This is a genomic window from Pseudoclavibacter sp. RFBA6 (assembly GCF_002931575.1).
Taxonomy (GTDB): Bacteria; Actinomycetota; Actinomycetes; order Actinomycetales; family Microbacteriaceae; genus Pseudoclavibacter; species Pseudoclavibacter terrae.
Map to the genome: position 1 here is coordinate 223631 of NZ_PSUA01000010.1, position 55507 is coordinate 279137.

Genomic DNA, 55507 nt, shown 5'->3' on the forward strand with positions numbered 1-55507 from the left:
GGGCCGAACGGGCGGCCTCGAGCCTCCGCCAGATGATCGTCGCGGGCGAGATCGCTCCCGGCCAGCGCCTCTCGGAGAGCGCGATGACGGAGCGGCTCGAGGTCTCGCGCAACACCCTCCGCGAGGCGTTCCGCATGCTCACGGCGGAGCGACTGCTCACCCGCCGCCCCAATGCCGGCGTCTTCGTCGCGATTCCCTCGCTCGCCTCCATCCTCGACATCTACCGGGTGCGACGCATGATCGAGGTGCAGGCCCTGCGCGCGGCCCCCGGCCGGCACCCGGCCGGCGCGCGGATGCGCGAGGCCGTCGAACGCGCGCTCGTGGGGCGCGAGGCCGGTGACTGGGCCGCCGTCGGCACCGCCAACATGGAGTTCCACACGGCGATCGTCGGGCTTGCGGACAGCGAGCGGCTCGACCGCGTCTACGCGAACGTCTCCGCCGAGCTGCGCCTCGCGTTCGGGTTCCTCGAGGACCTCGAGTACCTGCACGCCCCGTACATCGAGCTCAATCAGCGGGTGCTCGAGCTGCACACCGCCGCAGATTCAGAAGGCGCTGCGCAGGCACTCGACGAGTACCTCGTGCGGTCGGAGCGCACCGTGCTCGCGGCCTACGCGCGCATCGCGCCTGAGCCGACGATCTGATCCGAAGATCGCGTCCGACGCTCTGGCGCGCCGAGCGAATCGGTGCATCCGACGTTCCACCCCGAACCGCCCTTGAAGGAGCCCGCCGTGTCGCCCACCGCCCTCGTCGTCCGCCACGTGGTCTTCGAAGACCTCGGCCTGCTCCGTGAGGTGCTCACCGAGCGCGGGTACGGCATCCGCTACCTGGAAGCCGGGCAGGACGAGATCACGGCGGGGGAGCTGCTCGCGGCCGACCTCGTCGTGGTGCTCGGCGGGCCGATCGGGGTGGGGGATGCGGATCGCTACCCGTTCCTCGCGCCGGAGATCGCGGCGGTCAGAGCGCGAATCGAGGCCAACCGCCCGACGCTCGGCGTGTGCCTGGGAGCCCAGCTCATGGCGGCGGCCATGGGCGCCGACGTTGCGCCGACGGGCAGGGTCGAGATCGGCTTCTCGCCGCTGACACTCACGGCAGTGGGAGCAGGATCGGTGCTCGGAGGGCTGCGCGACGTGCCGGTGCTGCACTGGCACGGCGACCAGTTCGAGATCCCCGCCGGCGCCGACCGGCTGGCGGAGACCCCTGGCTTCCCGAACCAGGCCTTCGCCGCTGGCCCGAACCTGCTTGGTCTCCAGTTCCACCTCGAGGTTGACCCGCACATGGTCGAGACGTGGCTCATCGCGAACGCCTACGAGCTGGCGGTGCACGACCTCGACCCGCGGGCGATCAGGGCGGATGCGCTCGAGCTCGCGCCTCGCCTCACGGACGCCGCGCGCGGAGTCGTCGGGGCCTGGCTCGACGGCCTCGCGCGCTCCTAGGCCGGTACGCCGGTCGCGTCGGCGCCGCGCACTTCCCGGGAGAACGGCACCCCGCGCGGCACGACGAGTGGGCCACCCGTGACGGGGTCTTCGATGACGACGTTCGGCAGGCCGTAGATCTCCTCGACCCGCGAGCTCGTCACCACCTCGCTCGGCGTTCCCGACGCGAGGATGCGGCCGTCGCGCATCGCGATGATGTGGTCGGCGTAGCGCGCCGCGTGGTTGAGGTCGTGGAGCACGGCCACGATGGTGCGGCCGCTGCGGTTGAGGTGCGCGAAGAGCTCCATGAGCTCCACTTGGTGGGCGATGTCGAGGAATGTCGTCGGCTCGTCGAGGAGGAGGAGGTCGGTCTGCTGCGCGAGGACCATGGCAACCCAGACGCGCTGGCGCTGGCCGCCGGAGAGCTCGTCGACGCGTCGCGCGGCGAGTGGCAGGGTGCCTGTCGCGTCGAGCGCGTCACGGACGGCGCGCTCGTCGGCTGAGGACCACTGGCGGAGGAAGCGTTGGTGCGCGTACCGGCCGCGTCCCACGAGGTCGGCGACGGTGATGCCGTCCGGGGCGAGCGCCGACTGCGGCAGGAGGCCGAGGCGTCGCGCGACGTCCTTCGCCGGCATGCTCGTGATCGCCTTGCCGTCGAGCACGACCCGGCCGGCTTCGGGGGCGAGGAGCCGCGAGAGGCCACGCAGCAGGGTCGACTTGCCGCACGCGTTCGGGCCGATGATGACGGTGAAGGATCCGTCGGGAATCTCGGCGCTGAGCCCGTTGATGATGGGCGAGCGGTCGTAGCCGAGGGTGATGTCCACGGCTTCGAGACGTGGCGCGCCCCGGGCCGGCGTGGCGTCATCGGTCGGTGTGCGCTCTTCTCGGCTGCCGGGAGCTGGGGTCTGGTGGCTAGGCACGACGGCGGATCTCCTGAACGATGGTGACGATGAGGTAGAGGCCTCCGACGGACACGGTGACGACGCCCACGGGCAGCGTGACGGGAAGCACGTGCTGTGCGATCAGGTCGGAGCCGAGCAGCAGCAGGGCTCCGACGAGCGCTGAGAGTGGAAGGGAGAGGTACGGCGTCCGCGCGATCCTGCGGGCGATCTGCGGGGCGGCGAGGGCGACGAAGGCGACCGGGCCGATGACGGCGGTGGAGATCGACACGAGGCCGACCGCCGCGAGCAGGACGACGGCGCGCACGAGCTGCGGCCGAGCTCCCGTCGCGGCCGCCACGTCGTCGCCGAGATCGAGCTGGCGCAGCTGGGGAGCCATCAGCAGGAGAAGTGCGAGGAGCGGGATGCCGCAGACGATCGCACCGGCGAGGGGTGGACCCGTCACGCCGTTGAGAGTGCCGGCTCCCCATGCGGAGGCGAACATGGCGGTCTCGAGTTCGACTTCGAGCAGCATCCACGTGTTCACGGACGCGAGCATGGCCGAGATTCCGATGCCGATGACGATGAGGCGGAAGCCCTGCGCGCCGCCCCCGTGCGCGAGCCCCCAGATGAGGAGGGCCGTGACGAGTCCGCCGAGCATGGCGCCCGCGGTCATGAGCGGCCACGAGGCTGAGAAGGCGACGACGCTCACGAGCATCCCGGTGAAGGCGCCGTTGGACAGGCCGAGGATGTCGGGGCTCGCGAGGGGGTTCCTGGTGACCGTCTGGAAGAGGGCTCCGGCGATCGCGAGGAATCCGCCGAGCACGATGGCCGCCACCACCCTGGCCAGGCGCCATTCGTAGACGACCGTGCGGTCGAGCGCATCACCGCCACCGAGCAGGGCGCGCACGACGGCGTCCGGGGTCAACGGGTAGGCGCCGAGGCCGAGGGCGAGGATGCCGAGCACGAGAAGAACGGCGGCAGTGAGTGCGCCGACGACGAGGGTCCGCAGGCGGAGGGGCACCGCGAGGGGACCGGCCGTGAGGAGCAGCTGCCGGTAGCCGACGTCGACGCGGTCCGGGATGCGGGTGGTGCTCATGAGAGGGTGCTCGCCTTCCGCTGTCGTGCGAGGGCGATGAGCAGGGGTGCGCCCACGAACGCGGTGACGATGCCGACGGGGATCTCGGCTGGCGCGATGAGGACTCGACCGAGCACATCCGACAGGAGCACGATGACCGGGGCGAGCACGACGGAGATCGTGAGGATCACGCGCTGGTCGACGCCGAACACCCACCTCGCGACGTGCGGCACCATGAGGCCGACGAAGGCGATCGGCCCGGCCAGCGCCGTCGCGGCCCCAGCGAGCACCGTGACGGCGATGATCACGCCCACGCGGATGGCTGCGACGTTCGCTCCTTGAGCGCGAGCGACGTCCTCGCCGAGCGCAAGCGAGTTGAGCCCGGGGGCGAGCAGCAGCGCGCCGATGAGCGCGAGGACGATGAAGGGGAGGACCGGCAGGAGCACGTCGAATCCCCTGCCGAGGAGCGAGCCAGCGTTCCACGAGCGCATCCGGTCGAACGCATCGGGGTTGCTCAGGGTCATTCCCGTTGTCATGCCGGAGAAGACGGCGCCGATGGCGACGCCGGCCAGGGTGAGGCGGATGGGGTCGGCGGGTCCGCGTCCGGCGGAGCCGATGAGGGAGACGGCGAGGGTCACGGCGAGCGCGCCCAGGAAGCCGAGCCACACGAACGAGGAGATGTCGCGGAGACCGAAGAAGGCGACGCCGATGGCGATGGCGAACGCGGCTCCGGCGTTGACGCCGAGGATGCCGGGGTCGGCGAGCGGGTTGCGGGTGAACGCCTGGATCAGCGCGCCGGCGACGCCGAGGGCGACGCCTACGATGATCCCCGTCGCCGTGCGGGGCACACGCAGCTCGCCGACGACGTAGCGGGCCTCGGAGGAGCCACCGCCCCGCAGCACGTCGAGGACGGCGTGCGGCGGGAGCGAGTTCGAGCCGATCATGAGGGAGAGCACGACCGAGATCACGAGCAGCACCAGCAGGGCTGCGAGGCCAAGGGATGCTCGGCTTCGCCTGTTCAGGCCGAGCGGCCTCGGCGTGTGGTCGGCGTGGGCGAGCGTCACTGCTGCGCTGCGAGGAAGCGCTCGATGTCGTCGAGCACCAGGGCGCCGCCCTTGGGTCCGACGCCGGAGACCCAGTAGCTCGTGTCGACGAGGGTGACGGAGGGGAACTCGGCGGCGTTCTGGGTGATCGCTGTCGGCACGGTCGACGCGTCCTCGACGTCTGCCGTCGTCACGAAGACGTAGTCGGCCTTGGCCTCGAGGATGTTCTCCGGCGAGATGTCGGCCTGCAGTCCGTCCTCCCACTGCTGCTCGGGAATGGTGAGTCCGGCGCATTCGAGCGCCCCGCCAGCGAACGAGGTGGGCCCGTAGAGGCTGAGCGTCGTCTCGTCGCGCGGCCGGATGAGGTTGGCGGTCTTCCCCGCCGATCCCGTCTGGCTCTTGATCTCCTCGCAGCGGTCGTTGAAGCCGGTGAGGAGTTCCTGGGCCTGGTCCTGCTGTCCCAGCGCCTCGCCGATGAGGAGCACGTTCTCCTGCCACGGATCGGCCTGCGTGGCCATGAACACGGTCGGCGCGATGGCTCCGAGCTGGTCGTAGAGCTTCGAGTGGCGGGATTCGGTGCCAAGGATGAGGTCGGGCTTGAGAGCGGCGATGGCCTCGAGGTCGGGCTCCGGTACCGTTCCGACGGGTTCGACGCCGTCGACGCCGAGGTATTCGGGGATGCCCGCGACGTTGCTGGCGACGGCCGCACCGACCGGGGTCACGCCGAGCGCGACGGCCGTGTCGAGCTCGACGGGCTCGAGGACCACGACGCGCTGCGGGTCGGCGGGGACCTCGGCCGTGCCTCTGGCGTGCTCGACGGAGCGGGTCGCGGATGCTCCGCCCTCGTTGTCCCCTGATGCGGGGGTCTCCGCGGCGCCGGTCGCGCATCCGGCGAGGAGCAGGCCGGTGAGGGCGGCGGAGGCGATGAGGGCCGATGCCCTCCGTGTCGGGGATGAGTGCATGGGAGTCGACTTCCGTGGAGGTGGATGGGGTGGATCGCTGCGTGTCGAGTGCGGCTTGGGTGGGCGGCGGCTCAGCGGTAGTAGACGGCGAGCGGGTAGTCGCCGTCGTGGCGCACCTCGATGGGGGTGCCGAAGACGTGCTCGAGGGTCTCGGTCGTCATGAGGTCCTTCGGGCTGCCGGAGTGCGCGAGCTGCCCGTCGGTGAGGGCGATGATGTTGTCGGCGTAGGCGGCGGCGAAGTTGATGTCGTGGATGACGATCACGAACGTCTTGCCGAGCTCATCCGCGGCCCGACGAAGCTGGCCCATCATGGCGACGGCGTGCTTCATGTCGAGGTTGTTGAGCGGCTCGTCGAGGAGGATGTAGTCGGTGTCCTGTGCAAGCACCATGGCGACGTAGGCACGCTGCCGTTGCCCGCCGGAGAGCTGGTCGAGGTAGCGGTTCTCGAGTGCCGTGAGGTCGAGGAACTCGATGGCCCGGTCGATGTGCTGCTTGTCGTCTGGTGTGAGCCGCCCCTGCGAGTGGGGGAAGCGGCCGAAGCCGACGAGCTCGCGCACCGTGAGGCGGGTGACGAAGTGGTTCTCCTGGCGGAGGATCGAGACGACCTTCGCGAGGTCGCGGCTCTTCGCCTTCGTCACGTCGTGGCCGCCGACCGTGACCATGCCGGTGCTCGCATCCGTCAGCCTGCCGACGATCGTGAGCAGCGTCGACTTGCCGGCGCCGTTCGGGCCGACGAGGGCGGTGATGCCGCCGGCGGGGATGTCGAGCGTGACGGGCCCGAGCACGGTCGCCTTGCCGTAGGTCTTGGTGACGTTCGAGAGGGAGATCACAGGGCGCCCTTCCTGAGTAGGTACACGATGAAGAACAGGCCGCCGACGAACTCGATGATGATCGAGAGGGTGCCGGCCGCGTAGAACACGTGGCGCAGCACGAAGTACCCGCCGAGCAGGGTGAGCATGCCGAGGAGCATCGCGAACGGGATGACGTGCTTGTGCTGCGACGACCCGGTCAGCTGGTAGGCGAGGGTCGCGACGATGAAGCCGAAGAACGTCATGGGGCCGACGAGGGTCGTCGAGATGGAGATGAGCACGGCCGTCAGGATGAGCAGCACCGTGACCTTGCGCTTGTAGGCGACGCCGAGGTTGACGGCGGTGTCGCGGCCGAGGGCGAGCACGTCGAGGGTGTTCCTGGTGCGCCAAATGAAGGCGAGCACGACCGCGATGATGAGCGCCGCCCACGGCAGGTACTCGGGGTTCGAGTTGCTGAGGTTGCCGAAGAGCTTCGCTGAGAGCACGTCGAACTCGCTCGGCGTGAGGAGGCGCTGCATGAACGTCGAGAGCGAGCCGAAGCCCACGCCGAAGACGACGCCGATGAGCAGCATGATGTGCAGGTTGCCGCGCTTGCCGGAGAAGAGCCACGTGTAGAGCACGGTTGCGAAGCCGACCATGAGGAAGCTCTGCAGGAACACCTTGGGGAGGCCGTCGGTCGAGGCGAGTGCGGCGCCGCCGAGGAAGAACACGAGGGCGGTCTGGAAGACGACGTAGATCGCGTCGAACCCCATGATCGAGGGGGTCAGGATGCGGTTGCCGGTCGCGGTGTGGAAGAGGACCGTGGCGACGGCCTGGCAGGCGGCGACGATGATGACGGTCGCGACCGTGACGACACGCAGGTTCACGGCGAGCCAGAAGCCGCGGCTGCCCGGCTCCATGGCGATGTCGTAGGTGAGTACGCCGACGGCCGAGAGGACGACGAGGGCGCCGAGGATGCTGAAGCGCAGCCAGAGGCGGGGCGGCTTGGCGGGCTTGGACGCGTCGCTGACCTTGTCGCCGACGCGGCGGGCCGTGGATCTCGGGAGGCGGGGCACGGTGTCAGCCATCGCGCCGCATCCGGAGCAGGAGGGTGATGAAGACGGCGGCGCCGACCATGCCGAGGATCATCGAGACGGGCAGCTCGAAGGGCATGCGGATGACGCGGCCGATGATGTCGCAGACGATGATGATGCCGACGCCGAGGACGCACACCCATGGCAGGTTCGACCTGAGGTTGTCGCCGCGGGCCATGGAGACGAGGTTCGGCACGATGAGCCCGAGGAACGGAAGGAAGCCGACGACGACGGTCGTGACGCCGGTCGCGATGGCGACGAGCGCGGTGCCGATGAACATGACGAGGTTGTAGTTGACGCCGAAGTTCGTGGCGATGTCCTTGCCGAGGCCGGCGACGGTGAAGCGGTCGGCGACGAAGTAGGCGATGACGACGATGATGGCGACGATCCAGAGCACCTCGTAGCGGCCGCGCACGACGCTCGTGAAGCTGCCCATGAACCAGGTGCCGAGCATCTGCAGGTAGTTCGTCTCGATGGCGAGCCAGGTGGTGAAGGCGGAGACGACGGCGCCGAGCATGATGCCGATGAGGGGCACGATGAGGGCCGAGCGCAGGGCGACTCGGCGCAGCACGGCGAGGAACACCATGGTGCCGATGAAGGCGGAAGCGCTCGCCATGACCATGCGCGTCGTGAGACCGGCCGTGGGGACGAGGATGTAGCTCACGAGCAGGCCGAGCGCCGACCACTCGGTGGTGCCCGTCGTGGTCGGCTCGACGAAGCGGTTCTGGGTGAGGAGCTGCAGGATGAGCCCGGAGACGCTCATGGCGCATCCGGCCAGCACGAGGGAGACGGTGCGGGGGACGCGGGAGATCCAGATCATCTCGCCGCCGAACTCGTTGCCCGCGATGTCGTAGGCGCCCACGAAGAGGGAGAGCACGGCGAGGCCGAGGACCACCGCGATGCCCACGGGAAGGGCGCCCCTGCGGTTGAGGAGCGGCACGCGTGGTGCGGGGGTGACCCGCGGCGCCGATGCGGCCGGGGGTGGGGCTGTTGCTGTCATTCGCTCGCTGTCATGGGCTGGCGGGCTGGGTGCTGTGCTGCGTCTGCTTCGCTGTGCCCCGCCGCCCGGACGACGTGGGGGCGCCTTCCGAGCGGCGGGGCACAGGGCGGGTGCGCTGCCTAGCTGTTGGCGCCGGCGAACGCCGCGGCGACGTCGGCGTAGAGGCCGGTGTAGGCCTGAATGCCCTCGTCGAGGTAGAACGTCGGGTCGAGGTAGACGATCTGGTTCTTCTGCACGGCTGGCACGTTCTGGAGTGCCTCGGCGCCCGCGATGAGGTCGGCAGCTGCGGTTGCGCCCTCTTCGCCGGTGCCGGCGTCGCGGTCGAGCACGATCATCCACTCGGGGTTGGCCTGCGCGATGGCCTCGACGCTGATGTCGTCGCCGTGGGAGGCGTCTTCAGCGGCCTGGTCGATGGCCGGGGTGAGGCCGATCGTGGGGAAGAGCTGGCCGACGCCGCGGCCCTCACCCGGTGCCGCGTAGGCGATCTCATCGCCAGAGGTGATGAGGCCCACGACCGTGTCGGTGCCGTTGTAGGCGCTCTTGGCGTCTGCGATGGCGGTGTCGAACGCGGCGATCGTCTCGGCGGCCTCTTCTTCCTTGTCGAAGATCTGGCCGAGGATCTCGACCTGGCGCTTCAGCTCACTCGTCGCCTCTTCGCCGTCGCGGGCGTTGATCTCGATGGTGGTCGGCTGGATCGCCTTGAGGTCCTCGTAGTAGTCCTGGAAGCGGTAGCCGCCGATGATGAGGTCGGGGTCTGCCTCGATGACGGCCTCAAGGTCGGGCTCGCGGTGCAGGCCGACGTCGAGCACCTCGTCGCCACCGGCGAGGTCCGGCCAGACGCTCTCCATGAGCGGCTTGGGGGCTGCGACGACGTCGATGCCCCAGTCGCTGAGGGTCTGGAACGTGGTGTTGTCGAGGGCGACGACGCGCTCCGGGTTCACGGGCACTTCGATCTCACCGTGGTTGTCGGTGATCGTGACGGTTCCGGATGCTGCTGCCGCCGCGTCTGCGTCGGCGGCCGGGGCGGAGTCGGCCGGGGCGCATCCGGCGAGCAGGAGCGCCGTGATGGCGAGGAGGCCGGCTCCCTGGATGCGTGCGGCGGTGCGCCGGGTTGGAGCGGTGAGCGTTTTGGGCATGGCGGATCCTCGGTTCGGGGATGGGCTGTGCTTCGCGCACAGGTGGTGTTTCGGGCATGGATGTGAAGCCGCTGCAGGGGCCGCACGGGCGCTTCGGGGCGGACGGGCCAAGCCTGCGAACCGTGCTGATCATCCAGCGCGACTCGGCTTCGAGTAAGGCGAGCCTATCTTAAGTTTCGGGGCGGCATCGGGTGAGGTTGAGCCGAGTTCGGGGAGAAGTGCCCGGCGCGAGACAGGCGCGAGACAATGGGGTAATGCCCTCTCCTCGTCCTTCGATGATCCCCGGTTGGCGTGACCTCACGACGATGGGCCCCTACCGCCGCGATCACTGGGTGGCGCTGCGAGTCGCCTTGGCGATCGGGGTGCCCCTCGTGCTGCTGTGGGCGACCGGGTCGATGCCGCTCGCGATCTTCGCCGTCTTCGGGGCGTTCACGAGCGTCTACGGCCGTGGGCTCAGCGTGCTCGGACGGTTCCGGATGCAGTCGATCGCGGCGGGTTCGCTCCTCGCGTCGGTCGGGGTGGGCGCCGTCATCGCGTTGTCGCCCGAGCGGGCTCTGCTCGTTCTGCCCGCTGCGACGGTCTGGGCGTTCCTCATGTCGCTCCTCGGCGACCGGGTGCGGTGGGCTCCACCAGGGCCGATGTTCCAGATCTTCGCGCTGGCCGCCATCGCGGCGCTCGCGGTGGGTGGCGAGGTGCTGCTGGTCGGTATCGGTGTCGCGGTTGCGACGGCGGCATGGTCGCTGCTGCTCGGGCTCGCGTTCGGCGCGGTCGGTGTCGTCGTGGATCGGGCGCGTGCGCGCACCGGGGCAGCCGCGACGTCGCAGCCGTCGAGTGCCGCTGCCGCTGGGACCGCCGCCGCTGCCGCTGGGGCCGATCCGGCACGCGCTGGGGCCGCGGGTTCTGGTGCCGACGCGGCGCGTTCGGGTCTGGCGCCGGTGACGGGGTCGATCCGGTCGGTCCGCCCGGCGCGTTCGTCGACGATCGGTCGGGCGACGATGTTCGCGGTCGGCACGCTCATCGCCGGTGCCATCCCGCTGCTGATCGGCATCGGGCATCCGTACTGGGCGATGGTGTCTGCGATCGCGGGTCTGTCGGCGGCGACGGGGTTCCATCGGGTGCTGCGGGCGACGCATCGACTTGTGGGCACGGTGCTGGGTCTTGGCGTGGCAGCGGTGCTGTTGGCGTTCGCGCCGAGCGGCTTGGTCGTGGTGCTGCTGGTGATCGCGCTGCAGGGTGGGGTGGAGCTGTTCATTGTGCGTAACTACACGATCGGGTTGCTGTTCCTGACGCCGCTGGTGCTGGTCATGGGTCGGCTCGCGGGTGACGTCTCTGCGGGCCAGCTGCTGCTGGAGCGCGGCGTCGAGACGGCCATCGGCGTGGCGGTCGCGATCGGCATCGCGGTGCTGCTCGAGTGGAGGCCCAGATGGCAGTCGCCTGCCTCTTCCAAGGTATAGATCACCAGGGGGCTTGCCGCAAGACCCCGTCGAGGCACCAGAATGAGCGATCGTGACATCTCCTGCTGAAGTCTTTGCCCTGCCGCCGCACTTGTCGTTCAAGTCGGACCCCGAACTCGTCGGCGAGGATGCTAGCCAGTTCGCGGCGATTGCCGGGGCGCTGTCGCGCCAGAAGCGTGAGCTGGCGTCGCGGCTGGACGAGCTGCGGCTCACCGATGGAGGGGCGGGGCAGCAGGCGCTCGATCGCGATACGGAGATCCACCGCCTGTCGCGGCAGCTTCGCGGGCTCGAGCGGTTCGGGGTGGACGCGTGCCTGGGGCGTATGACGCCGGCGGACGGGTCTCCGGATGTCTACGTGGGGCGCTTCGGACTCGCGGATGCGGACGGGCGGCGCCTGCTCATCGACTGGCGGGTGCCGGCGGCTGAGCCGTTCTTCGCCGCGACGCACGCGAATCCGCTTGGCCTGGCGAGTCGGCGGCGGTACCGGTGGAACGTGGAGCGGGTCGTCGACTACTGGGACGAGGTCTTCGTGCCCGAAGAGATGGCGGGCCGGGTGGCGCTCGACGACCAGTCGTCGTTCATCGCGAGCCTCGGCTCTGCGCGGTCTGGGGAGATGCGGGATGTGCTCGGCACGATCCAGGCCGACCAGGATGCGATCATCCGGGCGGGTTCGCGCGGCGCCCTGGTCGTGGATGGCGGGCCGGGAACCGGCAAGACGGTGGTCGCCCTGCACCGCACGGCGTTCCTGCTCCACTCCGACCCGCGCTTCAAGCAGGGCCGCGGCGGGGTGCTCTTCGTGGGGCCGAGCCGCCCCTACCTGAACTACGTGGCGAACGTGCTGCCGAGCCTGGGGGAGGACAGCGTGCAGCTGTGCACGCTGCGTGACCTGCTGCCCGAGGGGGCGGATGCGCGTGACGAGGCCGACGCATCCGTCGCCCGCCTGAAGTCGTCGCTCGATCTGGTGCGCGCCGTGGGCAAGGCGGTGCGCTACCACCAGCGTCCGCCCCGTGCGCCGTTCACGGTGACGACGAGCGACTCGCAGGAGCTGACGCTCGAGGCGGCCGACTGGGCGGAGGCGTTCGTGGCCTATGAGCCTGGGCTCACCCACAACGAGGCTCGAGAGCAGGTGTGGGAGGAGGTGCTGCGACTGCTCGTCGACAAGCGCTCGCCGAGCGCGTCGGAGCACTCGGTGCGGGCGACGCTCCTGCGCGACGAGCGGCTGCGGGTTGCGTTCGCGAAGGCCTGGCCGCTGCTCGACCCGGCCTCGGTGATCGCCGACCTGTGGTCGGTGCCGGCCTACCTGCAGTGGTGCGCTCCCGAGCTGAGCGCCGATGAGGTGCGCAGGCTGCAGCGCCCGGATGCTCGTGCCTGGACTGTCTCGGACCTCCCACTCATCGACGCGGCGAGGCGCCTCACGGGCGACCCGAACGAGTTCCGGCAGCGGGCGCGACGGGCTGAGGCGCTGGCGTCGCAGCAGGAGAACATGTCGCACGTTGTCGACAACCTCATCGAGGGCGATGACGACGGGGAGGGGCTGGTCACGATGCTGCGGGTCGAGGATGCGCAGCAGTCGCTCATCGACGAGGATTCCCTGCCGCCCGTCGACTTCGACGAGCTCGCTGGGCCGTTCGCGCACGTGGTGATCGACGAGGCGCAGGAGCTGACGGATGCGGAGTGGGCGATGCTGCTGGCGAGGTGCCCGTCGAGGAGCTTCACGATCGTCGGCGACCGAGCGCAGGCGCGTCACGGGTTCCGCGAGACCTGGGAGGAGCGGCTGGCGCGCATCGGTCTGCCGAAGGTCGAGGTCGCCCAGCTCACGATCAACTACCGCACGCCGGAGGAGGTCATGCTCGAGGCCGCACCCGTCATCCTCGAGGCCCTTCCCGACGCAAACGTGCCGATCTCGGTGCGCAACAGCGGCCTCCAGGTCATGTACGGCGGTGTGGCTGAGCTGCAGGGCGTGCTGGACGCGTGGCTCGACGAGCACTTCGACGGGATCGCGTGCGTCATCACCGCGGTGGGCAGCGACCGGTCCCTCGGCTACGACAACCGCGGACGGGTGCGCTCGCTCACTCCGGAGACGGCGAAGGGCCTCGAGTTCGATCTCGTGGTGCTCATCGACCCTGACCGCTTCGGAACAGGCATCGAGGGTGCCGTCGACCGCTACGTCGCGATGACGAGGGCGACGCAGCAGCTGGTGGTGCTGACCACGGAATGACGGTGCCGCGACGGGTCCTGCTTGCCGGGCGGAGCTCACGCGGCGACGGCGAAGTACTCGGCCTTCTCGAACAGGCGCACGCCCTCCCTGGACGCGAGGAGCTGCGCCCGCACGGACAGTTCCCTCACCTCGCAGACGATGCCGAGCGCGGCAGCCCAGAGACGCTCATCTGAAGTCGAGTCGCCGGGCCCAGGTCTCTCCCACGTGAGCATGACGCTCGCGGCCTGCAGCTCGTCGATCATGCGGGAGATGACGTTGGCGATCCGCTCGAGCTGCGGGTGGGTCGGGCGTTGCGGGTAGGCCTCGATCGGCATGAGCACGGGGAGCGCATGATCGTCGGCGTCGAGGAACATGAGCCAGAGCTGGCGCCGGTAGGCCTGTCCGACAAGAGCGGTCACATGACGCAGGACGTCCTCGTCGGTGGTGATGGGGTCGGTCATCGGGGCTGGGATCGCTGTCATGGCACGAGTCTGCGCTCGGCGACTCGGGACGCGGCCGCCTTTCTCGCCCGCTGTGCACGGGCCCGCATCCACAGCCCACGTGCCTGCGAAGTGGAGCGGAGCGCCTGCAGCACGAGCTCGGGCGAAGGCAGGTGGAAGCGGGTTCGAGGCGGTGGACGGGCGCTCGAGGTCTGTGACGCCCATCACTCGCGGGCCTTGGCAGGGTGGCCGCGCCGTGTGAAGCTGGCTGGGTGACGACTTCCCCCGCCGGCAAGCAGGTCTCGCGGCGCCTGCACGGCCCTCGCGATCCGGGTGACGCGTGGGTGTACTCCGAGACCGGCCAGCGGTACTGGGGCAGGTTCGGCGCGGCGGGTCTTGTTGCGGTGGACCCGCATCGCGGGATCCTCCTGCAGCACCGCGCCGAGTGGAGCCACCACGGTGGCACCTGGGGCATCCCCGGTGGTGCCCTCCACGAAGGTGAGCTGCCAGCCGTCGGCGCACTGCGCGAGGCCGCCGAGGAGGCCGGAGTTCCCGCGGGCGCCGTGGCTCCGCTCCTCATGAGCGTGCTCGAGCTCGGTTTCTGGCGCTACACGACGCTCGTCGCCCGCGTCGTCCACCCCTTCGAGCCCGTGATCGCCGACGCGGAAAGCCTCGAGCTGCGGTGGGTCCCCATCGACGAGGTCGACGACCTGCCCCTCCATCACGGGTTCGCTGCCGCCTGGCCCGAGCTTCGGTCCGCGCTCGCGGTGCGGCCGGTGGTCATCGTCGACGCGGCGAATGTCGTCGGCTCGGTGCCGGATGGCTGGTGGCGGGACCGCGCCGGCGCTGCCGAGCGTCTGCTCGCGAAGGTGCACGCTTTCGCGCTCGCCGGAGCGCGAGCCGCAGTATCCAGCGTCCCGACCGCGGCCTCCGGGTCGACCTGGGGCGTTCCCTCGCACGCCTCCCGAAGTGCCACCAGCGCGGGCGTCCCCGCGGCAGACCTCGGACTGACCGGGGATCGGTGGTTCCCGGAGTTCGCTGTCGTTGTCGAAGGTGCCGCGCGGGATGCCCGCTGCCCGGGAGCGAGTGCATCGGCGACGAACGTGGGGGTCAGCGTTGTTCGCGCTGAGGGTTCCGGGGATGACGCGATCGTTGATGAGGCTCGTCGTCGCCTGGCGATGGGGGAGTCCGTGACGGTCGCGACGAGCGACCGGGAGCTGAGCGAACGTGCGGTGGCGGTCGGTGCCAGCGTGCGCGGCGTGGGGTGGCTGCGGGATCTGGTCGGCTACGGGGCCCGGCGCTCCCTCGAGCCGTAGCAGTCAGCCTGCGCGGTCCTCCCAGGTGGCACGCCGGGAGTGCACGGCGGGCGTTCGGGCGACACGAGGGGACTTCGGATGCCGCGTGCGTACGTTCGCGGAGTCCCGGCAACGGGAGCGCCCCGAGCGGGCGTCTCAGCGTGCAGGATCCGACCCCGAGGAGCAGTACATGACTGACCACACCACGCACGACGGCCACGGCACGCATTCGAACGCGTCGCATTCCGACGAGGTCGCGAAGATCGCGAAGCTCGTGAAGGACTTCCGCTTCGCCATGCTCACGACGATCGAGGGCTCGGGTTCGCTGGTCGCGCATCCGCTCACGATCCAGGAGGCGGAGTTCGACGGCGACCTGTGGTTCCTGATCCAGAAGGATTCGACCACGGTGCGCAACCTGGGCGCGGACTCGCGTGCCGGGGTGTCGCTGAGCTCGAACGACTCGTGGGTGTCGCTGTCGGGCACTGCCGGTCTCGTGGATGCGCCGGAGAAGCTGCGCGAGCTGTGGAACCCTGCGGCGGAGGCGTGGTTCCCGAACGGACCAGAGGACCCGAACGTGGGCGTGCTGAAGTTCTCGGCGAGCGGTGCCGAGTACTGGGACAGCCCGGGCGGCCGCATCGCGACTGCCTTCAGCTTCATCAAGTCGAAGGTGTCGGGCGAGCCGCTCGAGGGTGACAACGCCAAGGTCGAGCTGTAGGTCGAACTCGGTCAGGCTTCGGTGGCCCGGTCCCGCGCTCCGCGGGGCCGGGCCACTCGTCTCGGCGGGCACGGGCTCGTCAACACCCACGGCCCATTCAGTTAGATCGTTTAGCTTCTTTGCATGTCCTCCGATCTGCTTCGTCGTCTGTTCGTGACCATCTCTGGAATCCTCTGCGTCGTCGGGACCCTCTTCGGGGTGGGCCTGTTCGGCGGCACCGAGGTCAATCAGTCGTCGAGCGGCAACCTCTCCGCCGACGCGACCCTCATCGCTCCCGCCGGTACCGCGTTCTCGATCTGGTCGGTCATCTACCTGGGCCTGTTCGCGTACGTCGTCTGGCAGTGGCTGCCGAAGCAGGCGCACTCCGCCAAGGCGCGGGCCACCGGCTGGTGGGCCGCCCTCTCCATGCTCCTGAACGCGGGGTGGCTGCTGGTGACGCAGTTCGGCCTCATCTGGGTGAGCGTCGGCGTCATCGTCGCGCTGCTCGCCGTCTGCATCGTGCTCGTGAGCCGTATCGCCGCGCATCCCGCCGAGAACTGGGGTGAGCGCCTCGCCGTCGACACCACGTTCGGCCTCTACCTGGGCTGGGTGTCGGTCGCCACGCTCGCGAACCTTGGCGCCGCGATCGTCTCGACGGGAGTGGAAGCCGAGAGCACGCTCGGCGAGATCTCCACGACGGCTGCACTGGTCGCCGTCCTCGGTCTCGCGACGTTCTACATCTGGCGTTGGAAGAACCTCGCCGTCTCTGCCGCCATCATCTGGGGTGTCGCCTGGGTCGGCTTCGGGCGGCTCTCGGATGCGCCCGAGTCGACGCTGGTCGGCGTCGTCGCGCTTGCGGTTGCGATTCTCATCGCGGTGACCGGCGTGCTCGCGAAGTCGATCGACTGGCGCAGCGCCAAGTCGTCGTCGCCGGCCCTGACCTGAGCCGCACCCGTGTCGTCCGTTCTCTCGCGCCATCGCCGCCACCGAGAGAGCGGACGACACGGGAATCGGGGATCGAATCCTTGACGTTCCGCTGAAGCGACGCATACACTCGGAACCCTTGGGGGATGCGTTCTTGAGACGCCTTGTCTGGTGCGATTCCAGTGTCCTCCACCAGTTCTTTTTCGGTGCTTTTTCTTCGGACGAGTTCTAAGCTCTGGCCATGAGCACCGTGTGCTGTTTCCCCCTTCCGCGGTTGTCGATTCGATGACAGCCGCAGGCTCCGCAGAACCCGCCGCTTCCGCAACTGCAGACGGCACCGGCGGAAGCGTCTCCCCGCCAGCGACGGGGCTGGAGCGCGGCCTCAGCAACCGGCACATCCAGCTGATCGCTATCGGCGGTGCGATCGGCACCGGGCTGTTCTTGGGGTCCGGCATCGGCATCCACAAGGCGGGCCCGTCGATCCTGCTCGTGTACGTCGTGGTCGGCGCGATGCTGTTCGTGATGATGCGAGCGATGGGGGAGCTGCTGCTCTCCAATCTCGGCTATCGCACGTTCCAGGATTTCGCGGCCGACTATCTCGGCGAATGGGCGCGGTTCTTCATCGGCTGGACGTATTGGCTCTGCCTCATTTCGATCGCGACCGCGGATATGGTCGGTGTGCAGACGTATGCGAGGTTCTGGTGGCCAGACCTTCCCGGTTGGGTGCCGATGGTCGTCGCGGTCGCGTTTGTGCTCGCCTTGAATCTGATCGCGGTGCAGGCCTTCGGCGAGGCCGAGTTCTGGTTTGCACTCATCAAGGTCGTGACGATTCTCGGGCTCATCGTGGTCGGCTTCTTCCTCATCGTCACGTCGTTCACGGCTCCCAACGGTGACGCCGCGAGCGTCGCGCACCTCTGGGACGACGGCGGCTTCTTCCCCAATGGCTTCGTCGGGTTCCTTGGCGGCTTCCAGATCGCGATCTTCGCGTTCGCCGGCATCGAGCTCGTCGGCACGACCGCGGCTGAGGCGAAGGACCCTGAGAAGAACCTGCCGAGGGCCATCAACCAGGTGCCGCTGCGCATCCTGTTCTTCTACGTGCTCGCGCTTGGCGTCATCATGTGCGTCACGCCGTGGAGTGAGATCGACCCGAGCGAGAGTCCGTTCGTTGCGCTCTTCCTGCTCATCGGCTTTGGCGGCGCGGCGGCGCTCATCAACGCCGTGGTCATGACCTCGGCGGTTTCAGCTGCGAACAGCGGCTTCTTTTCGTCGAGCCGCATGGCGTATGGCCTCGCGACGACGAGGCAGGCGCCATCCGTCTTCGGGAAGCTCACGCGCACCGCGGTCCCGGGCAACGCCCTGCTGCTGTCGTGCGGGGTCGTGCTGCTGGGTGGCTCACTCGGCTTGATCTTCGACGACGCCTTCCAGCTGGTGACGGCCGTGTCGTCGATCCTGTTCATCTTCGTGTGGTCGATGATCCTCGCGTCGTACCTCGTGTACCGGCGCCGGCGGCCCGAGCTGCACGCCGCATCCGCCTACCGGTTACGCTTCGGCGTTCCCCTGACGTGGGCGGTGCTGGGGTTCTTCGCGTTCATGCTCGTGGTGCTCGGCCTCTTCGAGGACACGCGCGGCCCGCTGCTCCTGACCCCGCTGTGGTTCGTGATCCTCGGCGTCGCGTGGATGCTCGTGCGACGTCCCGCGGGTCAGGTCGCGGCGTCCAGTGCGCACGCGACTGCGCCCCGCACGTAGAAAACGGTGACGGTTTGCGGATGCTCGCTCAGCTTCCGGTCGAGAGTCCGAGCACCGGGTAGAGCACGTTGAAGCCTTCGGTGAGGCCGCCGCTGACGGCGTCGCCGCCGTGGTCCGCGCCTTGCACGATGAAGAGGGTGGTGTTGATGCCGAGCGCTTGCGTGGCGTTGGAGACGGTGGTGGCCATGGACACGAAGTCGGGGTCTTCGCTGCCGGCCGTGAAGATCGCGGTCATGCCCGCGTAGGTGCCTGCTGGGGCGGCCTGGAAGATGTTGATGGGCTTCGACGCTTCGAAGGCTGCAGCGTCGCCGCCGTAGATGTCGGCTTGGACGGCGTCGGGCGTTTCGGAGCCCGGGTACTGCTCGCCGGAGACGCTGATGATGTTCTTGAACGTGCCCGGGTCCTTCGCGCCGTACTTGGCCGCGCATCCGCCGCCGTTCGAGTAGCCGGCGACGGTCCAGTACTTGGGGTCCTGGATGACGTTGAGGTTCGCGTTGACCCAGTTGACGACGTCGGTGGTGACGTAGGTTTCGGCGTTGCCGTACTTGGCGGAGTCGGCGCAGGCAGGGTCGACGTCGCCTTGGCCGCCGAGCTGGTCGGCGACGACGACGATGGGTGCGAGGCCGTTGTGGTCGGCGGCGAACTGGTCGAGGACGTCGCTGATGATCGTGGGGTCAGGGTTACCGACGTAGCCCATCATCATGATGACGACGGGGAGAGCTGGCGCGTTCTCGACGAGGGCCGCCGGTGGCAGGTAGATGCCCGCGTCCCGGGCGACGAAGCCCGACGTTGTGCCGGGGATGGGGATAGAGCCGCGTTCACCGACCGACGGCATGTCTGCGGGTGACTGCCAGGTCGAGGCGAGGGGTTGTGTCGGGACGGCTCGGTTGTCGGCGTTGAAGTCGGGCAGGGTGATCTGGTCTTCTTCGACGATGCCGAACACTGAGCCCAGGGTGGGGTTGAGGCCGTACAGCGCGTTGATGCCGGTTGCGCCGGCGACCAGGTAGGCGAGGATCGAGACGCTCGCGACGATCTTGCGCCAGGGCTTCGAGTGGCGGAAGGACGCGATGGCGAGGCCGATACCGGCGAAGGTGGCGGCGGCCCAGGTGCCGACGGGGCCTGGCAGGTCGACGCCGAACAGGTCGAGGGCGTTGCCGCCGAGGTAGATGAGGAACCCGACGATGGCGCCCGCGGCGATGCCGCTGAGTGCGCGCGGCGGCCACCTCTTGGTTTTGCCGTGCTTGCTCTTGCTGTCCTTGCGGATGAGCAGCGTGACCGTGAAGGCGATGGCGACGGCGTAGATGATCCACATGGCCGGCGAGTTGATGATCGGCAGCTCGAGGATGGCGCTCATGCGCGTCCGGGGAACGACATCGGGTGCTCCTTCAGGCGAAGCGTGACGGGGGATTCCGGCGAAGCTGCGGCGCTGGTCGACTCAACTTCTCACACGGGGTGAGAGAAAGCTACACGCGGTTGCGGGGCGTTTGTCTGCTGCCACTGCTCCCGAAGCTGTGGTGATCGCCGTGGACCCGAACTCCGACAAGCACGGGCTCGCCCTGAGGGCGGGGCCGACGCGGTCACCACCCCGGAGGGCGCGGCCGCGCTTGTTGCGGAGCTGGTGCCAGCCGGCGTTGACCTCGCGATCGAGGCGGTCGGGAACGCCAATGTGATGAGCGCCTGCCTCGAGATGCTCGTTCGTGGCGGAGCAGTGGTCTCGGTCGGTCTTCCGCACCCTCTGCAGCAACTTATTGTGCCGGCCCTGCAGCTCGCGGGTTCCGGTAAACGGCTGCTCGACTCCTACGTGGGCTCCACGGCCGCCTTCGAGGACATCAACGACGTCCTCGACGCCCTTGCCGAAGGGCGGGTCGTTCGTCGACTCTTCGCACCGAACCGAGGCACGGGCATGTACTGTGCGCGGGTGGATGCTCACGACGCGAGCGTGCGGACCCGCAGGCTCAGCATCATGAGCACGCAAGCGAGTAGCCCGGCCCACGCCGGCCAGAATCCGAAGACAAGCAGCGTGACGACGCCCGCGATGCCGAGCCAAACCGCGGCCGGTGCGCTCGGGCGTCCTCCTCGGATGCGACGGGCGGCGACCCCCACGAGGCGCTCGGTCGGCGCTTCCAACCGCGCGGCGATGGGCATGAGCAATGCGGTTGCGGCGAGGACGGTGGCGATCAGGAGCGGTCGTGTCACGAACCACTCCAGGCTGAGGGGTTCTGGCCACCACGCCCCGGCGGTGAGGAGCCCGGCCGTGACAACGACGAGTACCGGCATGTGCCAAAGGTAGAGGCGCATCGAGTGGGTGTTGACGAAGCGCGAGAACGCGGAGCCGCGTGTACCGGAAGCGACGCGCGTGAGAGAGGGGTGGGCGAGCATGAGTACGCCGAGTTGCGTTGCTCCGAGCGCAATGAGGGCGATGCTGGCCGGGTTGTTGTTGTCGAGGAGCAACTCGGGGGAGTAGCCGGCGACGTTCACGAGCGCCACGATGGCCAGGGCGCCTCCGACAATGAGGGCAATCGGCAGTCGACGGCGTCGCGCTCTCGCGACGGCGTCCCCGCTTGCCGATTCGGTCGCCGATCCGGTTCGCCACTCGGAGAAGAAAAACCCGAGCTGCTGGATTGCGAGCCAAACGAATGCGTAGTTGATGACGCCGACCGCATCCACGCCGCTGAACTTGCGGAGGGCGTCGACGAGCACGGCGCCTGAGACGAGCGCGATGAGCGTGGCGTTGGGCGCGGTCTCGTGGGCCCGCAGCATGAGCGGTACGAGCGCGGTCACGCCGAGGTAGACGGCGAGGAACCACAGCGGCTGCGTCATGCGGAAGGACGCCTCGGCGAGCAGCGCCGTGTCTACGCCGGCCAGGGCGGCGACCGTGAGAGCGAGCGTCACGATGGCCGTGAAGGCGAGCGCTGGCACGAGCAGGCGCCGCGTTCGGCTGACGATGAACTCACGCGAAGTGCCCCCGCGCGCTCGCAACCGCATCCACTGCGCGCGGGCCGCGAAGCCGCCGATGATGAAGAACAGCGGCATCACTTGAAGGAGCCAGGTGACGGGAGCGAACCAGCCCTCGTCTTCGACGGCGTTCGTGATGCTGATGTCGCCGCTGACCACCGCGACGCCGGCCATAGAGATATGGAGCAGCAGGACCACGGCGAGGCAGACGGCGCGGACGAGGTCGACCGCAGCGTCGCGCTGCGATGCGGGGGCGCCCCGACGGCCGCTCGGCTCGGGGGAAGCTGCGGTGCGGGGGATGGTGAGCTGAGTCACGGGGCGGCCTTCTTTCTACTGGCTCGGACAATCCGAACCGTAGAAAGAGACCGACCCCGGCAGCCTCACCCCGCAGACCCGCGCGACCCCTACGGGCGTATCAAAAGCCCCTGCATGAGGTTGGGGACTCCCCGTCCACCCTGTAGGTGGTCGCTGTGCGGTGGAGGTACCTAGACGAGGAGGGGTGATGGCAACGCGGCGAGCACAGCGGCCAGCGCCTCACGCGAGCGCGGAGTCAGCGGCTTCGCAGGTGCTCGCACCGTGGACGAAGCGATAATTCCTCGAAGCATCAGCACCTCTTTGTGCACGCTCCACGCGATTCCGGGTTGCACGCCGAGCAGAATGAGGGGGAGGAATCCGGCGAACAGATCGCGGGCTTCGTGATGATTTCCGGCGTTCCAGGCATCCAGCGCTGGCTTGAGGAGATCCACGAACTCGCTGGCGGGCATCGTTCCCGTTGATCCCCTCGCGTACTCCTCGAGGCACAACTGCGCGTTGTTGCCGCCGAGGATCGTGAAGTGCTCGGATGCGCACGTGCGAACTACCGCATCGATCTTCTCGGCGGTCGGTGGCGCTTCGACCTTCACCGACGTGATACCAGGCACGCGGCTCAAGTCGGTGATCGTCTCCACCGGGAACTGCACCCCGGTAGGTCCGGGCGCATCCTGGAGCATGACCTCGGCTCCGCGCTCTCGGCAGGCTTGAGCGACCTCTCCGTAGAAATCAACGAGCTGCCCTGGCGAGGGCTTGACCATAAAAGGCGGAAGGACCATAAGTACGTCGGCGCCGAGATCGGCCGACTCGCTTGCCTGCTCGACAGCTGTGACGGTGGACATAGCGTTCACGCCCACAACGACCGGAACTTCGCCGGCCGTGACGCTGCGGACCTCCGCAAGTACCGTGCGTCGCTCGGTCGCGGTAAGAGCGAACGCCTCGCTCGCGTTGCCGTTGATCGCTACGCCGTCGACTCCGCTCGCGAGGCAGAACTCTGTGAGTCGGCGGAGGCTCGGAAGATCGAGCTCGCCGTGAACATCGAACGGGGTGGCGAGAATCGGAATGAGTCCCTGGGGTGCTGGCATCAGCTGATCTCCTTAGCGTGTTGGCGTACGTATGGTTCGTTGACGGTGATCCCAAGCCCGGGACCGTCTGGGATTCGGAACGATGAAGCGTCCGGGAGGAGAGGGCCTGTCAGGATCGACTGTCCGATTTCAGTGCTCGTGGGCTGGTACTCGAAGGCGAGCAGGTTGGGCGTGGCTGCACTGAAGTGGATTCCCGCGGCAAGCAGCACCCCGAGCCCCACTGAGTGATGCGGTGCAACCGGCAAGTGGCGTGTCGAGCAGAGCGTGGCGATAGCGAGCGCTTCGGTGAGGCCGGTGCGGCCAAGGTCGGGCTGAGCGATGTCGAGCGCTTTCTTCTCGGTCCACTGTTCGAACTCGTAGCGAGTGCGGAGCGTCTCACCGATGCCGATGGGGACCCGGCTTCTTCTCACGAGCTCCGCGTGTCCTCGTTCGTCTTCCGGGACGAGTGGAGCTTCCAAGAACCAAGCGCCAAGTTCGGTGAGGCCCGCAGAGAGGCGCAAGGCTTCGTGCATCGTGTAGGCCCAATGGGCGTCGACGGCGACTCGGAGTTCGGGCGCAGCTCTGCGTATCGCCGAGACGGTGGCGAGGTCCTCGTCGACGCCGAAACCCAGGTGCAACTTCACCGCCTTCATGCCCGAGTTCTGCCACGTTCGAGCGAGTTCCGCGCGCTCATCGTCTGTCGACCTCGGAAGTCCCGAGACGTAGACGGGCACCTGGTCTCGGAAGGCGCCTCCTAGGAGGCTGACGAGCGGGAGGTCGTGGATGCGTGCGGCGAGGTCCCAGAGTGCGATATCGACTGCCGCAAGCGCATCCGCCTGATGGCCGACGAGATGTCCGCGCTCTCGCATAAGCGCACTTGTCAGTTCCCAAGCGGGCCTTGGCGCGGTTGCGCTTTTCCCGATGAGCTGAGGCGCGATGAGGCGACGGATGATGGTCGCAGGTATCTCCGGTCCGACCGGCGCGAGTCCTTCACCCCAACCGGCTGTCCCGTCTTCGGCGGTGATTTTGACGAGAACGGTCTCGAACAGCGGCGAGTAGAGGCTGCGCCACGGATCGCGCACGTGGTACCCGGCGGGGATCTCCGCTCCGTTCGGGAGGACGCCAAGGTAGTTGTCGGCGTGCTCCAGCTTGAGGACAAAGACCTCGACTGACGCAATTTGCATGAATCTATCCAATCAGTGGTTGCGGTCATGCACTGTGCGGATTACGCTATCCACAATCGATGAGGTTGTCCAGCGATCGGAGAAGTCATGGCGGCAGACGGAGCAAACCAGGGGCTCGATCGGGCGGCGTCCGTGCTCGAGGCAATCACTCGGCGCGGCCCCTCTCGCGTCGCGGACATCGTCACTGAGACAGGCCTCAGCCAATCAACGGTGTCGAGGCTGCTCACGGCGCTCGAGCGCCTCGAGTACGTGGTCCGAGATCCGGACGCGGGAACGTATCGGCTCGGATTGATCTTCCTTGCGATGGCGGGCTCGGCCCTCAACGAGCAGTCGGTGTTCCGTCACGCAAGGCAGCCGGGCCAACAGCTCGCAGCGGCCCTCGGACTGGGAGTGAATGTGGCCATCCGTCGCGGAAATGAGCTGTATTACCTCTGCAACTTCGAAGGAACGCTTGCGCCGAAGAACTTCACGCTCATGGGGCAGCGGAGTCCGCTGCACTCGACCGCCCTCGGGAAATGTCTCCTGGCGGGACTTTCTGGCCCGGAACGCCGGGAACTGCTCCCTGACCTTGAACCCTTCACCGTCCGAACGATCGTCGACCACGAGGCGCTCGACGACGCAGTGACGGCCGTCGACCGAGGTGGCTACGCAACTGAGCGAGAAGAACTTGCTCTCGGTAGATCGTGCGTGGCCGCTCCCATCCGCGACTCCGGCGGCCTCATCGTGGCGGCGATCTCGATCTCTGGACCGCTCAGCGCACTGGATTTGAGTTCACGCGAACTTGAGATCGCGCAGCGGGCGATCGAGGTTGCCGATTCCATCAGCACGGGCATGGGATACCTCGGTCCCCGAAGCTCCTCGCAACTGCCGCAGCGCAACTAGTGGGCGCCAAGCCCGATCCACTCACACCAGCACACAAGGAAGTGTCGCAGTATGCAACGCACTCGAAAGACCACTCTTCTCGCCCTTGCGATCGCGTCCGCACTCGGGTTAACGGCCTGCGTATCCGACGCACCACCGGACCCGAACGCACCCATCACCTTGGAGTTTCCGAGTTGGCAGGCCGAGGATCCAGCGTTCGGCGCGTGGTGGAAGGAGGTTATTGCTGAGTACGAATCGCAGCACTCCGACGTCACGATTGACTTCTACCAGGTCCCGTTCGGCAGCTACGTTGATCAGCTGACGACGCGATTCGCTGCGAACGATCAGCCCGAGATCGTGCACTTGCCCGCACGCAATGCCTCGGAGTTCGCGAGCCGCGGCTGGCTCGCGCCGCTGAACACGAGGCTCGAGGCGACGGACATCGCGGAGACCTGGACACCGTTGCAGGCAGAAATGAACTGGCAGGAAGAGACCTACGGCGTACTCCTCCTCGGATACGGCTACACCCTCTACTACAACGCCGAGCTCTTGGAATCGGCGGGGGTCGCAGTGCCGACGACAGGGGAAGAGGTCGTGAAGGCCGCGCAGGCAGTCACCGGCGGCGGCGTCTACGGGTTCGGGGCGACAACACAGCAGAGTCCGGACAACTACACGGAGCTGATGTCGTTCATTACCGGCAACGGGGGCTCCCTCGCAGAGGGCGCGGAGTTCACAATGGAGACGCCCGCAGCCATCGCCGGCATGGAGCAGTATCGGGCCGCGCTGCGTGAGGCACCCGCCGGAATCCAGACTCAGCAGCGCAATGAGCTCTTCCTGAACGGCAACATCGCGATGCTTCTCGATGGTCCGTTCTTCGTCGCGGAACTCGACGGAGCGGCAGATGGCGTCGCGGGGAAGCTGAAGACGGCCGCCGCACCGTTCGAGACCATTCCAGGGGGTGTGAGCAATAGCATCCACCTTCCGTCTGGCCTGGATCCGCGCACGGAAGACGCTGCCTGGAAGTTCGTAGAGCTGGCGGCGAGCCCCGAATGGCAGCAGCGATACACCGAACTCGCCGCGGTGCCGGCACCCCGCGCTGGTTCCATCACCGAGGAGGCGCTCGAAGACCGTCCAGAGTTGGAGCTGTTCCAGGAACTCGCCGACGAGGCGGTGAGTATCTATCCCGAGGATGGGCAGCAGAAGGAGGAGTTCACGAGGCTCAGCCAGATCGTCTCTGAAGCGGCAATCAATCTCACGACGACGGAGACACCCACGGCGGAGATAGCACGTGGACTCCAGGAGCAACTTGAGCGGGAATTCGGGAACGCATCATGACCGACCTGCAAACCAGAGAAGTCGTTGTTTCGCAAAAACCGAATGTCCGTCAGCAGTCGGGGAAGCAGTCGGCCGGTGCAGGGAAGAAGGGGTCGCCATCACGGCGGCGCGATGGGCTCTTCGCCTACCTGACGCTCTCACCGACGCTTGTCGTCGTGAGCTTGCTCATGGCCTACCCGTTCTACGTCGCGATTGACCTGTCGTTTCGAGGCGGGCGAGTACAGTCGCTGACCGAGGTCGGCGCTCTGCCGCTCACCTTGGACAACTACGTCAGCATCTTGACGGACCCGCAGCTTCTTGGGGATTTGGGGCGTTCGGTCGTCTACACCCTCGGGGTTCTCATCCCGGCATTCCTCATCGGTCTCGGACTCGCCCTTCTGTTGAACCGGAGCTTCCCCGGCCGAAGGATCTTTCGACCGCTGGTGCTGCTCCCGTGGGCAGTTCCGGGGATCGCGGTGAGCGCCGCCTTCGCATGGATGCTTGACGCCTCGTACGGCGTCGTAAATGCCGTCCTTCGGCACCTCGGCCTCATTCAGGAGAACATCGCCTGGCTCGCCGACCCGGACTCCGCGATGCTTGCGGTGATCATCCCGACGATCTGGAAGTACTACCCGTTCTTCACCCTGGTGCTCTTGGCAGCGTTACAGAGTGTGCCAGGCGAGCTGTACGAGGCGGCACAACTTGATGGTGCCAAGGCTCGGCAGCAGTTTCGGTACGTCACTTGGCCCGCTGTAAGGACCGCATCCGCGCTCTCCATCGTGATCACAGCGATCGGGATCTTCCGAGAGTTCGACTTCATCTACCCGCTGACTGGGGGAGGACCGAACAACGCGACCCAGACGTTGGCGATTCGTATCTACAACGAGGCTTTCCAGTATTTCCAACTCGGTCTAGCAGCTGCCCTCGGGGTTATCACTATGCTGATCGCCACTGCAGTGTTGGCCGTTTTCATGAGCTCATTGCGCACGCAAAGTTAGGAGCGGGCCATGCGTCAGCTTTCACGTCCGCAGCGGTACGGGCTCCTTGCCATCGCACTGCTCGCAAGCGGCATCCTTCTTTTTCCCATCTACTGGATGGTGATGACGTCCCTCGTGCCCTCGCGCACCCTGCTCACCGAGAACCCGCCGCTGTTTCCCGCGCTCGGGGATGTCTCATTCGATGCATACGGGGAGGTCATCACCGGCCGCCCGATCCTGACCTGGCTCGGTAACTCAGCACTTTCGACCTTCGGGGCAGCCGTCATTTCGACGCTAGTGAGTACGCTCGGCGGCTACAGCTTGTCGCGTTTCCGCACGCGCGGACAGCAGGCTATGGGCTTCAGCCTCCTCGTGAGCCGCGTGCTCCCGGGCACTCTGCTCATCATCCCGCTGTTCATGGTGTTCGCTACCTCGCATCTGATCAATAACCTGTGGTCGGTGATTCTGGTGAACATCGCGGCGACAGTTCCCTTCACAACGTGGCTCATGAAGGGCTTCATCGATTCGGTGCCTGTGGAGATTGAGCAGGCCGCGATGATCGACGGGTGCTCGCGGCTCGAAGCGCTCCGGCTCGTTGTTTTGCCGATCCTTCTTCCCGGTATCGCTGCGACGTTCACCTACGCGGCGATTTTGACTTGGGGAGACTTCCTGTTTGCGAGGACGCTGATGTCGAACCCGGACGGGTGGACCATCACGGTCGGCATTGCGTCGTTCATCGGGGAGTTCAGCGTCGACTGGTCCGGCCTGATGGCGACTGGCCTCCTGTCGACGATCCCGATGGTTGTCCTCTTCCTCTTCCTGGAGCCGTTCCTGGCGAAGGGCATGACAGCCGGAGCGGTCAAGGGGTAAGTGCGACGCGGGCGACGTCGCTCCGGCTACTGAAAGACCCTCAGCGCGTCTCGGGCTCGCGAGCTTCGCCCGGCGTAATGAGCCCGGATTCGTAGCCGAGCACGACCGCATGGACGCGGTCGCGGAGGTGCAGTTTCGCCATGATGCGGCTGACGTGAGACTTCGTGGTCTGCTCGGCGATGAAGAGCGTCTTCGAGATCTCCGAGTTGGAGTATCCCTTTGCGACGAGTTCGAACACCTCGCGTTCTCGTTCGGTGAGCTCGTTGAATCGGGTGGGGGAGACGCTGCGCCTCGCGGGGGCTTGCGCGAAAGCTCCGATGAGGGTGCGCGTAACTTTCGGGGCGAGGAGTGCGTCGCCGCCTGCGACGGTGCGCACCGCATCCACGAGCTCCTGCGGTGTCGCATCTTTGAGGAGGAACCCGCTGGCGCCGGCGCGGAGGGCGTCGAAGACGTAGTCGTCGATGTCGAACGTGGTGAGCATTACGACGCGGGTGGGGTGGCCGCCACCGTTGGCGGCTGCGGCGATGGCGCGGGTCGCCTCGATGCCGTTGAGATTCGGCATGCGGACGTCCATGAGCACGACGTCGGGTTGGAGACTGCGGGCTCGAGCGATGGCTTCCTGACCGTCGCCCGCTTCGCCGACGATGGTGAGGTCCTGTTGGGCACCGAGAATCGCGGCGAGCCCGATGCGATACATGGGCTGGTCGTCGACGATCAGGATGCGGGTCATGCGTGCTCCGATTCGGGTGCTGACTGCGTGGGTTCGGGTGCTTGGGCGGCTTCGGCGACGGGGAGACGCGCTTCGACGACATAGCCGCCGAACGACTGCGGGCGCGCGGTGAGGTGCCCGCCGAGAGTGGTGACGCGTTCGCGCATCCCGAGTATGCCCATACCGCCCAACGCCAGGTCGCTACCCGAGCCGTTGGAGTCTGACTCCGCCCCGTCTATAGCTTCAGTGGATGCGGGTGGTGCGCTGTTCGTCACCCGCACGGTGAGCTCGGGGCCGAGGAGCATGACGGACACCTCCGCGTTGGTGCCGGGCGCGTGGCGGATGACGTTGCTGAGCGCTTCTTGAACGACGCGGTAGGCCGTGAGCTGTACGGTGTCGGGGAGAGTGCTCGGGTCGCGGTCGGTGTCGAGGTGGAGTGCGGCTTCGATGCCGCCATTGGCGCTGCCGTCGACAAGCGCTTGCAGGTCGCTGAGGTGCGGCTGCGGGGCGAGCGCCGTGTCTTCGTCGAGGCGCAGGACGCCGAGGAGGGTCCGCATCTCCTTGAGCGCGGCGCGGGCGGATCCGGCTATGGATTCGAACTCGACTTTGGCCTCGTCGCTGAGGTTCGGGACGCGGAAGGGGGCGGAACTGGCCTGCATGTGGACGATGCTCATGCTGTGGGCGACGACGTCGTGCATTTCGCGCGCGATGCGGGAGCGCTCTTCGGCCCCCATGCGACGTTCTTGCTCGATTTCAACGGTGCGCTTTGCTTGCACGAGCTCGCGCTTTGACCAGTTTCGGCGGCTGAGGTTGTAACCGGCAGCGACGATCAGGCCCGTGTAGATCGTGATGGCGATGAGGCTCGACGATTCCGGGATGACGTTGCCGCCGACCTGCATGGCGGCGAACCCCAGGAGGATGAGGGCGAGTGCCGGCGCGGCGAGGTTGAGGAGCCAGGCGGCGATCGAAAGTGTCAGTGTCTCGCGGAGCGCGATGATGGCGAGGAGGAGGCTGAGAGAGATGAGCTGGGGCACCGGGAGCGGCCAAGCCTCGGCGTAGATCGCGTAGGGGAACGGGAAGAGCGCTGTTCCGGCGAAATGCAGGAGGATCGCGAGGCGCGGTCGTACTGGCGCGAGGAGCAGGCCGGCGGTGCTGAGGGCGGAGATTCCAAACGCGAATCCGACGTGTACTCCGTAGACGGCGCCGAGGATCGACACGGACACGGCGAAGAGTGCGGCGGTCGCGACGGCGAGCAGAATCCACTCGAGCCGCGTCAGCGCCCTCGGCGCGGGGTTTCGTGATTCCCGCAGCCGTCGAACCATCTGGTCGATCGTGATGTCCATGAGCGTCAACGCCTTTCGTCGAGGACGACGCTAGTGGGGAACGGACGCAAGGGCGTCACCCCGGAGACCCGCACGCACCCGTACGCGGGTACTGGGCCTCGCATCCAGGTGGACACCCGGTGCTTCACTAGTCTGAAAACATGGATTCGACGTGGCCGATACCGATTGGCGAAACTCTTCGTCGTCGACGAGTGCATGAACTCATAGGCGGGCAGCAGCAACAGGGGATCTCAACGCCGAGGGGAAACCCCAACATCCTCATCTTCACGGACCCGCATAAGGGCCAGCGGTACGGCTACGACCTCCACGAAGGCCTGAGAACTGACGGAATATACGCGTACACCGGCGAGGGGACCCGCGGAGACCAACAGTTCCTCCGAGGGAATGCTGCGCTCATTTCTTCTGTCAAGGACGGTCGACTGATCAGACTCTTCACCGTCCAAGGCGTGGCCGCGACATACGTGGGAGCCTTTACGCTCGCTGATCCTCCGTTCGAGTACAAAGAGATTCCTGACGTTGACGGTGCCATGCGCCGAGGCATCATCTTCCTGCTGGCGCCAGTCGATGCGGATGTTGCTCGGCTCGTCGTGCGCGACGGGCCACAGCTTCTTCAACCCGTGATCGCTGATTGGATCCAGCCTGACAGCGGAGGGTTCACGATCGACCTCCAACCGCGCGAGATCGAAATGTCCCGAGTCGAGTTCGACTTGCAGGCTTCATTCGGCAACTGGCTGAAGTCGAAGAACCACGTGGTGCACGCTTTGTCGTTGCCCGCAGGAAACACACGTATTCGCCCCGACATCTACGACAGCACGGCGGGTGAAGTCATCGAGGCGAAGAAGTCAACCGCGAGATCGTACGTCCGAATGGCGATTGGGCAATCTCTCGACTACGCGAACAACGCACGACGTGTGGGCATTCATGCGAAGCCGGCGATTCTGCTTCCGGGACGGACCGAAGACGACCTCAACGACCTCTGTCAGCGGCTCAACGTGCGAGTTCATACGAGAGATGGCAACGTGTTCCGCGAGAGTGCTTGGTAAGCGGGACGGGACAGGGCACTACGGACAGCGAGACATCAGGGCCTCAACTGCCGGCAGATCTGGGCCTGCCCAGTCCAGGGCGGCGAGGTCAGCGCGTCGAACCCAGCGGAGAAGATCATGATCGGTGCTGTCGATCGGAGCAACTCCGCTCGCATCCACCAGGTAGCAGCTCAAATCGATGGTCATGTCATCGAGCCGCGTAACGGATCTATCGATCAACTCCAACACACGGACGCGAATCTTCAGTTCTTCGAGAAGTTCACGGACGAGTGCGGCTTCAGGCGCCTCCCCGAGTTCCACCTTTCCCCCCGGAAACTCCCAGAGCCCGGCCGCGCTCTTGTTCTGGGAGCGTCGACAAGCGAGGACTTCGTCACCGCGCAGAAAGACACCAGCGACAACGATCAGCGGTGGCTTGCGTGTGGACTTCACGTAGACAGTGTGTCCTACTGATCCAACGAGTGGTCAGTTTTCACAACCGACGCCATCACCATCGCGGTCGAGGTGTGAGGCGTACCCTGGATCGCCCACGTACACGGGCGCGGCTCCTGCGGCCCGCGCTTCGGTGCAGTTGGCAAAGGAGACGCTTTGCTCGGGCGCAGGCTCGGGGGCCGCGGGAGCGGCCTCTGGTGCTGCATAGAGCGGAGCGGGGGCATTCTGCGCCGCGTCCGCCTCCGGCTCTGCCACCGGAGCCGGATCGGCAACGGGGGCTGCTTCGGCGACGGGAGCGACAACCGGCTCGGCGGTGACAGTGACGAACACGGTCTCCGTGGGCGCCTGGACGGTCGAAGTCACGGTGACTGTCGGGGCAGGCTCGGCAACTGGTGTGTCACGAGGAGTCTGCGCTCCTCCAATCGAACTGCCGACGATGCTAACGACGAATCCCGCACCAAGGACGATGGCGCCAATCTTGCGTGAGCGCGGAAGGCCCGCCCAGCTGCTTCTTCGTGTGATCAAGACGTAGAGCCCTGTAAGGAATCCGATCAGGCCGGCAAGCGCCAGGAATGTTCCGACGCCCCCGTTGATCGCAGCGACGAGCAGGAGTAGCACCATGACGCCGGCCACAACCCAGGAGAAGGTCGTCATGCGGGAACGCCAGGTTGATTGAGGGCGCTGCGTCGGGGCGGGATAGAAGGACATCAGGTCTCCAGAGATTGGGGGTCCGTTAAGCCTAGAACTGCCTGATTGAATCGATAAACCTCCCCGGAGATCAGGGGAATCTAGACACAGGGCAATTGCCTCGAAGGAACTCGGGCGGGCGTTTCGTCTGCGTGAGCGCTGGAGCCCCGCGTGCTAACCTCCATCCCACGTTCACGAGTTGCAGCGTCAAGTACCTGGCTAGCTGCACGGCAACCCTCCACCTGAGTGGGGTGCCCCAGGGGAAGAACGGGTCGACACCGTCCGGTGTGCGACAAGTCAGTTCACGCACCAAGCGGTGCCGAGCGCGGTGAACCCCGCGCCGCGCATCCGCTGGTCCCGTGGCGTACCCGTGAGGAGCGCACCCATGCCCGAAACCCCCGCCCTAACCGACGACACCGGCCACAACCAGAGCGGCGTCTCCCTGATCCAAGCGAAGCACGATTGGGATGCGGAACTCGACCCGGACGCCCTCGCCGCGTTCCGAGAACTGCCCCACGAACTGCGCCGCGAGTGGCTGCTCGCCGTGCTGCGCTTGCCGCCTCACTCGCACGCCACCCCGACCTTCGCCATGGCGTTCCTGTCCGGCATGTTCCGCAAGGGTCAGCTCGAAACCAAGCCCGACTGGCAGGAATACGCAGGGCGTTGGCACCAGCTCGGCTTCTCACCCATGCTGTTCCTGCTGCTCAACGTCACGGCGCAGAGCAGAGCTCGACTCCGACTCGACGCGCACGAGAAGGATCCGAACAGCCCCTCGCCGAAGAAAGCACTCAAACGGGCCGGCTTTGAGCAGGGCCGGATCGGCTACCGGGCAGGACACCTCCGCCCCGGTGACTGGAAAGCGATTCCCGATGCCTACGAGAATGGCGACTTCGCCAACGCAGTCGGCCACTGGCTGACCAGAGCGGGGGAGACCCCAAGCGGATGCGCGACCTGCGTCGCCCGAAAACGCGAGCGTCGCGCCTTCCGCGACGAAGGGCCGCGAGGCGACGGCAGGCTGCGCGACCGGAACCTCGAGCACCTGAGCAGGAAGCCCAACACGCGGGCTTAGGGCGACCAGCCTCTCGAAGCCATTGCACCGTTTGCCGTGAACACCGTTCAACGGTTTCGAGAGAAGGGTCCCCGCCCCTCTAGCCGTTCTCCGGCGGGTATCGAGACCACGGCGCCTGATCCTTGGACCAGCGAAGACCCAGCCGAAAACCCCGCTCAGTATGCTGGTCGCGTGAGCTATGCGATCTCGGTGACCATCCAGACCCAACTCCGCAGAGAGCGGCCCTCCTGGGTGACCGAGTACCTGCAAGCGGTCGTCTCCAAGGACCCGGCTGCAGGCCGCGGCCCCGACCTGGCTGCCGGCGCACCGCACTACCAATGGGCCGAATACTTGCCCGAGCGTGACTGGTTCACCGGCGTACCCTGCGGCCTGGCTGCCGGCCTGACCGCAGACACCGAGCGGTTCTGGTTGGCCTCCGACTTCCACGACGACTTCATCCAGCACGACACGTTCTTCCTGGAGCTCATCGCCAACTACACGGCGGATGACCGCATCATCGGGTCCATCTGGAACGACATGTCGGCGACCAAGTTCACGCAGTACGCCTCCATCGGCCGAGAGCTGCACATGCTCTCCGCCGACGGCGGGTGGCGGCCGGCCAACAGCGAGTCGTAGTCCGCTCGGCGCTGGACGCCAAGCGCATCAGCGCGGCCCCGTCGACTCGTCGGCCCGCTGCTCCCAGCGCAGACAACTCGATATCCAACTCGTGCATCAGGTCGAAGAGGCGCCGCAGATGGATCGTCGTCTTCCCGCTCTCGATCTCGCTCACCGCGCTCTGCGACACCTGCAGGCGCTCGGCGAGCTCAGCCTGGCTGAGGCCGGCCTCGAGGCGCGCCTGCTGCACGGCCAAGCCGAAGTCGGCGGGTGCAGTGAGCCGCGCGCGTGCTGTCATGACGAACTCCTATCTGAATATTCAGCTAGGAGTCGCCTATCTGAAAAACCAGATACGCCTACGCGTCCACGACGCCCGTGAAGCGAGTTCCGATGCCGTACGAGAACTCGCGCGTCGTTCCGGGGGCAGGCTCCGGCAGCTCGTCGAGATCATGGTTGTCGCACGACATATACGTGAACTCCGGCCACCACTTCTTTGGCCGCACCTTCTCGACCGTCCCGCACACCTCGCACGTCAACGTCGCCCACACAGGACGCTTGCCCGTGCGGTTCGCGCGCGACTGAGCGAGCCACGCCGGCGGATTCGCGTCCAGCTCCGCCAACGCCTCCTCGGCGATATACGGGGGAAGGCCGTTCCGCTTCGCCATCTCGAGCGGAATGTCGAGACGGATCGCGGCGTCATGTCGGCTGAGCTTCATCCCGACAGCCTAAAGCCAGGCTAGAGGGCAGGCGCGCCAGCAGCATCCGCCGCCGCGCCAGCGGCAGAGCCAGAAGCAGCACCAGCAGCCGGCAGCGGTGCGAGGTACCGAGCGAGGCTGTCATCGAGCTCATCCACCCACTTCGTGTGGTGCGTGGATGCGATCGTGCCCGTCATGACGGACCGGTACGCGCGATCGCGGTACCCCATGATGTCCTCCGCCTTGTCGTGCTTCCACTCGAGGAAGATCGCCACGACCTCGTCCAGATCGAACATCGGGTAGTCGGTCGCCTCGATCAGATCGCGCACGTAGTCGGCCTGGAAGCGGATCTCATCCGCAGCCCCACCGATCGCGTGGAAACGCTCGAGCCACGCGTCGATGTCGGCCTGCCGCGCGTCCACTCCAGGCAGCACTACATCGCCCAGGATGACGTCGCGCACGAACCACGCCTGCGCGTCGAACATGTTGAACGTGAACCACTGGTCCTGCGCGCCCAGGTAGAAGAGATGAGGGTTCTGCTCCCACACGACCCCCTTGTAGAGGCCCTCCGGATACACGTTGTTGGGGGAGTCGAGCGCCAGCTCGCTCGGCAGGAACGGGTACTTGTGCAGATACCCCGTGCACAGCACGACCGCGTCGAAGTCCTTCTCCGTGCCATCCGCGAAGTGGGCCGTCGAACCGTCGAATTTCGTCACCAGCGGCCGCTCCTCGAAGCCCAGCGGCCAGTCGTAGCCCATCGGCGCCGTCCGGTAGCTCGCCGTCACCGAGCGCGCACCCATCTTGTGCGCCTGGCTGCCGATGTCCTCCGCCGAATAGCTCGACCCGATCACCAGCACATCCTTGCCACGCAGGTTCTCCGCACCACGGAACTCGTGGGCGTGGCTCACCTGGCCTGGGAACGTCTCGAGGCCCTTGAACGACGGCATCTTCGGGAACGAGAAGTGCCCAGACCCGACGATGACGCGGTCGAACACCTCACGGCTCGTCGTCTTCGACTCCAGGTCCTCGCTCACCAGCGTGAACTGCTGCGTCGCCTCATCGAAGTCCACCCAGCGCACCACCGTGCTGAAGCGCACGTGCTTGCGGACACCCGCCCGCTCGACGCGGCCCGAGATGTAATCCCACAGCGCGGGGCGCGGGGGATACGACGAGATTGGTCGACCGAAGTGCTCATCGAAGCTGTAGTCAGCGAACTCGAGAGCCTCCTTCGGCCCGTTCGACCAGAGATTGCGATACATGCTCGAATGGACAGGCTCGCCGTGCTCATCGAGGCCCGTCATCCACGTGTAGTTCCACTGGCCGCCCCAATCAGCCTGCTTCTCGAAGCAGACGATCTCAGGGATCTTCCGCCCCTGCTCAGCCGCCGACTCGAACGCCCGAAGCTGTGCCATGCCGCTCGGGCCCGCACCGATGATCGCAATTCTCATGTTCTGTTGTTCCCTGGTTCTGTATGTCTGGTCGAGTTACGTATGACGAAGTACTGACCACCAGGTTAACAAGTCGCTCGATTCGCGCGATAAAGCGGGTCGAACCGGCGCACCTCGCTGAGGGAGAGGCACCGGATGCGCGGCTCACGGCATGCAGACCGCCGAGTCCGCCTCCAGCTCCGGCAGCGACGACTCGTATCCGCCCGTCTGCACCGACGCCGACACGACCGCCGTCCCCATCGTCGAGAACGTATACGTCGTCGTGAGCAGCGGCGTCGGCTTCGAAGGCGCCTCAGTGTCCAGCCCGTACACCGCCCCGAAGTCGGGCAGCTCCGGCAGATCCACCTTCGTGGTGCCCGTCTGCAGATCCAGATCGTGCTCGGCGGCGAACGCCTCCATCGACGACGCAGTCCAACCCACGTCGCTCCGCGTCGCATCCAGCGCAGGCTTCAGCTCCGACTCGCACCGCTCGGCGAGCGTCGCCCGGAACGTGAACGTGAACGCCATGCCCGTCGCGACGATCGCCAGCACGCACAGCACCACGCCACCGAACCGGATGTAGCCGAGGCACGCGTCGCTCCAATTCGGCTCGCGGTCGCGGAACATCCACCGCTGCCCCGTCGAAGCGGCGGATGCGGGCCATCCGGCCTGCCACACGCCGGCGGCGGCGAAGAGCGCGGCCAGCGCGAAAAGCGGAAGAAACTCCATGACGGCCGATGCTAGAGCACTGGCCGGGCACGAAGGAGGCGCCGTGAACGCGCAATCACCGCCGACTCAGCAGGCGCACGTCATGCTCGCGAACTCGTTGAGACCCACGATCGCGAAGATGATGCCCGTGATCAGGAAGACCGGGGCCGTCAGGATGCCGCACCAGAAGCTCGGCGCCTGCTTCTCGCTCGGCAGGAAGAACGTCGCGATCGCCACCCCGATCGTCCAGACCGAGACGGGCGCGAGGAACGGCTGCTCGAACACCCAGATCATCGGCACCCAGTGCAGTCCGACGATGAGCAGCATGACGGGCGCCATCAGCTCGCCCTTCCTGCGCCGCAGCAGGATGAACGCCGCGATCAGACCGCCGACCACCTCGAGGGCCACCATCACGATGTAGATCATGAACGGCACCGAATTCACCTGCAGTGCCGTCGCACTCGACCAGTTCCGGATCGCCGTCGGCAGGGTGATGCCGACGAGAGCCACGCCAGCGAGGCTCAAGACGCCGAACACGATGCGCCACGCCCAATGCCGCGGACGCTCCTGCGCCCACCCGGCCCAGAGGAACGTCGCGAAACCGAAAATGGCCGCAGTGAAGATGACATCTCTCGGGAACTCGACGGACAGCATGCGCACCCCTTCATCGACGTGCCGCTCAGCCTAGGGGAGCGGCACGCAGTAACTCCGAGTTCGCTCCGGGGAGAAGTGCCCGCGCGCATCCGTCGTCGTGCGGACCGTGCCGGTCGTGCCTCAGAGCACGTCGCGAATCGCGCCGAACGTAGCATCCGCGTCGTGCAGCCAGAACGGATGCCCGACCTGCGGCAGCTGACGCACATCCCACCCCAGCGCCTCGAGCTCGGCCGGGATCGGCGCAGGGACGACCGCCTTGCCCTCCGCCGAGAGCACCAGCGTCGACGGCACGACCGGGGCCGCCGAGGCGGTGGGAGCGTGGGTGATCTGGTCGAAGATCCCGACCGTCATCTTCTTGTCGAAGCGCCGCTTCGCGCGCTTGTCCAGCACACGCGTCGCCTCCGAGTAGCGCTTGCTGTCGCCGGTGCCCGTCGCGGCGCTGGCCAGCATCACGAGCGGCAGCGTCACCCCGGACAGCGCCCAGAAGACGCGAGCACCCGCGCCCTCGCTCGGCAGCCCGAGCTTGAAGCCAGGGTCGAGGTAGATCGCCCGCTGCGGGAGCAGGCGGGGCACGGCGCGCACGAGCAGTGCGCCACCGAGCGAATGACCCACTGCGCTGTGCAGGTCGCCAGGCAGAGTCTCGATGAGGTCGTCGACGAACTCGCCGAGACGGTAGCTCTGAGCCCGAGGGCTCTCCCCGTGGCCGCGCAGGTCGACGGCGATCGCCGTGAACTCGCCAGACGCCGCGATCCGCTCGGCGAGCGACCCCCACAGCTCGGCGCTCGCACCGATGCCGTGCACCAACGCGACCTTCTTCGGGCCGTCGCCGGTGGTGATCGTGTGCAGCTTCATGGGGTCCTTCCCAGCGGGTCGTGGAGATGGATGAGCGCGCGCCGTCCGATCCCACGCTACGCGTCCGACGCGCAACGACGCCTCGGGCGACCCTCCGGTCGCCTCCCGCTGCGCTGTTACGCTGAGCGCGTGTCGGAACCCGGGGTCTTCCTCATCCCGGCCCTCGCAGTGCTGGCTCCATTCTTCGCGCGCAGCATCTCCGCCTGGGTCAAGGTGCCCATCGTCGTGTTCGAACTGCTGCTCGGCATCGCCGTCGGGCCGAGCATCCTCGGCTGGGTCGACAAGTCGGACCTGCTCGACTGGCTCTCCGAGTTCGGGCTCGCCGCGCTGTTCTTCGTCGCCGGCAACGAGATCCGCTTCCGCAGTCTCGGCAGCGGACTCCTCGGCAGGGCCTCACTCGCCTGGGTGGGGAGTCTCGCCATGGGGCTCGCAGCGGGGTTCCTCATCGCGCCGGGCGAAGCAGCCGTGATCATCGCGATCGCCCTCAGCTCCACGGCGCTCGGCGCGCTCATCCCCATCCTCCGCGATGCCGGAGAGCTCGGATCGCCGTTCGGGAAGGCGACGACGGCGATGGGCGCGGTCGGCGAATTCGGGCCCCTGGTCGCGATCTCCGTCTTCCTCGGCACCCGCTCGCCCGGCATCTCGGTGCTGGTACTGACGCTGTTCGTCGTCATCACGGGCGCCGCCATCCTCGTCGCCATCCGCATGCAGCACGGGCACCTGCACAGGCTCGTCAGCGCCAGCCTCCACACGTCCGGTCAGTTCGCCGTGCGAGTCGTCATCTTCACGCTCGCCAGCCTCGTCGCCCTCAGCGCGCTCCTCGACCTCGACATCCTCCTCGGCGCCTTCGCCGCGGGCGTCATGTGGCAGATCGTGATGCGCAGCGCGCCCGAGGAAGACCTGGAGCAGGTCGAGAGCAAGATCGAAGCGATCGCGTTCGGCTTCCTCGTGCCGCTCTTCTTCATCTACACGGGCGTCACCTTCAACCTCGACGCGCTGCTCGGCAGCACGCAGGCGCTCATCCTCCTCCCCGTGTTCCTCGTGCTGCTGCTGGTCATCAGAGGTGTTCCCGCGCAGCTGGTCGCGCCGAAGGGCGCGGCGCCGAGCGAGCGGGCGAGCCTCGGGCTCCTCAGTGCGACGGCGCTCCCGATCATCGTGGCGGTGACCGCCATCGGCGTCGACGAGAAGGTCCTCGACCCCGCCCTCGCCTCGTCGCTCGTGGGCGCCGGAATGCTCTCAGTGCTGCTGTTCCCACTCGTCGGCATGGCCCTGCGCCCCGCTGACGCACGGCGAACATCGCGCGCTTCCACCTGACCCAACGCGGGTCCGGGCATCCGCACGGAAGATGACGCTCCGGTGGCGAACGAACCCGCGTTCGTCGTGTGGATGCGAGCCCCCGCCCGAGACGGGCCTAGTGGGGTGCGTGGAACGCCGTGATGTTCGCCGAATTCCAGCGCAGGGCATCCCATTCGCCGTGGAACGTCAGCACGGTGATCCCTGACGTCGGGTAGCCGTGGCGGATCTCCCGCGCCAGGTCCGACTCCTTGTCGGCGGCCAACGCGATCGCCGTGCCCGACACGGTCGGCTCGTGTCCGATGACCAGCAGCGTCTGCACCTCGGCGTCCGTCTCCTTGACCTGCTCGAGGTAGTCGTCCTCGCCACCCATGTACAGGGCACTCGGGAACTCGGCCGGCGCCAGGATCTCAGCAGTCTCCAGCGTTTGCCGCGTGCGCGCGGCGGGGGAGCACAGCACCTTATCGACCTTGGGCGCGTTCTCGCGCAGCCAGTCGCCGGCCTCCGCGGCCTCCCGCACGCCACGGTCAGCAAGCGAGCGCTGGCGGTCGTCGATCGTCATCGGATGCTCGGCTTTGGCATGACGGAGCAGGATCAGAGTGCGGGGCATGGGGCCAGCCTAGGGAAGGGAGCAAGCAACGCGGAGAAGGCTGACCGCGTCGACGCGCTTTCTTCCTGGCGCAACATCTGGACGCGTGTGGCGTTGCTTGAACTCGTTTCAGTTATGTAAACCTTTACATTCGCTCACCTTGATTCCTTGACTGCCCCGCGGGTGGATGGCTAGGTTATGTACACGTTTACATTTGCTGCATGTTCCCCCAACCCAAGGAGCTCCAATGCGCACCGAGACACCCACCAATGGTCGTCGTCTGATGATCGCGACCGCCCTCATCGCCAGTGGCGGGCTACTTGCAGCCTGCTCCGGCGGTGCCCCCGCCAGTACGAGTACCGACGCAGGTGCGATGGAGGATCTGCGCCTTTCCCTCGACTGGAGCACGTACGTTGCCTACCACGCCCCTTTCGCCGTCGCCGAAGAGCAAGGCATCTACGAGGCTCACGGTCTGAACGTGACCGAGACACTCCCGGGCGGTTCCGGGGATGCTCTCATCGAAGTCGGAACAAACAAGACTGACATTGCGTGGGCTGATCTCTCGACCGCCGCGGCGTCGATGTTGCAGGGCGTCCCGGTCACGTCAGTCGCCAAAGTTCAGGCGAGCAATGCCAGCGGCCTGACCGTTCTCGAGGGAACCCCCCTCGAGTCTGCGGACGATGTGAGAGGGATGCGCATCGGATCGACACCGGGCGGCTCCGACTCGACGCTGGTTGGCGCGTTCCTGAGCGCCAACGGCATCTCCGAAGACGAGGTGCAGATCGTCAATCTTCCCGCGAACGGCAAATTCGCGGCCCTTATGACCGGCGAGGTAGACGCCATCAGCGGCCAGGTCTACTTCTCAGTGAGCAACGCCAGAGCGCAGGGCCAGGAAGCAAGCGGCCTCTCTTACTCGGAGCTTGGGCTCGAGATGCTTGACCACGGTTTTGTGTCCAGCGACGGGTACATCGAATCCAACCCCGAGTCGATCACGAAGTTCCTCGACGCCTACCGGGAAGCGCTGCAGATCACAATCGACGATCCGGCCGCCGCATGCGAGACCTTGGTTGCGAAGGCTGACGGTGCGTTGCTGCAGGACGACTGCGAGTCGCAGCTCGACCTCTGGCTCCCGCTCGTGACGCCCACCGACGACGCCGAGTGGGGGAGCAACGTCCCAGGCGAATGGGAGTCCACCGTTTCGATCCTTAAGGAGCACGGCGACGCAACAGGCGACCGGGCGCCCGACTCCATGTTCACAAACGACTACCTCCCCGCGAGCTGAGTTGCGCCATGAGACCCATCGAGATCACGAGCGAGCACGTCACCAAGACATACCGAACCCGAAAAGGGGACGTCGTCGCGCTTGACGACGTCACCTTGCACGTCGCCCCCGGTGAGTTCGTCTCGCTCCTCGGTCCGAGCGGCTGCGGCAAGACCACCTTGCTGCGCCTGATCGGCGGGCTCGAAGCGCCCTCGTCGGGGCGACTCCAGATCGACGGAGAGGACGTCACCGCGCCCCACCCCGAGCTTGGCATCGTTTTCCAGACCGACCTCCTCATGCCGTGGAGAACTGTCCTCGAGAACGTTTTGCTGCAGGCGGACGTGCGCAAGACCCGCTCCGCAGCCGTCGAAGCCCGGGCGCGAGAACTCCTTGAGCAGGTCGGTTTGGCTGACTTCGGGGATAGCTTTCCGCACCAGCTGTCCGGTGGGATGAAGCAAAGGGTCGGCATCTGCAGAGGTCTGCTCCACGCACCTCGACTCCTCCTGATGGATGAGCCGTTTGCTGCGCTGGATGCCATGACCCGAGATCAGATCTCCATGGACCTGTCTGCACTCGCCGAAAAGGCTGGAACGACGATCGTGTTCGTCACGCACTCGATCCCAGAGGCTGTGTTCCTGTCTGACCGCATCTACGTCATGTCTGCGCGGCCGGGAAAGGTCGCCGCGGAAGTCCGCATAGAGACCTCCAAACCCCGAGTCCTCCACCACAGACTCGAACCTGCCTTCCTGGAGAAGGTCGCCGAAACCACGGCGATCTTCGAATCGCTTGGCGTCTTCGGGAACGTCCCCGCGTCGAGAGGTGCAAATTAACATGGTCGTCAACCAGAACACGGTCCCGATGTCCGTCAGGGCCAGCGCTTCCCAGCAGCCGTTGGACCGCGCGCGATCACGCCGAGCTGGCTTCGGAGCCCTAATGCGTCGGGCACCCTGGCTCGCCCCCACGGTCACTCTCGTCGCCATCGTCGCGATCTGGGAGATCGGGGTCCGTCTCTCTGAGGTGCCGGCGTTCCTCCTCCCGGCACCCTCGGCTGTCGGCGCATCGCTCGTCGACAACTGGGCGCTCCTCATGGGGCACGCTGGCGTCACCATCGTCGAAACACTGATCGGCTTCGCTCTGAGCGCCGTCGTCGGCATCGCGCTTGCGGTCGTCATCGTCATGTGGCCACTCGTCGGAGCCGCGATCTTCCCGATCGTCGTTGCCTCCCAGGTCATCCCCAAGGTCGCCATCGCTCCCCTCATGGTGGTCTGGATCGGCACTGGGATGACGACTTCCGCCCTCATCGCCTTTGTCATGGCGTTCTTCCCCGTGGTCGTCAATGCGACGCTCGGCATGAAATCGGTGCAGGACTCCTCCGTCGACCTGATGCGATCCATGGGGTCCAGCCAATGGCAGGTCTTCCGCTACCTGAGGTTCCCAAGCGCGTTGCCGCACATCATGACTGGCCTTCAGCTCGCGATCGCCTTCGCCATCGTCGGGGCCATCGTCGGGGAATTCGTCGGCAGCGATTCGGGACTCGGCTACCTCCTCATCGTCACCCAGGGAAACCTCCGCACCGACCTCCTCTTCGCCGACCTCGTCGTGCTCACCGCCATGGGCCTGCTGCTCTACTACGCGGTCGAACTCATTGGAAAGTTCCTGCTCCGAAACCGCAGTTGAGACGCAGAACACCTTCACCCCGCATTCATGAACCGAACCGAGAGGCGCACATGACCACCTCAATCCTGACCCGCCACCCCGTATCCACCACGCAGTTCCACTCCATCCTGGGAACAGGCGCAGCCCCTCGGGCGAACTCAGAAGTCCTCACTGACCCCGCGACTGGACGCGCCTGGGGCACTGTGACCTGGGACGAGGACACCGTTGACCTCGCTGTCGAGAACGCCGTGGCCGCGCGCCGTGCCGGTGACTGGGCGTCACTCACCGCCATGCAGAGGGCCGATGTCCTTGATCGGATCGGTCTGGGAATTGCAGAACACGTCGACGAGATCGCCCAGTACGAGACTCTCGCGAATGGCAAGCCGATCGCAGCGACCAGGGTCGAGGTGGCCGTGAGCGCGCGTTGGTGGCAGTACGGCGCGGCACTGCTGCGCACCCTCAGGGATGCCCGCATCCAGATGTCGGCGACCAAGGACGCGACCGTCACCCACGAGCCTCTCGGTGTCGTCGCACTCGTCACACCCTTCAACGGCGCCTTCTCGCTCGGCGTGTGGAAGCTCGCGCCAGCACTCGCAGCCGGCAACTCGGTCATCATCAAACCACCGATCAACTCGCCAGCGTCCACGACCGTCCTCCTCCGGATCGCTCGCGACGCCGGAATCCCGGACGGAGTCCTCCAGATCGTCCAGGGAGGCACTGAAGTCGGCCAGCGCCTCGTTGAGCATCCCGAGGTCGATATGGTCTCCTTCACCGGGAGCACCGGAGCTGCTCGGCGCGTCGGCGCCGCCGTTTCCGGCAGGCTCGGACACTTCGTCGCCGAGGCAGGTGGGAAGTCCGCCCACGTGGTCTTCGAAGACGCATCGGTCACCGACGCAGTGACGGCCGTCGTACAAGGTGGTTTTTCCGCCACCGGACAGACCTGCGTCGCGGGATCCCGGGTATTGGTGCACAGCGGGATCGCGCGCGAATTCACGGCAGCTCTTCTCGAACGAGTCGCCCGCCTGCGCCTAGGCGATCCCGCGGACCCTGGAACACACCTCGGACCCCTCGTCTCTGGTCAGCAAGCAGAGCGCATCCGCTCTCTCATCGACCAGGCGCAGGCCGACGGAGCCGAGGTGCTGGCAGGAGGGTCAGCCGTTCCGGAGCTCCCGGCGCCCTTCGACGGTGGCTACTGGATGTCACCGACCGTATTGAAGGTCGCCAGTAACAGCGTTGACATCTGCCAGACCGAGCTCTTCGGCCCCGTGCTCACACTGATCGAGTTCGACAGCGAGGAAGAAGCGATCGCAATCGCCAACGATTCCGATTTCGGGCTCGCGGCCGGATGCTGGACCACCGACATGTCGCGCGCGCGACGATTCGGCCAACGCGTCGGCGCCGGCACAGTGTGGCTCAACACCTACCGCGGTATGGACTGGCAGACGCCGTTCGGGGGAGTCAAGCAGTCGGGCATTGGTCGAGAGAACGGCATTGAAGGGCTTCGAGAATTCCAGCAGACCAAGTCGATAGTGCAGGACTTCGCGCCGGCCGCCGATCCGTTCGGGCTCGCCTAGGCCCTCCGACCCGCTCAGGCGAAACGCCTCAGGCAGAAAGCAGAGACGCAGAACATGGAAACAACGACAACTCGCGCAATCGTCGTCGATTGCCTTCAATACAGCAAGCCATCCAGAGAGCGCTTCCTCGAATGGAAGCACGGTCGCGTTGGTTGCGTGCACGTGACGCTCGCGGTCTGGGAGACGGCCAGGGAAACGCTCAGCGTCATCGGTCAGTGGAACGATCTCTTCGCTGAGAACGGCGACCTTGTTGCGCTGGCGCGCACGGCCGCGGAGATCCGTGCCGTCGTCGCATCCGGGAGGACTGCCGTCGTCTTCGGCTTCCAGAACACAGCGCCATTTGAGGATGACATTCGGCTCGTCAAGGTCTTCCACGACCTGGGGGTGCGCATCGCTCAGCTCACCTACAACACACAGAACAGCATCGCGGCGGGCTGCTGGGAAGACGAGGACGCAGGCCTCTCCACCCACGTTGGCCGCCAGTTCGTCGAAGAACTAAACGACGTCGGCATGCTCATCGATCTCTCGCATTGCTCGGAACGCACCTGTCTCGACACCATCGAGGCAAGCCGCGAGCCAGTTGCAGTCACGCACGCGAACCCGCTCGAATTCGTCGGTGCCGATGTCGAGCTGAACCGACGGCCGAAATCGAGCCTGGTCCTTCGGGAACTGGCGGCCCGCGGCGGGGTCGTCGGACTGAGCCCATACGTGCGCATGCTCAAGAACGGAATGCAGACGACCGAGCGGGAATTCGTCGACATGATTTCGTGGACCGTTGACACCTTCGGCGTGGAACATGTGGCCCTCGGCACGGACTTCTACACCGGGTACGGAATCGAGGCAGTCAAATGGTGGCGCATGGGACGGTGGGCTCGGGAGAGCCCCGTTCCAATCGACGAAGCGAAGCCAGTCGTCGAGTGGCCGACCTGGTTCGAATCACCGACCGCCTTCCCCACGCTCGTCGAGACGATGCGGGCGTCTGGCTTCAAAGACGCCGATCTGGACAAAGTGCTCGGGGGTAACTGGCTTCGCCTGTTCGACCAGATCTTCGACAAGCCGACCGCATGAACTCGCACGTCGTCGTCATAGGCGGCGGCCACAACGGACTGGTCGCGGCCAACTACTTGGCCCGCGCCGGGTCCCGAGTGACGCTGATCGAAGCACGCCAACAGCTCGGTGGGGTCGTCGGTCGCATCGAGTACATGCCCGGTTATTCGGCATCCATCACCAACTCGCCTGGTTCTCTCGAAGGTCGCATCATCCAAGAGTTAGAACTCGACCGGTTTGGTCTGCGCTTTCACTTCCCAGAAATCACGCTTCTGCACCCCATGGACGACGGGCTGTTCGTCGGCTGGAGGGACCGGGCACGGGTCGCTGCGCAGCTCGACGCATTCAGTGAGGGTGAAGCCGAGCGTCACCGCGCCCTCATCGAGCGGCTGGACAGAGTCGGCGCGTCCACGCGCCTCTCAGTCTGGGATGCCCCGGGAACCCTCGAGGACGTCGTGGCCGCCATGGACGCGAGCAGTCGTGTCGAGTTTCTCGAGATAGGCGTCGAGGGATCTCTTTCGCAGCTCCTCGACGAGTCGCTGAAAAGCGACGCCGCCAAGAGCCTTATGATGATGCTCGCACTCAACGGGCAGCTCGTCTCTCCCCGGGCGCCGGGGTCCGCCTTCGGGCTGTTGATGCGGCCCATCTCGAGGGCTTCGTCCGCGCAGGATGTCTTGGGCATCGGCGACTCCCCGCTTCGTGGGTCCGTTGGGTTGCCGCTCGGATCTATGGGGTCGATCGTGGATGCTCTGGCCCTCGCGGCGAGAGCGAATGGTGTCAACATCCGTGCCGGAAGCGCCGTCACCAACATCGAGCTGGATGCAGACGAGCACGTGTCGGCTGTGGTGCTCGACACAGGAGAACGGCTCACAGGATTCGATGCGGCCGTGGTCACGCTGGAGCCTTCCAGACTGCGCGCACTTCTGCCGTCGGCAACACTCGAGGAGTCGTGCTGGCCGAAACCGCCGCTTGGATCCGCGTTCAAGATCGGTCTCGCTCTCGACGGCCTGCCCGGACTCGCAGATGCGCCTCCTGGCGTGCCGATCGAAACCCTCCTCGAAGCCCAGTTCCGGATCGGGCCGAGCTCGTCCTACATCACGAAGGCAGTCGACGACGGCCTCGCCGGGAAGGCGTCCGACGCGCCAATCATCTGGGGTCTCATCCCAAGCCTCGGGTCGCCCGGCCTCGCTCCTGACGGCAAACATCTGCTCAGCCTGAACGTGTGGCACGCGCCACACAGCCTCGGACATGACCACTGGCGGGAGCACGGTGACGAGTTCGTAGATCGGTGCCTCCGGGAGCTCGAGCCCAGGCTGCCAGGGCTCACCGATCGAGTGACCGACGCCCACTGGTTCTCGCCGCACGACCTCGAACGCGAGTACAACCTCACGGGCAGCAACATCACGCACGGCGACATGCTGCCCACGCAGATGCTCGGTGAGCGACCCGGTGCCGAGCTCAGCGCGGAGCTGCTGAACCACGGAATCGTGCTGGGCGGGGCGGGAACCTGGCCCGGTGGTTATGTCACGGGCATCCCCGGTCGCAATGCAGCAGTCCTCGCCCATTCCATAAGAAAACGAACGAAAGTCGGGACACGATGAACGAGTACCTGGTCAACATCAAGATCGAATGGCCGCGAGACTTGCCGGAGCAGACAATCGACGAGCTGTCCGTCGCAGAACGCCAGATGGCTGCGACACTCGCCGATGCTGGAACGCTTGTGCGGATGTGGAGGGTTCCTGGTCGCCGTGAGAACTGGGGCCTTTGGAGGGCCGCAGACGCAACCGAACTGCACAGGGTCCTCAGCGCACTGCCGGTCTGGCCCTACATGGACCTCACCGTGCATCCGCTCGCCAAGCACCCCGTCGATCCGGCTTAGACTCCAAGGCTATGAAGAGCGTCGGTGTGGTTGACATCGCCAGAGAGGCAGGAGTCTCCACGGCGACGGTCTCGCGAGTCCTCAACGGCTCCGCAAAAGTCTCCGAAAAGACTCGTGATCACGTGATGGCGGTCATCGACCGCCACGACTTCCGTTTGAACGTGTCAGCTTCCACGCTACGGCGGGGTCGCAGCAAGACCGTTGGGCTTGCTGTCGCCAGCATTTCGCAACCCTGGTACGTGAAGCTGATTCGCGAGCTTCGAAACGCGATCACCGAGCACGGCTACACCACGGTCGTCTACGACCTCGAGCACAACAGCAGGGTTCTGATCGAGCACACCGAGAGCGCACGGACGCTGAAGCTCGCGGGGATGATCATCGCGACAGGTGACCGGCTCGATGGAGTCGACGTACGCGATTCGCTCGAACGTCTGGCCGCGACGGTTCCGCTCGTCGTCATCGGCCAGAAGCTCTCGGAAGCACAGTGGTCCACCGTGCAGTTCGACGATGCGAGGGCCTCTGAAGATGCTGCCCGAGAACTGCTGCGGGCTCGGCATCGTCCGCTCCTCTTCATCGGTCGATCTGAACGGTCCTACCTGGCAGAAGAACGGTCGATCGGCGTGCGCCGCGCTCTGCTCGAGTTTCCGACGTTGCGCGACGACTCGCGCTTCTACGAACTCGGGCAGAGCATGGACTTCGAGGCCGGTTACGCTGCCGCAAGCGGGATAGGAGAGGGGCTGCGAGCGTACGGAAGTGTCTTCTGCGTCAACGACGAGCTCGCGCTCGGCGTCTGCAGATTCGCGAGCGAACTCGGCATCCGCGTTCCGGACGACCTCATGGTGCTCGGCTACGGCGACATAGATGTACTGCCCTATGTGACTCCGTCCCTCTCATCGGTGAGTGGCGACGCCCACCTGGTCGCCGCGGACGCATTGCAAGCGCTTCTCGCGCGGATTGACGGATCTGGAGACGCGGTGGAGCGTATTCATACTCGGCAGATCGTGCATCGGGAGTCAACTTCGACTGCCGACTGAGTCGTATGATCCGAGCAGCGCTTTATATCTTTCATATGCCTGACTTGTGCGGTTCGTGTCGCCGAAGGTCATCCGCAGGCGGGAACGCAAGAACGTGCTCGACAGTGGGCACGTTTACGTCGCCCCAGTCCTCGAGCTTGACACGTACCTGGCTCACCGAGACTTCCGTGATTCGAACGCGCACCCATTCGCAGCTCCCGAGGCGCAGTTCGTAGGGGTCGGCGAGATAGCCGATGCCCGTCTCTTCGATGAGCGTCTCAGCTTCGAACCAGTCGAGTGCCCCGGAGCATTCCCGTCCGAGCAGATCGATGACCACGAAACCATCGCCGTGCGGGCGCATCCAACCGAGGAGCTCACCGTCTCCACGGCGATGCTCGATCCAATCGCTGGGGCTCGTCACCCCACGATGCTACCCAGCACGCGTCCCGAACCTTCGATCTGTGGATAACTTCTGCGAGCATTTTCGAGAGCGGCTACCTTGACGGCCATGCAACCAAGGGGGAAGCGCAGGCGGGCCATCGGCACCGCTCTGCTGATGATGTTCAGCCTCGGGGCGGCTGCCGGTGTGAGCGGATGCGCGCCCAAAGAAGGCACGACATCAAGCCCGCCTCCAAGCCCCACCACTGCGATCTCGACCCCGGTACTTCCCAGCAACGAGGAAGCCCTGGCAATCGTGGAGGAGCTGGTGCCGAAGTTCCTGGCGGCGGAAGCGGCGGTCCTCTCAGGACAAGCCGAAGTCGAGAGCCTCAGTCCGGTGGCCACCGAAGAGCACCGCACGTCGATTGGTGAGTCCGCAGACGAAATCAAAAGTGCTGGTCAGACAGTCGTGGGTGCCGCGACCGTGTCGAACCTTGGCATCCAGAGCGTGAGCGCCGCCGACGGGTCAGTGCTTATCGCCGCCTACGGGTGCTACGACGTTTCCCATTTCAACATTGTCGACACTGCTGGAATCAGTGCCCGGGCGCCTGACGTTCCTGACCGGTTCTCTGTCGTATTCGAGATTGTCAGCAGCCAGGACGGCTTTAAGTCCAATGGGAGTGAGCCATGGTCTGGCGCCAGTTTCTGCTCGTGAGCGCGGCAATCGTAACCGGCCTGGCTGCCCCTTCAGGGGCTCTGCCCCGTACAGCCTGCGACTCTAGCGAACTCTTACTGGGTGCTTGCGGCAGTGTCTCCAACGACGGGAACGGCGTGAGCGTCAACGTCGAGGAGACCTACGTGGGTGACCCGGGTCCCTCTGACTCGTACGACGGCGGGGGCTCCGGGGACGACTACTCGCCGGACGACAGCTGGGCTGACGGCGGAGGCTCAGGAGACGATACGAGCGGCGGTGGCGGCCCGCCTCCGTTCATACCGAACGCGAACGCGCTCGCATCCCCCGTGAGCTCCCTCGTCGCGCCAGCGACAGTGCAGTGCAGGGAGTGCGGTGGCGGCGGGGGAGGCGGCACCACCACGACCGCGCCGAGGCCACCCACGAGTTTCACGATCAGCGACGTGCTCACCCTCGCGCCCGCATCCGTGACCCTCACGGCCGAGCCCTCCACGTGGAGCATCGTCGGGACCCACACGAACTTCTACACGGCCGCCACCCAGCACACCGCGGCCGGGAGCGTCCTCGGCCACCCGATCACCGTGACCTTCACCCCAATGTCATACCGATGGGAGTACGGCGACGGCACCACACAGGAAACGACGACACCCGGCTCACCCTGGCAAGCACTCGGGCAAGAGGACTTCACCGCCACCGAGACGAGCCACGTCTACACCGAGAAGACGTCCTTTCAGGCATCCGTCACCGTCGTCTACACGGCCGCCGTGACCCTCGCCAACGGCACGAGCATCCCCGTCACCGGAACACTCAACCGCGCCTCTACCACCGTCACCCTCGAACTCTTCACCGCCGACACCGTCATCACCGTCGGCGACTGCAACGAGCACCCCCAGAAGCCCCGCTGTTGACCCGCGCAACCACCCCCGCCGTCGCTGACCCCGTCGCCGACGCAGCGCCCCTGCTCAGGGAGACCGCATCGGCCGCGTACCGGTACCCCGAACCCCTACTCGCCCTCCCCGAACACAACCGACCCGTCGGGAAGCACACTCCACCCAGGGTTGTGCGCCACCTCCCAGACGACACCATTCGGATCCTCGACCAAACCGTGGAACACACCGCCGAAATCACCCTCCTGCGGCACCTTCAACGTCGCCCCACCACCAGCCGCCATCGCCGAAACCACCGCAACAACCTCCTCGCGACTGCCCACGTTGTGCGCCAACGTCACACCGGACACCTGCGAACGATCCTCACCCGTCCCCAGATCGCGGTTGAACTTCTCCGCATCGAAGAACCCGAGCACCTGCCCCGCCCCCAACTGGAAGAACACGATCTCGCCCTCGATATCGAGCAGCGGTTCCCACCCGAGCGCGTCAACGTAGAAGCGCCGCGCATCATCGAGATCGCGAGTCGCGAACGTCACGAAGTTCACCTGCTGCTTCACGAGCCACCCACAAACGCCGAGAGGTTCTCCAACGACGACGAGATGCCCTCCACGTGATCCGCCTGGCTGATGCCGCTCGGCACGTCGTACGCCGACACCGTCACCAGCGTGCCACCCGGAAACTCCGCCAACTCCCACACCATCGTCATCGTCCCCGCAAACCGCGCATCATCCGACTTGAACACGACCTGCTGGGCAACGCGCTCACCCTCCACCAGCTCCACGAACACCGACTCCGAAACATCCCGCGACTCAGCAGTCTTCCCACCACCAACCGGAACCTCCGCATACGTGAGCTCAAGCACACTGCGCCCACCCACCCGCGGCTCGAAACGCGTGTACCTGCCCGTCATCCCCGCCGGCGGCAACCAGACCTCCAGCGCCCGCTGATCGAGAAGCGCCCCGTAGACCTTGGATGCGCTCGCCGGCAGCACTCGCGAGACTCGGTCGACCCGTGGTTCGAAATCGCTCGTCATGCCCGGAAGCTAGCAAGCCGACTTGAAGATGCGCCGACCGGCCCCCAAAAAAGATTCTCAAGAACATTCACGGCACGTGTCGATTTCCCCGGCCGCCGTTCGACGCAATAGTAGACGGGTGCAGATCAGCACCCTGCAACCGGCCCTGCGGGGCTGCAGACAAGGAGAATCATCATGAAGTTCATGCTCATCATGCGTGCCACCGACGAAGCCAAGGACGCTTACGAGAACACCGACTTCACCGAGATCATCAACGCCATGGGCAAGTACAACGAGTCCATGATGGAAGCCGGCGTCCTCCTCGCAGGCGAGGGCCTCGCCGACGACCTCAGCACCGCCTTCGTCGTCGACTTCTCAGGCGAGCAGCCCGTCGTCACCGACGGCCCATACGGCGAGACCCACGAGCTCTTCAACGGCTTCTGGATCATCGAGACCGCCACCCGCGACGAAGCCATCCAGTGGGCCTCCCGAGCCCCACTCCAGGGGCCGGGGTCGAGGCTCGAAGTGCGCCGCGTCACCGACATGAGCGACTTCGCCGGCCACGAAGACAACGAGTTCATCCAGAAGGAAGAGGGCTGGCGCGAGCAGCAGGCCGGCGCCTGAGCGCACCCGGACACGGACGCGGGCAGAGGATACGGCGATGATCTCGGCAGGGCCCGGCGACGGCCACGGAGAGAAGAACGACGATGTCGCCGCTCCCCCGTCGGGCCAGCCCGCGACCACCGCCGCCATCGACGCCGTCTGGCGCATCGAGAGCGCCCGCATCGTCGCGACCCTCACGAGGATGGTCGGCGACGTCGGCGTTGCCGAAGACCTCGCACAGGAAGCCGTCGCCGACGCGCTCACCCAGTGGCCACAGTCAGGCGTCCCGGCCAACCCGGGCGCCTGGCTCACCGCCGTCGCCAAACGCAAGGCCATCGACGGGTGGCGGCGCCGCGAGCGACTCGACGATCGCTACAGCGCCATCGCACGCGACCTGAGCGACGCGGACGCGACCGCAAGCGACCCCTGGGTGCCCATCAGCGACGACGTCCTCCGACTCATTTTCGTCGCCTGCCACCCTGCGCTCTCCCGCGAGGCGCAGGTCGCACTCACGCTGCGCATCGTCGGTGGCCTCACGACAGATGAGATCGCGCGCCTCGTCCTCATCCCAGTCGCGACCGTGCAGCAGCGCATCGTGCGGGCCAAGAAGAGCCTCGCCGCCGCCAGGGTGCCCTTCGAGACGCCCGACCCGAGCGAGTGGACGCCGCGCCTCGGCGGCGTGCTCGCCGTCATCTACCTGATCTTCACCGAGGGCTACGCCGCCAGTTCCGGAGACCGCTGGCTCCGATCCGACCTGGCCTCGGAAGCGCTTCGCCTCGGTCGAGCGCTCACCAGCATGCTCCCCAGAGAACCTGAGGTGCTCGGACTCGTCGCCCTCATGGAGTTCCAGAGCTCGCGCTTCGCGGCCCGTGAGGCGGCCGACGGCAGCCCCATCCTGCTCGCCGACCAGGATCGGCGACGCTGGGACCGCTCGGCGATCCTCCGCGGTCGCGCCCTTCTGTCCAGAGCCGACGCCCTCGGCAAGGGGCGCGGCACGTACTGCCTGCAGGCCGCCATCGCCGAGCGGCACGCCGTGGCCCCGTCCGTGCAGCACACCGACTGGGCGCAGATCGTCCTGCTCTACGAGGTCCTCGGACGCCTGGCCCCGAGTCCCATCGTCGACCTCAACCGGGCCGTCGCCGTCTCCATGGCGACCGGACCGGCAACCGCGCTCGCCATCGTCGACCGGCTCGGCGAATCCGGTGCCCTCGCCCGTGGCCCGCTGCTCGCGAGCGTGCGCGGTGAGCTGCTCTCGCAGCTCGGGAGGATCGACGAAGCGAGATCGGAGCTGAGCGTCGCGGTCGAGCTCACCGCAAACGAGCAGCAGCGCCATGTGCTGCAGGGCAAGATCGACGCCCTCGAAGCACGCACCTGACGAACGTCGTCGGCCAAGGCCCGACGCCGTCACCCGAGTCGGCCTGGGACCCCCACGGGACAGCGCTGCCGGACAATCAGACTCCCGGGCCACGCAGCGCAATGACCAACTTGCGTGACGGTCCGGGCATCTGGGCCGATTCCGGCCGGAGGAGCCGGTTTCGTCACGCAAGCTGGTCAGCGGATGAGCGCGGTGGTGGAGTCGGCCAGCCGGCCGGCGGGCCAGGCTCGCCGCGCCCCTACGCGCGTTCGAGGACGAGCAGGAACTCGACCGACCCGGTGGGCTCGACGGAGACGAAGCCAAGGTTCGGGGCTTCGACCCCGTAGTCGGCGAAGGTCACGGGGATGCTGCCGGCGACCTGCACGTTGTCACCGTCAAGGCCCGCCGTGAGGTCGATCGTCACCTGCTGGCTGACGCCGTTGAGCGTGAGCGTTCCGGTGGCAGGGATCGTCGCCTGCGTGCCATCCGCGAGTCCGTCGAGCGCGGCCACTGGCTCGTCGAGCGTGAAGGTCGCTTCCGGGTTCGCGGCGGTATCGAGCGCCTCGCTGCGGAAGTACTCGTCGCGACGCTCCTCGTCGGTGGCGATGGATGCGACGTCGACCGTGATGTCGGCGGCCGTGAGCTCAGTCTCGGTGGTCGTGAGCGTGCCGGACACGGTTTCGGTGCGGCCGGTGACGGTCACGTCCGTTCCATTGAGCACCTCATCCACCCGGTAGCCGGCGTAGGAGCCGGACGCGACGGTCCACGAGCCGGCGAGCGTGCTGGCGTCGGCCGCGCTCGGGGCCGTCGACTCGATCTCGAGCGCCGGCGCCTCGGCAGCGGGCTCGGCGATAACGTCACGGTAGATCATGGGGCCGAACACTGCGGCGGCGATGCCGATCACCACGACAACGGCCGCGATGACGATACCGATGGTGGCTTTCTTCGATGGCTTCTTCATAGTTGTAGCTTGAAGCACTTTCCTATGGCTGGACTATGAGTTCTTTGTCGATCGCGTGAGGAAGCGGATGCGCGCTGAGGGGAGCCGAAGAGACTCCGGGACGCACGGCTGCAGCACAAGCGCGGCGACTTAGGCTTCGAGCGCACCGCTGTGCGCGCAGCTGTGCCCGTCGAAAGGACCCCGGTGAACGACGCCAACGAGACCAGCAGCACGTCCGACCTCGCGTCCAGGCCATGGCTGGCCGCGTATGCCGATGACGTGCCCCACGACATCGCCGACGTGCGGGAGTCGCTCGTCGACCTCCTCGAGAACTCGGTGAAGCACTTCGGCTCTCGGCCGGCGCTCGAGTTCTTCGGCGCCGAGACCAGCTACGGCGAGCTCGGGGAGCAGGTGGCTCGTGCGGCCGAGGGCCTCCGCAAGCTCGGGGTCGCAGCGGGCGACCGCGTCGCGTTGGTGCTCCCCAACTGCCCACAGCACGTCATCGCCTTCTACGCTGCGCTCCGCCTCGGCGCGATCGTCATCGAGCACAACCCGCTCTACACGGCGCGCGAGCTGCGGCATCAGTTCGAGGACCACGGCGCGAAGATCGCGATCGTGTGGGACAAGGTCGCCGATCTCATCTCGGAGCTGCCGAGCGACGTCGTCCCGGACACGATCGTCGCGGTCGACATGACGAGCGCGCTTCCGTTCGGGAAGCGCCTCGCGCTGCGCCTTCCCGTCGCGAAGGCCCGCGAATCCCGCGAGGCCATGACGGCGACGCCCTCGGATCGCCGCGTGCTCAAGTGGGAGCGCATCGCGAATGCGAAGCGCATCTCGAAGCGCGTGCCCAAGCCCGCCCTCGACGACGTCGCCCTGCTGCAGTACACGAGCGGAACCACCGGCAACCCCAAGGGTGCCATCCTCACCCACCGCAACCTGCGCGCGAACGCCGCGCAGGGTCGTGCCTGGGTGCCGGGGCTCACGGAGGGACGGGAGGTCTTCTACGGCGTGCTCCCGCTGTTCCACGCGTACGGCATGACGCTGTGCCTCACCTTCGCCATGAGCATCGGTGCGCGGCTCGTCCTCTTCCCGAAGTTCGACGTCGACCTCGTGGTCGCCGCGGCGAAGAGCTCCCCGCCGACCTTCCTGCCAGCAGTCCCTCCCATCTACGACGCCCTGTCGAGGGCAGCCTCCCGCAAGGGGGTCAGCTTCACGGGCATCCGCTTCGCGATCTCGGGGGCCATGAGCCTGCCCGTCAAGACGGTCGAACGCTGGGAGGAGGTCACCGGAGGGCTCCTGGTCGAGGGATACGGCATGACCGAGACATCGCCGGTCGCGCTCGGCAACCCCGTCGGCCCGACCAGGCGCCCCGGGACGGTCGGGGTGCCCTTCCCGAGCACGCACATCCGCGTCGTCGACCCGGACGACCCGAGCGTCGACCGCGC

Annotated in this window: 57 protein-coding genes, 1 pseudogene and 1 riboswitch (2 of these 59 cut by a window edge); of the genes and pseudogenes, 30 read left to right on the forward strand and 28 right to left on the reverse strand. The window is 66.6% G+C overall.

Translation table 11 applies throughout. The features are described from left to right. Nucleotides 1-641, forward strand: partial view of a GntR family transcriptional regulator gene (locus C5C17_RS07335; RefSeq protein ID WP_104252715.1) — the 3' portion only. Its footprint begins 28 nt before the window's first position; only the last 641 of its 669 coding nucleotides appear in the window; the start codon falls outside the window, past its left edge; it ends in the stop codon at nt 639-641. A gap of 87 nt (nt 642-728) precedes the next feature. Beyond that, nucleotides 729-1433, forward strand: a complete 705-nt coding sequence (locus C5C17_RS07340; RefSeq protein WP_104252716.1) for a glutamine amidotransferase — start codon at nt 729-731, stop codon at nt 1431-1433. Here C5C17_RS07340 and C5C17_RS07345 read toward each other — a convergent pair. From C5C17_RS07345 to C5C17_RS07380, 8 genes are all read right to left on the reverse strand, one after another. After that, nucleotides 1430-2332: an ABC transporter ATP-binding protein gene (locus C5C17_RS07345; RefSeq protein ID WP_146079102.1), complete on the reverse strand. Its 903-nt coding sequence runs from the start codon at nt 2330-2332 to the stop codon at nt 1430-1432. The genes C5C17_RS07340 and C5C17_RS07345 overlap by 4 nt on opposite strands. Then, the gene (locus C5C17_RS07350) at nt 2325-3389 is read right to left on the reverse strand and encodes an iron chelate uptake ABC transporter family permease subunit (protein WP_104252718.1); all 1065 of its coding nucleotides are present in this window, start codon (nt 3387-3389) and stop codon (nt 2325-2327) included. The genes C5C17_RS07345 and C5C17_RS07350 overlap by 8 nt, the downstream gene beginning before the upstream one ends. Further along, entirely contained in the window at nt 3386-4432 is a 1047-nt protein-coding gene (locus tag C5C17_RS07355; protein WP_258066054.1) for an iron chelate uptake ABC transporter family permease subunit, read from the reverse strand. Before C5C17_RS07355 ends, C5C17_RS07350 begins: the two co-directional genes overlap by 4 nt. Continuing rightward, nucleotides 4429-5373, reverse strand: a complete 945-nt coding sequence (locus C5C17_RS07360) for an ABC transporter substrate-binding protein (protein ID WP_104252720.1) — start codon at nt 5371-5373, stop codon at nt 4429-4431. Before C5C17_RS07360 ends, C5C17_RS07355 begins: the two co-directional genes overlap by 4 nt. Nucleotides 5374-5444: 71 nt before the next feature. Then, nucleotides 5445-6203 (reverse strand): ABC transporter ATP-binding protein, encoded by a 759-nt coding sequence (locus C5C17_RS07365; protein ID WP_104252721.1) that lies wholly within the window; start codon nt 6201-6203, stop codon nt 5445-5447. After that, nucleotides 6200-7249 (reverse strand): iron chelate uptake ABC transporter family permease subunit, encoded by a 1050-nt coding sequence (locus tag C5C17_RS07370; RefSeq protein ID WP_104252722.1) that lies wholly within the window; start codon nt 7247-7249, stop codon nt 6200-6202. Before C5C17_RS07370 ends, C5C17_RS07365 begins: the two co-directional genes overlap by 4 nt. Continuing rightward, nucleotides 7242-8255, reverse strand: coding sequence for an ABC transporter permease (locus C5C17_RS07375; protein ID WP_104252723.1), 1014 nt, complete (start codon nt 8253-8255; stop codon nt 7242-7244). Before C5C17_RS07375 ends, C5C17_RS07370 begins: the two co-directional genes overlap by 8 nt. Nucleotides 8256-8374: 119 nt before the next feature. Next, nucleotides 8375-9391, reverse strand: coding sequence for a siderophore ABC transporter substrate-binding protein (locus C5C17_RS07380; protein WP_104252724.1), 1017 nt, complete (start codon nt 9389-9391; stop codon nt 8375-8377). A 254-nt stretch (nt 9392-9645) separates the two neighbouring features. On the opposite strand from C5C17_RS07380, the gene C5C17_RS07385 reads away from it, so the two are divergent. Continuing rightward, nucleotides 9646-10845 carry an FUSC family protein gene (locus tag C5C17_RS07385; protein ID WP_104252725.1) on the forward strand — a complete coding sequence of 400 codons (1200 nt, stop codon included), beginning with the start codon at nt 9646-9648 and terminating at the stop codon, nt 10843-10845. A 52-nt stretch (nt 10846-10897) separates the two neighbouring features. Next, on the forward strand, nt 10898-13063 hold the full coding sequence (gene helR, locus C5C17_RS07390; protein WP_258066055.1) for an RNA polymerase recycling motor ATPase HelR: 2166 nt from the start codon (nt 10898-10900) through the stop codon (nt 13061-13063). Between the two features lie 35 nt (nt 13064-13098). On the opposite strand, the gene C5C17_RS07395 is transcribed toward helR, so the two are convergent. Then, the gene (locus C5C17_RS07395) at nt 13099-13524 is read right to left on the reverse strand and encodes a hypothetical protein (protein ID WP_146079103.1); all 426 of its coding nucleotides are present in this window, start codon (nt 13522-13524) and stop codon (nt 13099-13101) included. Nucleotides 13525-13754: 230 nt separating this feature from the next. Between C5C17_RS07395 and C5C17_RS07400 the strand changes: the two genes are divergently transcribed. From C5C17_RS07400 to C5C17_RS07415, 4 genes are all read left to right on the forward strand, one after another. Continuing rightward, nucleotides 13755-14798 carry an NUDIX domain-containing protein gene (locus tag C5C17_RS07400; protein ID WP_258066056.1) on the forward strand — a complete coding sequence of 348 codons (1044 nt, stop codon included), beginning with the start codon at nt 13755-13757 and terminating at the stop codon, nt 14796-14798. Nucleotides 14799-14967: 169 nt separating this feature from the next. After that, nucleotides 14968-15492, forward strand: a complete 525-nt coding sequence (locus C5C17_RS07405; RefSeq protein ID WP_104252728.1) for a pyridoxamine 5'-phosphate oxidase family protein — start codon at nt 14968-14970, stop codon at nt 15490-15492. A 123-nt stretch (nt 15493-15615) separates the two neighbouring features. Beyond that, nucleotides 15616-16416, forward strand: coding sequence for a tryptophan-rich sensory protein (locus C5C17_RS07410; RefSeq protein ID WP_104252729.1), 801 nt, complete (start codon nt 15616-15618; stop codon nt 16414-16416). Between the two features lie 264 nt (nt 16417-16680). Then, nucleotides 16681-18141 carry an amino acid permease gene (locus C5C17_RS07415; protein ID WP_104252730.1) on the forward strand — a complete coding sequence of 487 codons (1461 nt, stop codon included), beginning with the start codon at nt 16681-16683 and terminating at the stop codon, nt 18139-18141. Nucleotides 18142-18169: 28 nt separating this feature from the next. Here the strand turns inward: C5C17_RS07415 and C5C17_RS07420 are convergent, their stop codons facing one another. After that, on the reverse strand, nt 18170-19495 hold the full coding sequence (locus tag C5C17_RS07420) for an esterase family protein (protein ID WP_104252731.1): 1326 nt from the start codon (nt 19493-19495) through the stop codon (nt 18170-18172). A gap of 264 nt (nt 19496-19759) precedes the next feature. Here C5C17_RS07420 and C5C17_RS18910 point away from each other — a divergent pair. Then, nucleotides 19760-19948 (forward strand): annotated as a pseudogene (locus C5C17_RS18910) (zinc-binding dehydrogenase); the annotation flags it as partial. A 119-nt stretch (nt 19949-20067) separates the two neighbouring features. On the opposite strand, the gene C5C17_RS07430 reads toward C5C17_RS18910, so the two are convergent. From C5C17_RS07430 to C5C17_RS07440, 3 genes are all read right to left on the reverse strand, one after another. Continuing rightward, entirely contained in the window at nt 20068-21411 is a 1344-nt protein-coding gene (locus C5C17_RS07430) for an acyltransferase (protein WP_104252732.1), read from the reverse strand. Nucleotides 21412-21581: 170 nt separating this feature from the next. Continuing rightward, a complete protein-coding gene (locus tag C5C17_RS07435) occupies nt 21582-22490 on the reverse strand; it encodes a dihydrodipicolinate synthase family protein (protein WP_104252733.1) in 909 nt (302 codons plus the stop codon). After that, nucleotides 22490-23653, reverse strand: a complete 1164-nt coding sequence (locus C5C17_RS07440; protein WP_104252734.1) for a mandelate racemase/muconate lactonizing enzyme family protein — start codon at nt 23651-23653, stop codon at nt 22490-22492. The genes C5C17_RS07435 and C5C17_RS07440 overlap by 1 nt, the downstream gene beginning before the upstream one ends. A gap of 87 nt (nt 23654-23740) precedes the next feature. Between C5C17_RS07440 and C5C17_RS07445 the strand changes: the two genes are divergently transcribed. The 4 genes from C5C17_RS07445 (at nt 23741) to C5C17_RS07460 (ending at nt 27675) form a co-directional block, all read left to right on the forward strand. Continuing rightward, on the forward strand, nt 23741-24535 hold the full coding sequence (locus C5C17_RS07445; RefSeq protein ID WP_104252735.1) for an IclR family transcriptional regulator: 795 nt from the start codon (nt 23741-23743) through the stop codon (nt 24533-24535). A gap of 159 nt (nt 24536-24694) precedes the next feature. Then, complete coding sequence (locus C5C17_RS07450; RefSeq protein WP_167516516.1) at nt 24695-25849, forward strand: sugar ABC transporter substrate-binding protein; 1155 nt, start codon at nt 24695-24697, stop codon at nt 25847-25849. Next, complete coding sequence (locus C5C17_RS07455; protein WP_104252737.1) at nt 25846-26826, forward strand: carbohydrate ABC transporter permease; 981 nt, start codon at nt 25846-25848, stop codon at nt 26824-26826. Before C5C17_RS07450 ends, C5C17_RS07455 begins: the two co-directional genes overlap by 4 nt. 9 nt (nt 26827-26835) lie before the next feature. Then, on the forward strand, nt 26836-27675 hold the full coding sequence (locus C5C17_RS07460) for a carbohydrate ABC transporter permease (RefSeq protein ID WP_104252738.1): 840 nt from the start codon (nt 26836-26838) through the stop codon (nt 27673-27675). Between the two features lie 40 nt (nt 27676-27715). On the opposite strand, the gene C5C17_RS07465 is transcribed toward C5C17_RS07460, so the two are convergent. After that, on the reverse strand, nt 27716-28405 hold the full coding sequence (locus C5C17_RS07465) for a response regulator transcription factor (RefSeq protein WP_104252739.1): 690 nt from the start codon (nt 28403-28405) through the stop codon (nt 27716-27718). Continuing rightward, nucleotides 28402-29727 (reverse strand): sensor histidine kinase, encoded by a 1326-nt coding sequence (locus tag C5C17_RS07470; protein ID WP_146079104.1) that lies wholly within the window; start codon nt 29725-29727, stop codon nt 28402-28404. Before C5C17_RS07470 ends, C5C17_RS07465 begins: the two co-directional genes overlap by 4 nt. A 140-nt stretch (nt 29728-29867) precedes the next feature. Between C5C17_RS07470 and C5C17_RS07475 the strand changes: the two genes are divergently transcribed. Continuing rightward, the gene (locus C5C17_RS07475) at nt 29868-30770 is read left to right on the forward strand and encodes a hypothetical protein (protein ID WP_146079105.1); all 903 of its coding nucleotides are present in this window, start codon (nt 29868-29870) and stop codon (nt 30768-30770) included. 18 nt (nt 30771-30788) lie between these two features. Here the strand turns inward: C5C17_RS07475 and C5C17_RS07480 are convergent, their stop codons facing one another. Both C5C17_RS07480 and C5C17_RS07485 read right to left on the reverse strand, forming a co-directional pair. Further along, nucleotides 30789-31199, reverse strand: coding sequence for a (deoxy)nucleoside triphosphate pyrophosphohydrolase (locus C5C17_RS07480; RefSeq protein WP_104252742.1), 411 nt, complete (start codon nt 31197-31199; stop codon nt 30789-30791). 33 nt (nt 31200-31232) lie between these two features. Beyond that, nucleotides 31233-31853 (reverse strand): excalibur calcium-binding domain-containing protein, encoded by a 621-nt coding sequence (locus tag C5C17_RS07485; RefSeq protein WP_219820486.1) that lies wholly within the window; start codon nt 31851-31853, stop codon nt 31233-31235. A 223-nt stretch (nt 31854-32076) separates the two neighbouring features. Continuing rightward, nucleotides 32077-32191, forward strand: a riboswitch (SAM riboswitch). A gap of 80 nt (nt 32192-32271) precedes the next feature. Here C5C17_RS07485 and C5C17_RS07490 point away from each other — a divergent pair. Further along, nucleotides 32272-32955, forward strand: coding sequence for a hypothetical protein (locus C5C17_RS07490; RefSeq protein WP_104252743.1), 684 nt, complete (start codon nt 32272-32274; stop codon nt 32953-32955). 171 nt (nt 32956-33126) lie between these two features. Further along, a complete protein-coding gene (locus C5C17_RS07495) occupies nt 33127-33570 on the forward strand; it encodes a hypothetical protein (RefSeq protein ID WP_104252744.1) in 444 nt (147 codons plus the stop codon). Here C5C17_RS07495 and C5C17_RS07500 read toward each other — a convergent pair. From C5C17_RS07500 to C5C17_RS07530, 6 genes are all read right to left on the reverse strand, one after another. Then, nucleotides 33488-33847, reverse strand: coding sequence for a helix-turn-helix transcriptional regulator (locus tag C5C17_RS07500; protein WP_104252745.1), 360 nt, complete (start codon nt 33845-33847; stop codon nt 33488-33490). The genes C5C17_RS07495 and C5C17_RS07500 overlap by 83 nt on opposite strands. 58 nt (nt 33848-33905) lie before the next feature. Beyond that, nucleotides 33906-34265 carry a hypothetical protein gene (locus tag C5C17_RS07505; protein WP_104252746.1) on the reverse strand — a complete coding sequence of 120 codons (360 nt, stop codon included), beginning with the start codon at nt 34263-34265 and terminating at the stop codon, nt 33906-33908. A 20-nt stretch (nt 34266-34285) separates the two neighbouring features. Then, entirely contained in the window at nt 34286-35692 is a 1407-nt protein-coding gene (locus C5C17_RS07510; RefSeq protein ID WP_104252747.1) for an NAD(P)-binding domain-containing protein, read from the reverse strand. Nucleotides 35693-35836: 144 nt separating this feature from the next. Continuing rightward, the gene (locus C5C17_RS18350) at nt 35837-36400 is read right to left on the reverse strand and encodes a hypothetical protein (RefSeq protein WP_146079106.1); all 564 of its coding nucleotides are present in this window, start codon (nt 36398-36400) and stop codon (nt 35837-35839) included. Between the two features lie 66 nt (nt 36401-36466). Further along, nucleotides 36467-37033, reverse strand: a complete 567-nt coding sequence (locus C5C17_RS07525; RefSeq protein WP_146079107.1) for a hypothetical protein — start codon at nt 37031-37033, stop codon at nt 36467-36469. Nucleotides 37034-37153: 120 nt separating this feature from the next. Continuing rightward, nucleotides 37154-37885, reverse strand: a complete 732-nt coding sequence (locus C5C17_RS07530) for an alpha/beta hydrolase (RefSeq protein ID WP_104252751.1) — start codon at nt 37883-37885, stop codon at nt 37154-37156. A 129-nt stretch (nt 37886-38014) separates the two neighbouring features. Between C5C17_RS07530 and C5C17_RS07535 the strand changes: the two genes are divergently transcribed. After that, on the forward strand, nt 38015-39199 hold the full coding sequence (locus C5C17_RS07535) for a cation:proton antiporter (RefSeq protein ID WP_258066062.1): 1185 nt from the start codon (nt 38015-38017) through the stop codon (nt 39197-39199). A gap of 97 nt (nt 39200-39296) precedes the next feature. On the opposite strand, the gene C5C17_RS07540 is transcribed toward C5C17_RS07535, so the two are convergent. After that, nucleotides 39297-39788: a histidine phosphatase family protein gene (locus C5C17_RS07540; protein WP_104252753.1), complete on the reverse strand. Its 492-nt coding sequence runs from the start codon at nt 39786-39788 to the stop codon at nt 39297-39299. Nucleotides 39789-40014: 226 nt separating this feature from the next. Here C5C17_RS07540 and C5C17_RS07545 point away from each other — a divergent pair, with 226 nt between their 5' ends. The 8 genes from C5C17_RS07545 to C5C17_RS07580 all read left to right on the forward strand — a co-directional run bounded on the left by C5C17_RS07545 (nt 40015) and on the right by C5C17_RS07580 (nt 48218). Further along, nucleotides 40015-41049 (forward strand): ABC transporter substrate-binding protein, encoded by a 1035-nt coding sequence (locus tag C5C17_RS07545; protein ID WP_181028515.1) that lies wholly within the window; start codon nt 40015-40017, stop codon nt 41047-41049. 8 nt (nt 41050-41057) lie between these two features. After that, complete coding sequence (locus C5C17_RS07550) at nt 41058-41858, forward strand: ABC transporter ATP-binding protein (RefSeq protein ID WP_104252755.1); 801 nt, start codon at nt 41058-41060, stop codon at nt 41856-41858. 103 nt (nt 41859-41961) lie between these two features. Continuing rightward, nucleotides 41962-42705, forward strand: a complete 744-nt coding sequence (locus C5C17_RS07555) for an ABC transporter permease (protein WP_181028516.1) — start codon at nt 41962-41964, stop codon at nt 42703-42705. Between the two features lie 50 nt (nt 42706-42755). Next, complete coding sequence (locus tag C5C17_RS07560; RefSeq protein WP_104252757.1) at nt 42756-44258, forward strand: aldehyde dehydrogenase family protein; 1503 nt, start codon at nt 42756-42758, stop codon at nt 44256-44258. Between the two features lie 54 nt (nt 44259-44312). Then, on the forward strand, nt 44313-45326 hold the full coding sequence (locus C5C17_RS07565; protein ID WP_104252758.1) for a membrane dipeptidase: 1014 nt from the start codon (nt 44313-44315) through the stop codon (nt 45324-45326). Further along, the gene (locus C5C17_RS07570) at nt 45323-46906 is read left to right on the forward strand and encodes an NAD(P)/FAD-dependent oxidoreductase (RefSeq protein WP_104252759.1); all 1584 of its coding nucleotides are present in this window, start codon (nt 45323-45325) and stop codon (nt 46904-46906) included. The genes C5C17_RS07565 and C5C17_RS07570 overlap by 4 nt, the downstream gene beginning before the upstream one ends. Then, nucleotides 46903-47184 (forward strand): muconolactone Delta-isomerase, encoded by a 282-nt coding sequence (locus C5C17_RS07575; protein ID WP_104252760.1) that lies wholly within the window; start codon nt 46903-46905, stop codon nt 47182-47184. The genes C5C17_RS07570 and C5C17_RS07575 overlap by 4 nt, the downstream gene beginning before the upstream one ends. A gap of 11 nt (nt 47185-47195) precedes the next feature. Beyond that, entirely contained in the window at nt 47196-48218 is a 1023-nt protein-coding gene (locus C5C17_RS07580) for a LacI family DNA-binding transcriptional regulator (RefSeq protein ID WP_104252761.1), read from the forward strand. Between the two features lie 31 nt (nt 48219-48249). Here C5C17_RS07580 and C5C17_RS07585 read toward each other — a convergent pair whose 3' ends face one another. Beyond that, nucleotides 48250-48618, reverse strand: a complete 369-nt coding sequence (locus tag C5C17_RS07585) for a hypothetical protein (RefSeq protein WP_104252762.1) — start codon at nt 48616-48618, stop codon at nt 48250-48252. Nucleotides 48619-48753: 135 nt separating this feature from the next. Between C5C17_RS07585 and C5C17_RS07590 the strand changes: the two genes are divergently transcribed. Both C5C17_RS07590 and C5C17_RS07595 read left to right on the forward strand, forming a co-directional pair. Then, on the forward strand, nt 48754-49290 hold the full coding sequence (locus tag C5C17_RS07590; RefSeq protein ID WP_146079108.1) for a hypothetical protein: 537 nt from the start codon (nt 48754-48756) through the stop codon (nt 49288-49290). Nucleotides 49291-49406: 116 nt separating this feature from the next. Then, nucleotides 49407-50174, forward strand: coding sequence for a hypothetical protein (locus C5C17_RS07595; protein ID WP_104252764.1), 768 nt, complete (start codon nt 49407-49409; stop codon nt 50172-50174). 95 nt (nt 50175-50269) lie between these two features. Here C5C17_RS07595 and C5C17_RS07600 read toward each other — a convergent pair whose 3' ends face one another. Both C5C17_RS07600 and C5C17_RS07605 read right to left on the reverse strand, forming a co-directional pair. Next, the gene (locus tag C5C17_RS07600) at nt 50270-50710 is read right to left on the reverse strand and encodes a VOC family protein (protein WP_104252765.1); all 441 of its coding nucleotides are present in this window, start codon (nt 50708-50710) and stop codon (nt 50270-50272) included. Next, a complete protein-coding gene (locus tag C5C17_RS07605; protein WP_104252766.1) occupies nt 50707-51186 on the reverse strand; it encodes an SRPBCC domain-containing protein in 480 nt (159 codons plus the stop codon). The genes C5C17_RS07600 and C5C17_RS07605 overlap by 4 nt, the downstream gene beginning before the upstream one ends. A 174-nt stretch (nt 51187-51360) precedes the next feature. Here C5C17_RS07605 and C5C17_RS07610 point away from each other — a divergent pair, with 174 nt between their 5' ends. Next, nucleotides 51361-51789 (forward strand): YciI family protein, encoded by a 429-nt coding sequence (locus C5C17_RS07610; protein ID WP_104252767.1) that lies wholly within the window; start codon nt 51361-51363, stop codon nt 51787-51789. Between the two features lie 37 nt (nt 51790-51826). Then, complete coding sequence (locus tag C5C17_RS07615; RefSeq protein WP_104252768.1) at nt 51827-53143, forward strand: RNA polymerase sigma factor; 1317 nt, start codon at nt 51827-51829, stop codon at nt 53141-53143. Between the two features lie 238 nt (nt 53144-53381). On the opposite strand, the gene C5C17_RS07620 is transcribed toward C5C17_RS07615, so the two are convergent. Continuing rightward, complete coding sequence (locus C5C17_RS07620; protein WP_104252769.1) at nt 53382-54083, reverse strand: YceI family protein; 702 nt, start codon at nt 54081-54083, stop codon at nt 53382-53384. Nucleotides 54084-54266: 183 nt separating this feature from the next. Here C5C17_RS07620 and C5C17_RS07625 point away from each other — a divergent pair, with 183 nt between their 5' ends. Next, nucleotides 54267-55507: the 5' portion of a long-chain-fatty-acid--CoA ligase gene (locus C5C17_RS07625; protein ID WP_104252770.1), read on the forward strand. Its footprint extends 487 nt past the window's final position; only the first 1241 of its 1728 coding nucleotides appear in the window; the start codon lies at nt 54267-54269; the stop codon falls past the right edge of the window.

Excerpts from the sequence above, each read along its gene's own strand:
- C5C17_RS07350 (WP_104252718.1), bottom strand. The coding sequence starts at position 3,389 with ATGAGCACCACCCGCATCCCGGACCGCGTCGACGTCGGCTACCGGCAG.
- C5C17_RS07360 (WP_104252720.1), bottom strand. The coding sequence starts at position 5,373 with ATGCACTCATCCCCGACACGGAGGGCATCGGCCCTCATCGCCTCCGCC.
- C5C17_RS07370 (WP_104252722.1), bottom strand. The coding sequence starts at position 7,249 with ATGGCTGACACCGTGCCCCGCCTCCCGAGATCCACGGCCCGCCGCGTC.
- C5C17_RS07375 (WP_104252723.1), bottom strand. The coding sequence starts at position 8,255 with ATGACAGCAACAGCCCCACCCCCGGCCGCATCGGCGCCGCGGGTCACC.
- C5C17_RS07380 (WP_104252724.1), bottom strand. The coding sequence starts at position 9,391 with ATGCCCAAAACGCTCACCGCTCCAACCCGGCGCACCGCCGCACGCATC.
- C5C17_RS07385 (WP_104252725.1), top strand. The coding sequence starts at position 9,646 with ATGCCCTCTCCTCGTCCTTCGATGATCCCCGGTTGGCGTGACCTCACG.
- C5C17_RS07395 (WP_146079103.1), bottom strand. The coding sequence starts at position 13,524 with ATGACAGCGATCCCAGCCCCGATGACCGACCCCATCACCACCGACGAG.
- C5C17_RS07405 (WP_104252728.1), top strand. The coding sequence starts at position 14,968 with ATGACTGACCACACCACGCACGACGGCCACGGCACGCATTCGAACGCG.
- C5C17_RS07410 (WP_104252729.1), top strand. The coding sequence starts at position 15,616 with ATGTCCTCCGATCTGCTTCGTCGTCTGTTCGTGACCATCTCTGGAATC.
- C5C17_RS07415 (WP_104252730.1), top strand. The coding sequence starts at position 16,681 with ATGACAGCCGCAGGCTCCGCAGAACCCGCCGCTTCCGCAACTGCAGAC.
- C5C17_RS07420 (WP_104252731.1), bottom strand. The coding sequence starts at position 19,495 with ATGAGCGCCATCCTCGAGCTGCCGATCATCAACTCGCCGGCCATGTGG.
- C5C17_RS07435 (WP_104252733.1), bottom strand. The coding sequence starts at position 22,490 with ATGCCAGCACCCCAGGGACTCATTCCGATTCTCGCCACCCCGTTCGAT.
- C5C17_RS07440 (WP_104252734.1), bottom strand. The coding sequence starts at position 23,653 with ATGCAAATTGCGTCAGTCGAGGTCTTTGTCCTCAAGCTGGAGCACGCC.
- C5C17_RS07445 (WP_104252735.1), top strand. The coding sequence starts at position 23,741 with ATGGCGGCAGACGGAGCAAACCAGGGGCTCGATCGGGCGGCGTCCGTG.
- C5C17_RS07455 (WP_104252737.1), top strand. The coding sequence starts at position 25,846 with ATGACCGACCTGCAAACCAGAGAAGTCGTTGTTTCGCAAAAACCGAAT.
- C5C17_RS07460 (WP_104252738.1), top strand. The coding sequence starts at position 26,836 with ATGCGTCAGCTTTCACGTCCGCAGCGGTACGGGCTCCTTGCCATCGCA.
- C5C17_RS07465 (WP_104252739.1), bottom strand. The coding sequence starts at position 28,405 with ATGACCCGCATCCTGATCGTCGACGACCAGCCCATGTATCGCATCGGG.
- C5C17_RS07470 (WP_146079104.1), bottom strand. The coding sequence starts at position 29,727 with ATGGACATCACGATCGACCAGATGGTTCGACGGCTGCGGGAATCACGA.
- C5C17_RS07475 (WP_146079105.1), top strand. The coding sequence starts at position 29,868 with ATGGATTCGACGTGGCCGATACCGATTGGCGAAACTCTTCGTCGTCGA.
- C5C17_RS07485 (WP_219820486.1), bottom strand. The coding sequence starts at position 31,853 with ATGACGACCTTCTCCTGGGTTGTGGCCGGCGTCATGGTGCTACTCCTG.
- C5C17_RS07490 (WP_104252743.1), top strand. The coding sequence starts at position 32,272 with ATGCCCGAAACCCCCGCCCTAACCGACGACACCGGCCACAACCAGAGC.
- C5C17_RS07500 (WP_104252745.1), bottom strand. The coding sequence starts at position 33,847 with ATGACAGCACGCGCGCGGCTCACTGCACCCGCCGACTTCGGCTTGGCC.
- C5C17_RS07505 (WP_104252746.1), bottom strand. The coding sequence starts at position 34,265 with ATGAAGCTCAGCCGACATGACGCCGCGATCCGTCTCGACATTCCGCTC.
- C5C17_RS07510 (WP_104252747.1), bottom strand. The coding sequence starts at position 35,692 with ATGAGAATTGCGATCATCGGTGCGGGCCCGAGCGGCATGGCACAGCTT.
- C5C17_RS18350 (WP_146079106.1), bottom strand. The coding sequence starts at position 36,400 with ATGGAGTTTCTTCCGCTTTTCGCGCTGGCCGCGCTCTTCGCCGCCGCC.
- C5C17_RS07525 (WP_146079107.1), bottom strand. The coding sequence starts at position 37,033 with ATGCTGTCCGTCGAGTTCCCGAGAGATGTCATCTTCACTGCGGCCATT.
- C5C17_RS07530 (WP_104252751.1), bottom strand. The coding sequence starts at position 37,885 with ATGAAGCTGCACACGATCACCACCGGCGACGGCCCGAAGAAGGTCGCG.
- C5C17_RS07540 (WP_104252753.1), bottom strand. The coding sequence starts at position 39,788 with ATGCCCCGCACTCTGATCCTGCTCCGTCATGCCAAAGCCGAGCATCCG.
- C5C17_RS07545 (WP_181028515.1), top strand. The coding sequence starts at position 40,015 with ATGCGCACCGAGACACCCACCAATGGTCGTCGTCTGATGATCGCGACC.
- C5C17_RS07550 (WP_104252755.1), top strand. The coding sequence starts at position 41,058 with ATGAGACCCATCGAGATCACGAGCGAGCACGTCACCAAGACATACCGA.
- C5C17_RS07555 (WP_181028516.1), top strand. The coding sequence starts at position 41,962 with ATGCGTCGGGCACCCTGGCTCGCCCCCACGGTCACTCTCGTCGCCATC.
- C5C17_RS07560 (WP_104252757.1), top strand. The coding sequence starts at position 42,756 with ATGACCACCTCAATCCTGACCCGCCACCCCGTATCCACCACGCAGTTC.
- C5C17_RS07565 (WP_104252758.1), top strand. The coding sequence starts at position 44,313 with ATGGAAACAACGACAACTCGCGCAATCGTCGTCGATTGCCTTCAATAC.
- C5C17_RS07570 (WP_104252759.1), top strand. The coding sequence starts at position 45,323 with ATGAACTCGCACGTCGTCGTCATAGGCGGCGGCCACAACGGACTGGTC.
- C5C17_RS07575 (WP_104252760.1), top strand. The coding sequence starts at position 46,903 with ATGAACGAGTACCTGGTCAACATCAAGATCGAATGGCCGCGAGACTTG.
- C5C17_RS07580 (WP_104252761.1), top strand. The coding sequence starts at position 47,196 with ATGAAGAGCGTCGGTGTGGTTGACATCGCCAGAGAGGCAGGAGTCTCC.
- C5C17_RS07590 (WP_146079108.1), top strand. The coding sequence starts at position 48,754 with ATGATGTTCAGCCTCGGGGCGGCTGCCGGTGTGAGCGGATGCGCGCCC.
- C5C17_RS07605 (WP_104252766.1), bottom strand. The coding sequence starts at position 51,186 with ATGACGAGCGATTTCGAACCACGGGTCGACCGAGTCTCGCGAGTGCTG.
- C5C17_RS07610 (WP_104252767.1), top strand. The coding sequence starts at position 51,361 with ATGAAGTTCATGCTCATCATGCGTGCCACCGACGAAGCCAAGGACGCT.
- C5C17_RS07615 (WP_104252768.1), top strand. The coding sequence starts at position 51,827 with ATGATCTCGGCAGGGCCCGGCGACGGCCACGGAGAGAAGAACGACGAT.
- C5C17_RS07620 (WP_104252769.1), bottom strand. The coding sequence starts at position 54,083 with ATGAAGAAGCCATCGAAGAAAGCCACCATCGGTATCGTCATCGCGGCC.